Annotated in this window: 41 protein-coding genes, 2 tRNA genes, 3 rRNA genes and 10 pseudogenes (1 of these 56 only partly in view); 32 read left to right on the top strand and 24 right to left on the bottom strand. The window is 37.4% G+C overall.

The genetic code is table 11. The features are described from left to right. Both AAEU33_RS21290 and AAEU33_RS21295 read left to right on the top strand, forming a co-directional pair. Positions 1–1,564 carry the 3' portion of a T9SS type A sorting domain-containing protein gene (locus AAEU33_RS21290; RefSeq protein WP_345990224.1) on the top strand. Its footprint begins 719 nt before the window's first position, so 1,564 of the gene's 2,283 nt are visible here — the last part of the coding sequence; its start codon lies off the left edge, out of view; the stop codon is at positions 1,562–1,564. 114 nt (positions 1,565–1,678) lie between these two features. Next, positions 1,679–2,326 carry an MgtC/SapB family protein gene (locus tag AAEU33_RS21295; RefSeq protein WP_172284681.1) on the top strand — a complete coding sequence of 216 codons (648 nt, stop codon included), beginning with the start codon at positions 1,679–1,681 and terminating at the stop codon, positions 2,324–2,326. Positions 2,327–2,351: 25 nt separating this feature from the next. On the opposite strand, the gene AAEU33_RS21300 is transcribed toward AAEU33_RS21295, so the two are convergent. Then, on the bottom strand, positions 2,352–2,834 hold the full coding sequence (locus tag AAEU33_RS21300) for a copper resistance protein NlpE (protein ID WP_345990226.1): 483 nt from the start codon (positions 2,832–2,834) through the stop codon (positions 2,352–2,354). 160 nt (positions 2,835–2,994) lie between these two features. On the opposite strand from AAEU33_RS21300, the gene AAEU33_RS21305 reads away from it, so the two are divergent. Beyond that, a complete protein-coding gene (locus AAEU33_RS21305) occupies positions 2,995–5,133 on the top strand; it encodes a S46 family peptidase (protein WP_345990228.1) in 2,139 nt (712 codons plus the stop codon). A gap of 175 nt (positions 5,134–5,308) precedes the next feature. After that, positions 5,309–6,103: a hypothetical protein gene (locus AAEU33_RS21310; protein ID WP_345990229.1), complete on the top strand. Its 795-nt coding sequence runs from the start codon at positions 5,309–5,311 to the stop codon at positions 6,101–6,103. Between the two features lie 188 nt (positions 6,104–6,291). On the opposite strand, the gene rrf is transcribed toward AAEU33_RS21310, so the two are convergent. The 7 genes from rrf to AAEU33_RS21345 form a co-directional block, all read right to left on the bottom strand. Beyond that, a 5S ribosomal RNA gene (gene rrf / locus AAEU33_RS21315) occupies positions 6,292–6,400 on the bottom strand. 216 nt (positions 6,401–6,616) lie between these two features. Then, positions 6,617–9,367: ribosomal RNA gene (locus tag AAEU33_RS21320) — 23S ribosomal RNA — on the bottom strand. A 154-nt stretch (positions 9,368–9,521) separates the two neighbouring features. Continuing rightward, positions 9,522–9,598 (bottom strand) — tRNA-Ala (locus AAEU33_RS21325). Positions 9,599–9,683: 85 nt separating this feature from the next. Beyond that, positions 9,684–9,757: transfer RNA gene (locus tag AAEU33_RS21330), tRNA-Ile, on the bottom strand. Between the two features lie 214 nt (positions 9,758–9,971). Then, a 16S ribosomal RNA gene (locus tag AAEU33_RS21335) occupies positions 9,972–11,485 on the bottom strand. Together the 16S, 23S and 5S rRNA genes with 2 tRNA genes alongside form the textbook arrangement of a ribosomal RNA operon. 587 nt (positions 11,486–12,072) lie before the next feature. Then, positions 12,073–12,987 (bottom strand): metallophosphoesterase, encoded by a 915-nt coding sequence (locus AAEU33_RS21340; protein ID WP_345990231.1) that lies wholly within the window; start codon positions 12,985–12,987, stop codon positions 12,073–12,075. Positions 12,988–13,277: 290 nt separating this feature from the next. Beyond that, positions 13,278–16,145 carry an insulinase family protein gene (locus AAEU33_RS21345; RefSeq protein ID WP_345990233.1) on the bottom strand — a complete coding sequence of 956 codons (2,868 nt, stop codon included), beginning with the start codon at positions 16,143–16,145 and terminating at the stop codon, positions 13,278–13,280. 280 nt (positions 16,146–16,425) lie between these two features. Between AAEU33_RS21345 and AAEU33_RS21350 the strand changes: the two are divergent. From AAEU33_RS21350 to AAEU33_RS21460, 23 genes and pseudogenes are all read left to right on the top strand, one after another. Next, a pseudogene (locus AAEU33_RS21350) lies at positions 16,426–17,750 on the top strand (sigma-54 dependent transcriptional regulator). 442 nt (positions 17,751–18,192) lie between these two features. Continuing rightward, positions 18,193–19,881: pseudogene (gene kdpA, locus AAEU33_RS21355) on the top strand (potassium-transporting ATPase subunit KdpA). A 178-nt stretch (positions 19,882–20,059) separates the two neighbouring features. Then, positions 20,060–22,096, top strand: a pseudogene (gene kdpB, locus AAEU33_RS21360) (potassium-transporting ATPase subunit KdpB). Between the two features lie 11 nt (positions 22,097–22,107). Next, positions 22,108–22,664, top strand: a pseudogene (gene kdpC, locus AAEU33_RS21365) (potassium-transporting ATPase subunit KdpC). Positions 22,665–22,897: 233 nt separating this feature from the next. Further along, on the top strand, positions 22,898–23,650 hold the full coding sequence (locus tag AAEU33_RS21370) for an outer membrane beta-barrel protein (protein WP_345990235.1): 753 nt from the start codon (positions 22,898–22,900) through the stop codon (positions 23,648–23,650). Between the two features lie 643 nt (positions 23,651–24,293). Further along, positions 24,294–25,378, top strand: a pseudogene (locus tag AAEU33_RS21375) (porin). 56 nt (positions 25,379–25,434) lie between these two features. Continuing rightward, a pseudogene (locus AAEU33_RS21380) lies at positions 25,435–26,543 on the top strand (sensor protein KdpD). Between the two features lie 5 nt (positions 26,544–26,548). Continuing rightward, on the top strand, positions 26,549–26,899 hold the full coding sequence (locus tag AAEU33_RS21385) for a hypothetical protein (protein WP_345990237.1): 351 nt from the start codon (positions 26,549–26,551) through the stop codon (positions 26,897–26,899). A 20-nt stretch (positions 26,900–26,919) separates the two neighbouring features. Then, positions 26,920–27,222, top strand: a complete 303-nt coding sequence (locus tag AAEU33_RS21390; protein WP_345990239.1) for a HAMP domain-containing protein — start codon at positions 26,920–26,922, stop codon at positions 27,220–27,222. After that, entirely contained in the window at positions 27,222–27,431 is a 210-nt protein-coding gene (locus AAEU33_RS21395) for a PAS domain-containing protein (protein WP_345990241.1), read from the top strand. Before AAEU33_RS21390 ends, AAEU33_RS21395 begins: the two co-directional genes overlap by 1 nt. Next, the gene (locus AAEU33_RS21400; RefSeq protein WP_345990242.1) at positions 27,416–27,544 is read left to right on the top strand and encodes a hypothetical protein; all 129 of its coding nucleotides are present in this window, start codon (positions 27,416–27,418) and stop codon (positions 27,542–27,544) included. The genes AAEU33_RS21395 and AAEU33_RS21400 overlap by 16 nt, the downstream gene beginning before the upstream one ends. A 163-nt stretch (positions 27,545–27,707) precedes the next feature. Next, positions 27,708–28,256, top strand: coding sequence for a HAMP domain-containing sensor histidine kinase (locus AAEU33_RS21405; protein WP_345990244.1), 549 nt, complete (start codon positions 27,708–27,710; stop codon positions 28,254–28,256). A 636-nt stretch (positions 28,257–28,892) separates the two neighbouring features. Then, positions 28,893–29,291 (top strand): DUF6597 domain-containing transcriptional factor, encoded by a 399-nt coding sequence (locus AAEU33_RS21410; RefSeq protein ID WP_345990246.1) that lies wholly within the window; start codon positions 28,893–28,895, stop codon positions 29,289–29,291. A gap of 83 nt (positions 29,292–29,374) precedes the next feature. Continuing rightward, the gene (locus tag AAEU33_RS21415) at positions 29,375–29,653 is read left to right on the top strand and encodes a hypothetical protein (protein ID WP_345990248.1); all 279 of its coding nucleotides are present in this window, start codon (positions 29,375–29,377) and stop codon (positions 29,651–29,653) included. A 24-nt stretch (positions 29,654–29,677) separates the two neighbouring features. After that, the gene (locus AAEU33_RS21420) at positions 29,678–29,872 is read left to right on the top strand and encodes an NAD(P)-binding protein (protein WP_345990249.1); all 195 of its coding nucleotides are present in this window, start codon (positions 29,678–29,680) and stop codon (positions 29,870–29,872) included. Continuing rightward, positions 29,872–30,369, top strand: coding sequence for a hypothetical protein (locus tag AAEU33_RS21425; protein ID WP_345990251.1), 498 nt, complete (start codon positions 29,872–29,874; stop codon positions 30,367–30,369). Before AAEU33_RS21420 ends, AAEU33_RS21425 begins: the two co-directional genes overlap by 1 nt. Then, complete coding sequence (locus AAEU33_RS21430) at positions 30,320–30,823, top strand: FAD-dependent monooxygenase (RefSeq protein ID WP_345990253.1); 504 nt, start codon at positions 30,320–30,322, stop codon at positions 30,821–30,823. Before AAEU33_RS21425 ends, AAEU33_RS21430 begins: the two co-directional genes overlap by 50 nt. Positions 30,824–30,970: 147 nt before the next feature. Continuing rightward, positions 30,971–32,283 (top strand): annotated as a pseudogene (locus AAEU33_RS21435) (DUF389 domain-containing protein). A 107-nt stretch (positions 32,284–32,390) separates the two neighbouring features. After that, positions 32,391–32,864, top strand: a complete 474-nt coding sequence (locus tag AAEU33_RS21440; RefSeq protein ID WP_345990255.1) for a hypothetical protein — start codon at positions 32,391–32,393, stop codon at positions 32,862–32,864. 381 nt (positions 32,865–33,245) lie between these two features. Continuing rightward, complete coding sequence (locus AAEU33_RS21445; protein WP_345990257.1) at positions 33,246–33,803, top strand: YdeI/OmpD-associated family protein; 558 nt, start codon at positions 33,246–33,248, stop codon at positions 33,801–33,803. Between the two features lie 2 nt (positions 33,804–33,805). After that, the gene (locus AAEU33_RS21450) at positions 33,806–34,471 is read left to right on the top strand and encodes a hypothetical protein (protein WP_345990259.1); all 666 of its coding nucleotides are present in this window, start codon (positions 33,806–33,808) and stop codon (positions 34,469–34,471) included. Between the two features lie 20 nt (positions 34,472–34,491). Next, complete coding sequence (locus tag AAEU33_RS21455; protein ID WP_172284130.1) at positions 34,492–34,839, top strand: hypothetical protein; 348 nt, start codon at positions 34,492–34,494, stop codon at positions 34,837–34,839. Between the two features lie 11 nt (positions 34,840–34,850). After that, entirely contained in the window at positions 34,851–35,438 is a 588-nt protein-coding gene (locus AAEU33_RS21460) for a hypothetical protein (protein ID WP_345990261.1), read from the top strand. 94 nt (positions 35,439–35,532) lie between these two features. On the opposite strand, the gene AAEU33_RS21465 is transcribed toward AAEU33_RS21460, so the two are convergent. The 5 genes from AAEU33_RS21465 to AAEU33_RS21485 all read right to left on the bottom strand — a co-directional run bounded on the left by AAEU33_RS21465 (position 35,533) and on the right by AAEU33_RS21485 (position 38,071). After that, entirely contained in the window at positions 35,533–36,096 is a 564-nt protein-coding gene (locus AAEU33_RS21465) for an isochorismatase family cysteine hydrolase (protein WP_345990263.1), read from the bottom strand. A 139-nt stretch (positions 36,097–36,235) separates the two neighbouring features. Then, positions 36,236–36,676 (bottom strand): MFS transporter, encoded by a 441-nt coding sequence (locus tag AAEU33_RS21470; protein WP_345990266.1) that lies wholly within the window; start codon positions 36,674–36,676, stop codon positions 36,236–36,238. A 5-nt stretch (positions 36,677–36,681) separates the two neighbouring features. Then, complete coding sequence (locus AAEU33_RS21475; RefSeq protein ID WP_345990268.1) at positions 36,682–37,368, bottom strand: MFS transporter; 687 nt, start codon at positions 37,366–37,368, stop codon at positions 36,682–36,684. A gap of 278 nt (positions 37,369–37,646) precedes the next feature. Beyond that, on the bottom strand, positions 37,647–37,889 hold the full coding sequence (locus tag AAEU33_RS21480; RefSeq protein WP_345990270.1) for a hypothetical protein: 243 nt from the start codon (positions 37,887–37,889) through the stop codon (positions 37,647–37,649). After that, a complete protein-coding gene (locus tag AAEU33_RS21485; protein WP_345990272.1) occupies positions 37,886–38,071 on the bottom strand; it encodes a helix-turn-helix domain-containing protein in 186 nt (61 codons plus the stop codon). Before AAEU33_RS21485 ends, AAEU33_RS21480 begins: the two co-directional genes overlap by 4 nt. A 538-nt stretch (positions 38,072–38,609) precedes the next feature. Between AAEU33_RS21485 and AAEU33_RS21490 the strand changes: the two genes are divergently transcribed. From AAEU33_RS21490 to AAEU33_RS21510, 5 genes and pseudogenes are all read left to right on the top strand, one after another. After that, positions 38,610–38,906 carry a hypothetical protein gene (locus tag AAEU33_RS21490; protein WP_345990275.1) on the top strand — a complete coding sequence of 99 codons (297 nt, stop codon included), beginning with the start codon at positions 38,610–38,612 and terminating at the stop codon, positions 38,904–38,906. 38 nt (positions 38,907–38,944) lie between these two features. After that, positions 38,945–39,576: pseudogene (locus tag AAEU33_RS21495) on the top strand (LysE family translocator). Between the two features lie 238 nt (positions 39,577–39,814). Then, on the top strand, positions 39,815–40,273 hold the full coding sequence (locus AAEU33_RS21500) for a hypothetical protein (protein WP_345990277.1): 459 nt from the start codon (positions 39,815–39,817) through the stop codon (positions 40,271–40,273). Between the two features lie 74 nt (positions 40,274–40,347). Further along, complete coding sequence (locus tag AAEU33_RS21505) at positions 40,348–40,767, top strand: hypothetical protein (RefSeq protein ID WP_345990279.1); 420 nt, start codon at positions 40,348–40,350, stop codon at positions 40,765–40,767. A 225-nt stretch (positions 40,768–40,992) separates the two neighbouring features. Beyond that, complete coding sequence (locus tag AAEU33_RS21510; RefSeq protein ID WP_345990281.1) at positions 40,993–41,388, top strand: hypothetical protein; 396 nt, start codon at positions 40,993–40,995, stop codon at positions 41,386–41,388. Positions 41,389–41,929: 541 nt separating this feature from the next. On the opposite strand, the gene AAEU33_RS21515 is transcribed toward AAEU33_RS21510, so the two are convergent. From AAEU33_RS21515 to AAEU33_RS21565, 11 genes and pseudogenes are all read right to left on the bottom strand, one after another. Beyond that, positions 41,930–42,352 (bottom strand): hypothetical protein, encoded by a 423-nt coding sequence (locus AAEU33_RS21515; protein WP_345990283.1) that lies wholly within the window; start codon positions 42,350–42,352, stop codon positions 41,930–41,932. Positions 42,353–42,463: 111 nt separating this feature from the next. After that, positions 42,464–45,283 (bottom strand): annotated as a pseudogene (gene polA / locus AAEU33_RS21520) (DNA polymerase I). Positions 45,284–45,397: 114 nt separating this feature from the next. Further along, entirely contained in the window at positions 45,398–45,898 is a 501-nt protein-coding gene (locus AAEU33_RS21525) for a hypothetical protein (RefSeq protein ID WP_345990285.1), read from the bottom strand. A 9-nt stretch (positions 45,899–45,907) separates the two neighbouring features. Beyond that, positions 45,908–46,891 (bottom strand): hypothetical protein, encoded by a 984-nt coding sequence (locus tag AAEU33_RS21530; RefSeq protein WP_345990287.1) that lies wholly within the window; start codon positions 46,889–46,891, stop codon positions 45,908–45,910. Between the two features lie 106 nt (positions 46,892–46,997). Next, positions 46,998–47,126 (bottom strand): hypothetical protein, encoded by a 129-nt coding sequence (locus AAEU33_RS21535; RefSeq protein WP_345990290.1) that lies wholly within the window; start codon positions 47,124–47,126, stop codon positions 46,998–47,000. A 49-nt stretch (positions 47,127–47,175) separates the two neighbouring features. Next, positions 47,176–47,517, bottom strand: a complete 342-nt coding sequence (locus tag AAEU33_RS21540) for a hypothetical protein (RefSeq protein WP_345990292.1) — start codon at positions 47,515–47,517, stop codon at positions 47,176–47,178. 82 nt (positions 47,518–47,599) lie between these two features. After that, the gene (locus AAEU33_RS21545; protein ID WP_306614297.1) at positions 47,600–47,995 is read right to left on the bottom strand and encodes a hypothetical protein; all 396 of its coding nucleotides are present in this window, start codon (positions 47,993–47,995) and stop codon (positions 47,600–47,602) included. Between the two features lie 53 nt (positions 47,996–48,048). Further along, a pseudogene (locus tag AAEU33_RS21550) lies at positions 48,049–48,399 on the bottom strand (Imm70 family immunity protein); the annotation flags it as partial. 87 nt (positions 48,400–48,486) lie between these two features. Then, a complete protein-coding gene (locus AAEU33_RS21555; RefSeq protein ID WP_345990295.1) occupies positions 48,487–48,816 on the bottom strand; it encodes a hypothetical protein in 330 nt (109 codons plus the stop codon). Between the two features lie 131 nt (positions 48,817–48,947). Further along, positions 48,948–49,253, bottom strand: a complete 306-nt coding sequence (locus AAEU33_RS21560; protein ID WP_345990297.1) for a hypothetical protein — start codon at positions 49,251–49,253, stop codon at positions 48,948–48,950. Between the two features lie 91 nt (positions 49,254–49,344). Continuing rightward, on the bottom strand, positions 49,345–49,704 hold the full coding sequence (locus AAEU33_RS21565; RefSeq protein WP_345990299.1) for a hypothetical protein: 360 nt from the start codon (positions 49,702–49,704) through the stop codon (positions 49,345–49,347). Positions 49,705–49,811: the final 107 nt, after the last annotated feature.

A 49,811-nucleotide genomic window follows, 5' to 3' on the forward strand; every position in this document is an offset into this window, starting at 1 on the left:
TGGTAATTTTAATTTTTCTAATAATCCCAATCTCGTAAGCTTTAATATTAAGAACGGAAAAAATAACTATACTCAAGGAGCAACTCCATATTTTTCAAACACACCAAGTTTAAGTTATATATGCGTTGATGATATCGAGTTGGGAGCGATAAATGCACTGGTCAATTATTACAATCAGCCTAATGTTGTATTAAACTCATATTGTTCTTTTGCTCCCGGAGGAAATTCTTATACCATACAGGGAAGCACGAAATATGATTCCAATAATAATGGTTGTGACATCAATGATCCTATAAAAGCGTTTCAAAAATTCTCAATAACAAATCCTTATAATGCCGGTAATATGATAGCAAATGCTTCAGGAAATTATTCAATTCCAGTTCAAGCCGGCAATTATACCATTACACCTGTATTAGAAAACCCTACTTATTTTAATATTTCACCAACAAATGTAACTGCAAATTTTCCTACACAAACAAGTCCCCTTACTCAAAATTTTTGCATGTCCGCCAATGGAACACATAACGATCTAGAAATTATCATTATTCCTGTGACTGCTGCTGTACCAGGTTTTGATACAAAATATAAAGTTTTTTTCAAAAATAAAGGTAACACATCACAATCGGGAACTTTGGTTTATAATTTTGATGACAATCTAATGAATTATCTAAACTCCACGATTGCTCCAAACACTCAGTCAACTGGAATATTATCCTGGAATTTTACCAATATTTTACCCTTCGAGACTAAAGAAATTACATTAACCTTTACATTAAACACACCAACACAAACACCACCCTTAAATGGCGGAGATCTATTGCACTACACAGCACAGATTAATGGAGGTACAGATGATACACCAACAGATAATATATTTACTTTAAATCAACCTGTAGTTAATTCTTTTGATCCCAATGACAAAACATGCCTTGAAGGAACCTCAATTGCACAAGCAAAAGTTGGAGATTACGTTCATTACCTAATCAGATTTGAAAATACAGGGACAGCCAATGCGAAAAATATTGTAGTAAAAGACGAAATTGATCTTACGAAATTCGATTTATCCAGTTTGATTCCTCTTAATGGAAGCCATAATTTTGTAACGAGAATCAATGGAAATGTAGTCGAATTTATTTTTGAAAACATTCAGCTTCCTTTTGATAATGCGAATAATGACGGATATGTTTCATTTAAAATCAAAACAAAATCTAATTTGGTTATCGGAGATAGTTTCAGTAATACAGCCAAGATCTATTTTGATTATAATGCGCCTATCATTACGAATACTGCTACAACTTCTGTTCAGAATACCTTAGGAACATCCGAAATTACTAATGATAAAGACCAGTTCAGTATCTATCCGAATCCGGTAAAAGATGTTTTATTCATTAAGTCAAAAGAGAAAATTGTAAAGGCAGAAATCTTTGATACAGCAGGAAGGATTTTAAATTCAATAAGCGTAAGCAATAATTCTGTCAATATCTCTGAACTTGCTAAAGGAAGCTATATGATCAGATTGTTTACAAAAGATCAGGTTATGGTACAGAAATTCATAAAAAATTAAATCACTTTACATCAATAAACGAAAGACTGCCTTAAGAAGCAGTCTTTTTTTATATGCTTGAACGATCACGTAAGAATTTATTGTATTTTTATTCAAGGTTTTAATTATACACCCATGGATTTTCTACAAGATCACTATTCCATTCAAAATGAACTGATACTGATATTTATTTCAGTTATGCTCGGGCTTTTTATCGGTGCTGAACGTGAATATAGAAATAAGTCTGCAGGACTCCGCACATTTATTCTGGTATGTTTCGGATCTTGTCTTTTCACCATATTATCAATCAAAATAGGAGTTCAGAATCCAGATCGTCTGGCAGCCAATATTATTACCGGTATAGGTTTCTTGGGAGCAGGAGTTATTTTCAAAGGAGATAATAAAATCGATGGAATTACAACGGCAACAACCATCTGGGCAACTGCTTCAATAGGAATGGCTGTGGGTTCAGGATATGTATACTTTTCGTTGCTGGGCACTACATTGGTCCTTCTTGTCTTGAGCTCGTTAAGTTATTTGCAGAATTTTATCGACAATAATCATAAAATCAGGGAATATAAAATATCTATCTCCGCTTCTGATCACATCAGTCATTGTGAGGAATTATTCAGGAATAATCATTTAAAGTTTCTTATCATGAGACAGCAATATTCCAAAGACAGTTTAATTACGACCTGGAGACTTACGGGGAATACCCGGCAACATGAACTTCTGATTAAGCAAATGATGAATGACCCTAAAATTATGTCCTATCAATTTTAAAATAAAAAAATAAAGGCAGCAGCCTTTATTTTTTATTGAAAACATACAGATCTTTATTGGGACCGGTAATTTCCTTTCCATCCAAATCAAGCTGAGTAAGATGGTTTTCACCGACCTTGTATTTGTAATTAGCGGATTTTCCTTTTAAAGTCACAATACTGCCCGTTTTATCCCACTCCAAGGTTCCTTTATCTTCATTCTTTGATTTTCTGTCGATATATTCTTCTGTAATATGGAACGTATTATCCTTATTCAATGTAAGAGAAGTTTTGATCCCTGGGCAATCTGCACATGGAACCACAGCCTCATAAGTTCCGTTCCAATCCAATGAATTCTGAGAGTTATGCTCATCAATCAAAGCTTTGCCAGCCACTGAATCCAATGGTTTTTGGATCGAAGCTGAATCTGTTTCCGGGGCAGAAAATATTTCTCTTTGTTTTTCTTTGGGTGAACATGAAGCCAGTAATATGGCCAGTACAGTTCCGGATAAAAAAATTTTGTTTTCCATAAATATTATTTGTTACTGGTTATTAAATAACGGAATCCATCCCATTATATTTTTTAATACAAAATATTAAATGCCATTATCTATGAATCTACCTCGTTTTCAGCATGACTTGTAACTTATAATCTTAATTTTCTTCGTAAATTGGACAAAATTTTTGATTATGATAAAAAAGATACTTTTATCTGCATTTCTTTTGCCTGCCGCAATGGCTTTTGCCCAACAATATGGGGGAATGTGGATTCCAACGGAGCTGAATGAAAAGGAAATGAAAGACCTGGGAATGAAAATCTCTGCAAAAGACATCTTCAATCCTCAAAAGGCCAGTATTAAGGATGCCGTTGTTCAATTTAACGGTGGCTGTACAGCAGAAATTATTTCTCCTAAAGGACTTTTATTAACCAATCATCACTGTGGCTTCGGACAAATTCAGGCACATTCTACAGTACAAAATGATCTCCTTTCCAATGGATTCTGGGCAACGAATATGAGCACCGAGCTTCCTAATCCCGGATTAAAAGTAGATTTTATTGTAGATATCAAAGAAGTAACCAATCAAATTCTGGAGGGTACGGATCATCTTTCCGAACCTGATCTTTCAAAAAAAATCAACAACAATATTGAGATATACAAAAATTCTCAAAAAACAGAAAATTATCAGTCTATCACTGTAAAGCCTATGTATTATGGAAATAAATACTATGCGTATACAATAGAAACTTATAAAGACATCCGTTTGGTAGGAGCACCGCCACAAAGTATAGGGAAATTCGGAAGTGATACGGATAACTGGGTATGGCCAAGGCATACGGGAGATTTCTCTATGTTCAGAATTTATGCAGATAAAAACAATAAGCCTGCAGAATATTCCAAAGATAATGTTCCTTATGTACCTAAACATTTTCTACCTGTTTCCATCAAGGATAAGAATGAAAATGATTTCACATTTGTATTTGGCTTTCCTGGAAAAACCACTGAGTATCTTCCATCAATTGCAGTTGAAAAAATCATGAATGAGATTGATCCTGCAAAAATTGCAGTCCGCGATGTCGCTTTAAAGACTTTGGATGAAAAAATGCGTGTGGACAATGCAACACGTATTAAATATGCTTCTAAATATGCTTCAGTGGCAAATTACTGGAAAAAATGGATTGGAGAAGTAGAAGGTCTGAAAAAGTCTAATGCTGTAGAAAAGAAAGTAATGTACGAAGGATCTCTGGTAGCTAAAAATCCGGAAATCAAAACAACATTAGACCAGCTGAATAAACTATACACTGAGCAGGCTCCTTATGCTTTAAATAATGCCTATTATTCTGAGTTAATTAAAAATGCAGAGACCTTAGCATTAGCTAATATGTATTCCAACTATATCCTATCCGTAGAAGCAGGAAGAATGGATGAGAAAGAGATTACAGCCTTTAAAAATAAGCTGACTTCTTTCTATAAAGATTACAGTCCTGAGCTTGATGCAAAAGTAACTGCAAAGCTCCTTGCCCTGTATGCCAACAAAACAACCGCTCAGTTTTTACCAGCGGGATTTGATAAATTTAAAAACGAAGCACAGAACATTCAGAATATCGAAGAGATTTCTAAAAACTCTATCATTACCGGTAGAACAGCTGTAAATGGAGCTTCTTTAAGTGCAGATATTGACAAGGCATTTTCTAATCAGGATAAACTGGTAAGAACATTAAAAAAAGATCCTGTTTATCAATTATTTTCAAATATCAAAGACACTTATTCAAAAACAGCTGATCCACAGTATACCACAATCCAGACAAAAATTGATGCGCTGCAGAAAAAATTCATGCAACAGCAAATGTCGACCGATAAAGACAGAAAATTCTTCCCTGATGCCAACTCCACACTTCGTGTGACTTACGGTAAAGTAAAAGGTTCAAATCCGAGAGATGCTGTTTCTTACGGGTATCAAACCCATTTGGCAGGAGTTATAGAAAAATACATTCCGGGAGATTATGAATTTGATGTTCCTAAAAAGTTAATCGATCTTTACAATAAAAAAGATTTTGGAAATTATAAAGATAAGGGAGGTGATGTTCCTGTAGGATTTACGGCAACCAATCATACCACAGGAGGAAACTCAGGAAGTCCGGCTCTTGATGCTTACGGAAATCTAGTAGGATTAAATTTCGACAGACAATGGGAAGGAACTATGAGTGATATTAATTATGACCCCCGTTTTAGCAGAAACATCATGGTTGACACCAAGTACATTCTATTCATCATTGAAAAATTTGCCGATTCCAAGTGGCTGATTGATGAAATGAAAGTTATCAAATAATTCTTATCCATAATAAGATGTTTTAAACCCTATCTAAAGTTAGATAGGGTTTTTAATTGAAAAGATAATCTTCCCTTATCCAGGAGCAGTTAAGCGCAATTTAAGGATAGGTAAAATCTATATAAAATAACATACCGATCACTGAACAGTATGTATTTTTAATAAAAACTTTTTTATGAATGATAACCATCTTAAAATGTGTACGGAATGTGGTATACAATATCCGGAAAGCTATCAGGGCAATATTTGCCTAATTTGTAATGACGAAAGACAATCAGTCCCTCAAAGTGGACAATCGTGGACTACCCATGAAAAGCTTCTGGAAAAGCATAGCATAAAAATTAAAAAACTAAATAATAACCTTTACGAACTGGTTGTTAATCCGAGGTTTTCTATTGGACAGCGGGCCTTGCTGGTACTTTCTAAAAACGGAAATATATTATGGGATTGCATTCCCCTTCTTGATGAAGCGGCTATTGCATTTATTAATTCTAAAGGAGGCTTAAAAGCTATCACTTTCTCTCATCCGCACTATTATTCCAATATGAAAATGTGGGCAGATACCTTTAATTCTAAAATTTATATTCATGAAAACGATAAAGAATGGGTTGTAAATGGAGGTGATTTTGTAGAATACTGGACCGGTCATCAGCTTAATCTATGGGATCAATTAAAGCTTCACAATATTGGTGGCCATTTTGAGGGAAGTTCTGTCATAGAAATACCATGGATGAGCGAAAACGGAACGCTTTTGATCGGAGATACCATGTATCTTTCCCCATCCATGAATCATTTTGCCACAATGAGAAGCTATCCCAACAGAATTCCTCTTCCTTTGAATGAAATTAAAAGAATCGAAAGACGTTTTGAAGAAATAAACTACGATACCATCTACGGCTTTTATTCTTATCAGAATGTAGAAAAGAATGCTAGAGAAATTGTAGAGAAGTCGTTTAGCAGATACCAGTGAGGAGTGAAGAATTATGAATGATAAATAATAAATGATGATTGATATTTGATGGATGATCTTTTATCATTTATAATTCATCAATGATCATTTATCTTTTATTGCTATGGTATGGTGTAGTAGGTATAGATATGTATAGATATAAAAACAAAAAAGTCTCATACAAATTCATGTATGAGACTTTTAATAAAAACTGGCGGCGACCTACTCTCCCGCTTGTCGCAGTACCATCGGCGCTGGTGGGCTTAACTTCTGTGTTCGGAATGGGAACAGGTGAGCCCCACCGCTAAAACCACCCTAAAGAAGGTATATAAGATATCAGAGGATAGATTTCAGATTTCAGACCTATTATAAAGTCTCTTATCTGATGTCTTGTATCTGACATCTGTTTTATCGGTAAATTTCATCACAAAGGCAAAACCAGTATTGCACTTATAAGGCCTGAGCTATGATTGATGGTTGATAAATGATGATTGATAATCATTCATCGCTTATTACTTATCATTCATAATAATAGGCTATAAATCTACGGGTAATTAGTACTACTCGGCTATGCTGTTACCAACTTTACACCTGTAGCCTATCAACGTGGTCATCTCCCACGACCCTTAAAAGATGTCTCATCTTGAGGCGAGTTTCGCACTTATATGCTTTCAGTGCTTATCTCTTCCAAACATAGCTACTCAGCGGTGCACCTGGCGGTACAACTGATACACCAGAGGTTTGTTCAATTCGGTCCTCTCGTACTAGAATCAAGCCCTCTCAAACATCTAACGCCCGCAATAGATAGAGACCGAACTGTCTCACGACGTTCTGAACCCAGCTCGCGTGCCACTTTAATGGGCGAACAGCCCAACCCTTGGGACCTTCTCCAGCCCCAGGATGTGACGAGCCGACATCGAGGTGCCGAACCTCCCCGTCGATGTGAGCTCTTGGGGAGACTAGCCTGTTATCCCCGGAGTACCTTTTATCCTATGAGCGATGGCCCTTCCATACGGAACCACCGGATCACTATGTCCTGCTTTCGCACCTGATCGACTTGTAGGTCTCACAGTCAAGCACCCTTATGCCATTACACTCTACGCACGGTTACCAAGCGTGCTGAGGGTACCTTTGAAAGCCTCCGTTACTCTTTTGGAGGCGACCACCCCAGTCAAACTACCCACCACGCAATGTCCTTCCTAAAGGAAGTTAGGCTCCAAGTAAGTAAAGGGTGGTATTTCAACGTTGACTCCACAAACACTAGCGTGCCTGCTTCATAGTCTCCCACCTATCCTACACATTACTTACTCAAAGTCAATACGAAGTTATAGTAAAGGTTCACAGGGTCTTTTCGTCCCATTGCGGGTAATCGGCATCTTCACCGATACTACAATTTCACCGAGCTCGTGGCTGAGACAGTGCCCAGATCGTTACACCATTCGTGCAGGTCGGAACTTACCCGACAAGGAATTTCGCTACCTTAGGACCGTTATAGTTACGGCCGCCGTTTACTGGGGCTTCAGTCAAACGCTTCGCTTACGCTAACGCCCTTCCTTAACCTTCCAGCACCGGGCAGGTGTCAGACCCTATACAGCATCTTTCGATTTAGCAGAGTCCTGTGTTTTTGATAAACAGTCGCCTGGGCCTCTTCACTGCGGCCACCATTGCTGATGGCGTCTCTTCTTCCGAAGTTACGAGACTATTTTGCCTAGTTCCTTAGCCACGACTCACTCGAGCACCTTAGGATTCTCTCCTCGACTACCTGTGTCGGTTTTGGTACGGGTTGCTTCACTTCGGCTTTTCTTGGAAGCACTTTCCCTGCAGCAGCTTCGCCCGAAGGCTAGGCCTTGACTATTCCGTCAGTCTCCAGCAGGTACGGCACTCCGTCCCCTTTTTAGTGTGAGCAAGTATGGGAATATTAACCCATTGTCCATCCACTACCCCTTTCGGGTTCGCGTTAGGTCCCGACTAACCCTCAGCTGATTAGCATGGCTGAGGAAACCTTAGTCTTTCGGTGAGGGGGTTTCTCGCCCCTTTATCGTTACTTATGCCTACATTTTCTTTTCTGTCCGCTCCACAATACCTCACGATACTGCTTCGGCGCAAACAGAATGCTCCCCTACCAGATGTACATTGTACAAATCCATAGCTTCGGTAATATGTTTATGCCCGATTATTATCCATGCCGGACCGCTCGACTAGTGAGCTGTTACGCACTCTTTAAATGAATGGCTGCTTCCAAGCCAACATCCTAGCTGTCAATGCAGTCCAACCGCGTTGCTTCAACTTAACATATATTTGGGGACCTTAGCTGTTGGTCTGGGTTCTTTCCCTCTCGGACATGGACCTTAGCACCCACGCCCTCACTGCTGATCAACATTTATTAGCATTCGGAGTTTGTCAGGAATTGGTAGGCGGTGAAACCCCCGCATCCAATCAGTAGCTCTACCTCTAATAAACTTATAATCAACGCTGCACCTAAATGCATTTCGGGAGTACGAGCTATCTCCCAGTTTGATTGGCCTTTCACCCCTACCCACAGGTCATCCGAAGACTTTTCAACGTCAACCGGTTCGGTCCTCCACTCTGTGTTACCAGAGCTTCAACCTGCCCATGGGTAGATCACAAGGTTTCGCGTCTAATCCTACTAACTATACGCCCTATTCAGACTCGCTTTCGCTCCGGCTCCGGACCTGAAGTCCTTAACCTCGCTAGTAAAATTAACTCGTAGGCTCATTATGCAAAAGGCACGCCGTCACCCAACTTGTGGGCTCCGACCGCTTGTAGGCGTACGGTTTCAGGTTCTATTTCACCCTTCTATTCGAAGTGCTTTTCACCTTTCCTTCACAGTACTTGTTCACTATCGGTCTTTCAGGAGTATTTAGCCTTGGAGGATGGTCCCCCATATTCAGACAGGATTTCACGTGTCCCGCCCTACTCATTTATCATCTATATATACCTTTCGAATACCGGGCTATCACCGTCTATGGCCGCACTTTCCAGTACGTTCTTCTAAATATATAAAGACTTTTGGGCTAATCCGCTTTCGCTCGCCACTACTTACGGAATCTCTTCGATTTCTTTTCCTCCGGGTACTTAGATGTTTCAGTTCTCCGGGTTTGCTCCTCTTACGAGGTAATACATCTTCAATGTATTGGGTTGCCCCATTCGGACATCTGCGGATCAATTCGTGTGTGCCAATCCCCGCAGCTTTTCGCAGCTTACCACGTCCTTCGTCGCCTCTGAAAGCCTAGGCATCCGCCATACGCCCTTAACGATTTCTTTCCTATTTTTAGGTTACTCAAGCACTTATAAGTGCTCGGTTTTCTCTTTGTGATGTCTTTACCGTTAATGTCAATGATCGTATTTCTACTTCTGATCTAATTCGCAAATATTGTTTTTGGCTCTATCTGCTTTTTTAAAATTAAACCATCTATGATGGTGGAGAATAAGGGAGTCGAACCCTTGACCTCCTGCGTGCAAGGCAGGCGCTCTAGCCAGCTGAGCTAATTCCCCTCTAGTAGACTTCAGATATCAGATCCTAGATCTCAGACTTAATGTCTCATGTCTTATATCTGATGTCTTCCCGTCTTATAATTAGTAGTCTCGGGCAGGCTCGAACTGCCGACCTCTACATTATCAGTGTAGCGCTCTAACCAGCTGAGCTACGAGACTTTGTTTTAGATGTTAGATTTTAGATATCAGATGTTAGACTAATCTCTAACTTCTAATTTCTAACTTCTTTTCTAAATCTCTTCCCTTTACTAATTTCTAGTGGGTGTTGTATTTTTTTTATATATCAACCAAATAAAAAACTAAAGCTTCTCTTTAAGTAAGTACATGATACATTTAAGTACCGTTATTTTGTTTAACGTTCTTCAACGCTCTAAAATGAGATGTTCCAGCCGCACCTTCCGGTACGGCTACCTTGTTACGACTTAGCCCTAGTTACCTGTTTTACCCTAGGCAGCTCCTGTTACGGTCACCGACTTCAGGTACCCCAGACTTCCATGGCTTGACGGGCGGTGTGTACAAGGCCCGGGAACGTATTCACCGCGCCATGGCTGATGCGCGATTACTAGCGATTCCAGCTTCATAGAGTCGAGTTGCAGACTCCAATCCGAACTGAGACCAGCTTTCGAGATTAGCATCCAGTCGCCTGGTAGCAGCCCTCTGTACTGGCCATTGTATTACGTGTGTGGCCCAAGGCGTAAGGGCCGTGATGATTTGACGTCATCCCCACCTTCCTCTCTACTTGCGTAGGCAGTCTCACTAGAGTCCCCAACTGAATGATGGCAACTAGTGACAGGGGTTGCGCTCGTTGCAGGACTTAACCTAACACCTCACGGCACGAGCTGACGACAACCATGCAGCACCTTGAAAAATGTCCGAAGAAAAGCCTATTTCTAAGCCTGTCATTTCCCATTTAAGCCTTGGTAAGGTTCCTCGCGTATCATCGAATTAAACCACATAATCCACCGCTTGTGCGGGCCCCGTCAATTCCTTTGAGTTTCAAACTTGCGTTCGTACTCCCCAGGTGGCTAACTTATCACTTTCGCTTAGTCTCTGAATCCGAAAACCCAAAAACGAGTTAGCATCGTTTACGGCGTGGACTACCAGGGTATCTAATCCTGTTCGCTCCCCACGCTTTCGTCCATCAGCGTCAGTTAAGGCATGGTAACCTGCCTTCGCAATTGGTGTTCTAAGTAATATCTATGCATTTCACCGCTACACTACTTATTCCAGCTACCTCTACCTTACTCAAGACCCGCAGTATCAATGGCAGTTTCATAGTTAAGCTATGAGATTTCACCACTGACTTACGAGTCCGCCTACGGACCCTTTAAACCCAATAAATCCGGATAACGCTTGCACCCTCCGTATTACCGCGGCTGCTGGCACGGAGTTAGCCGGTGCTTATTCGTATAGTACCTTCAGCTACCCTCACGAGGGTAGGTTTATCCCTATACAAAAGAAGTTTACAACCCATAGGGCCGTCATCCTTCACGCGGGATGGCTGGATCAGGCTCTCACCCATTGTCCAATATTCCTCACTGCTGCCTCCCGTAGGAGTCTGGTCCGTGTCTCAGTACCAGTGTGGGGATCACCCTCTCAGGCCCCCTAAAGATCATTGACTTGGTGAGCCGTTACCTCACCAACTATCTAATCTTGCGCGTGCCCATCTCTATCCACCGGAGTTTTCAATATCTAATGATGCCATCAAATATATTATGGGGTATTAATCTTCCTTTCGAAAGGCTATCCCCTGATAAAGGTAGGTTGCACACGTGTTCCGCACCCGTGCGCCGCTCTCTAGATCCCGAAAGATCTATACCGCTCGGCTTGCATGTGTTAGGCCTCCCGCTAGCGTTCATCCTGAGCCAGGATCAAACTCTCCATTGTATGTTTGTCTGACTCACTCAAAGTTTTGACGCTTTAGTTTTTCCTTACTTGGTTGTTATATTGTATTTCAATGATCTCTCTTCTTCCGCTTTTCTCTAAAGCTTTTTTTCTGTCGTTATTGCTTTAGATTTGCGAGTGCAAAAGTAATTAATGTTTTTGAACTGACCAAATGTTTTTGAAGAAAATTTTAAAGTTTTTTCTGTAACCTTAATCCCTCTCTAACACTTATCTCAATTTTACTCCGCGCTCCCTTAATTGGGACTGCAAAGATACAAACTTTTCTCAATTTTCAAAATAAATTATTATTTATTTTTTTAAATCTTCGTTTATAATTACCCTCTTCTGCGCTACCTACTATCTCTCGTTTTCAGTGGGGCAAAAGTATAAACTTTAATGATACCGGCCAAGCTTTTGATAAACTTTTTTAACATAATATCCATAACTTATTGACTACCGGAGCCAAAACTTTTAATTGGTATTGAGAAAATTAAAAATAATAAGACAATCCAGATTTCAGAATGTTTATAAAGTACTGTAAAAACAGAGACTGACTTAAAAAGCCAGTCTCTGTTTACATTATATATATATTAATAATGATGAATTATGTATTCATTCTCAAATGAGCCGTCATCATAAAATTTTAATATAGCATATCCCGGTGGTGTTTCCTGATAATAGAAAGGTTTCGCGGAACGCTTGTCTCCTTCCCCCCACCAAAATCCTGACATAGCTCCATTACAGAAATAATATACATCATTATACCATGCTCTGTCGAGGAGATGCTGATGACCACTAAGACAGCCTTTCACTTTATCTTTATGCTTATAAAACAAGTCTTTCAATGCATTATGGTCTTTATGCTGCCCTCCTTCCCAGGATCCTGTAACCGTAAGTATAGGATAATGCGACATAATTAATGCATATTCTCCCTGCGGAATATTTTCTAATTGTTGTTTCAGCCAGTTCATTTGTTCAGGATCCAGGGTAATACCAGAGTTATTGCCATCCAACATTATAAAATGCCATTTCTCTTTTTTAGTACTGTAATAACGCTTAGGCATTTTAAGTCTTTTGGCCGCATAGGGAACTCCATGCATTTCATCTGATTTTTCACCTGCCCACCAGATGTCGTGATTTCCGACGCAACTATACATATCATAGTCTGCAATTTCCTTCATACAGTTATCCCAGGCATTCCACTGGTCATATACTTCCTGACGGGTAGAGTTTTCCCGGTCCACAGCCATAATGGAGTCTCCTGTGTTAAGGAAGAAATCTACTTTCCTGTTTTTAATTTCTTTAAGACATTTTACAAACCTTTCCATTATTTTAGGATCTGCCGGTAAGTGTACGTCTGTAATGTGAGCTACCGTAAACAGCAGTTTCTTTTTTTTGTTTATATCTTCCTTCGGAGCTTGTGCCAGCAAGCTAGCTGCAGGTCCTCCCAGAAGTACCCCTGAAACGGCAAGCGGAATATTTGTCAAAAATTTTCTTCTTTTCATAGTCAATGCTTCTCTGATACCAGCATTCTATATAATTTTATCTTCAAAGACAATACAGCAAAAGTTCCATATACAGAATACTAATAATATTTCGGTGGACAAATTTGACTCAATATTTACAAATAAGAATTTCTTACATATTATAAAATTGTTAAGCTCCCATTAATTTTTTACTGCAGTGTTCAATAATGCAGAAAAAGCATAGCTTATATTTTTAATCAAAGGTTATGAAATAGTAAACCCCGAATTTCTTCGGGGTTTAATATGATTAGTATATTATATATTAATATCTAATGTCCAAAAATATCTTTTAAACTGACTTCTTTAAAACTCCCCATTTTATTGACAGCGTCCATATCAAGATTCTCTTTTTTGCCAAGAATAGCTGTATTAAAACGCAAGGGTTTTATTTCTGTCCGGTAAAATTCTTTTATCCCGTTAAAATCCAACTTTTGAATTTCCTCATACATATCTTTTCTGAAATCATGATTAATTCCGATTTTCTTTAATCTTAATGTATTAAAGAAAATGTTCGTTCTGGTAATTCTCGTAGAAGCGATCTGTTTCAGAGCTGTACTTTTTGCATTTTCAAATTGGATGGGCACTTCAGGGAGTTCATTCATCAGTTCAGACATCGTATCTACGGCAATCTGTAGCTTATCAGGCTGTGTCCCAATATATGTCGTTACATAATCCGGGTGTCCGGATTCTGAATTTGCAGCATAAGAAACGTATGCTGAATAGGCTAAGCTCTTGCTCTCCCGGATCTCCTGAAATACAATGGAAGACAATCCCCGTCCAAAATATTCGTTGAAAACGTTAATCTTACCTAAGTTAGCAGTATTGATATTGTGCCCTCTACCTATTTTGCTCATTTCAACCTGTACCATATCATAATTGATGAAATTCACTTTCCCATCGGTTTCAGGCTCGGGATACTTCTTAGGCTCCGGAATTTCAAGGCTTGAAACCTCAACATAATTGTCAATATACGTTTTGAAATTCTCCAGATTTTTTCCGTAGAAGAATATCTGATATGGAAACGCGAACATTCTTTTCATTCTGTCCGTAAATATTTCAACTTCACTGTTTTGAAGTTCCTCTTTAGAAATCACATCTGTAAACCTGGAAAATTCGCCCAACTTGGTGTAATTCGTTAGAGCTGTCATAATCCGGTTTTTATCTTTTTTCATCGCTTCACGGTTTTCAAGAACTGTTTCTACAAACTGTTTGTAGATTTCCTGATCCGGCTTTACTTTATACATCCAATGTTGAAGAAGGCTAATTCCTTTTTCAATGTTTTCCTCCAAACCGCTCAATGAAATCGTTAACTGATCATTGGTTGTTTTAAAATCATTACTCACACCAATTTTAAAGAACTCTTTCTTCAGATCTTCAGGAGCATAATCTTCAGTTCCCAAATACTGGAGCAGCTGCGTTGATATTGCCAGATCACGATCATGATCACTTCCAAGTGGGAAAATGAAATAGACCTGTGCTATATCGTTATATTTGTTTTTGACAAAGCTAAGTTTCTTATCCTTAACCTGTCCGGTTATGATCTCTTTATCATAATCAATAAATTCAGGTTGAATATCTTCCGTTTTTTCCGCTAAAATCTGTTTTAAAAATTCCGATTGAGCATCTCTGTTAATCTTAATCGGTGTAATTCCGGGGTTTTCAACCCTGATCAGCTTGTCATTAACTCCTTTTTCCTTATTTATCAGAACATAATTGTCCTTAAAAAAATCATTGGCAAAATGAATAACATCCTGTTTTGTGAATGAAGCATATACATCCATTTCATTAAGCTCCTCTTCCCAGGTTCTTCCTTTTATATAGGTATCATAGAGATTGGTAGCCAAACCATCAGCGGTTTCAAGAGCCTTCATTCTCTGAAGTTTGAAATCATTGATGATGGCAGGAAGCATCCAATCCGGAAATTCTCCTCTTTTGATCAGTTCTATCTGCTCCAAAACCATATCCTTTGCATCTTTCAAAGATTGGGTTTCTTTAGGAACAGCCACAATTGAAAAATATCCATATTGCTTTAATCCTACTGAAAATGCCTGTGCCCATAACATCCGTTGGGTCTGATTAATATTAAGGTCTAGTAATCCGGCTTCTCCCCTGTTACTCATAATATTTGCAGTAATATCTGCCAACATAGCTTCCCGGGTTCCATAGCTATCCGTTCTCCAGGCCATCTGAACCCTCGGTGTGGTCGGACTTTTTACAGTTCTTTCTACAATTCCCCGGAGAGGCTGTTCTACCACCGGAGTTTTCTTTGGTAATTCTTTATAAGGAATCGTTCCGAAATATTGATCTATAAGCTGAATCGTACGTTCATAGTCAAGATCACCAACCATGACCATGGCATAGTTATTAGGAACATAATACTCATCGAAATATTTGTGAATCGCCTTCATGGAAGGATTTTTCAAATGTTCGGCTTTTCCCAGAGTTGTTTGTTGGCCATTGGCATGGGTAGGAAAAAGAGCATCCATCAGTTCATAATTTACTAACCTAGAGTCATTATCCTGCGCCCGGTTAAATTCTTCGTATACTGATTCCAGCTCGGTATGAAAAAGGCGTAACACAATTTCTGAAAATCGCTCTTTTTCAACTTTCAGCCATTTCTCAAGCTCGTTACTGGGAATGTTGTTTTTATAAACCGTCTCATCAAACCACGTATGCGCATTAGTTCCGCTTGCTCCCAATGATGAGATCACTTTATCATATTCATTCGCTATAGCATATTGACTGGCGTCCTGGGATACCTCATCTATTTTTTTATAGATTTCTTTCTTCTTTTCAGGATCTGCCTCTGCCTTATGTTGTTCGTACAATTCTGAAATCTGATCTAACAAAACCTTTTCTTTTTCCCAGTTTTGGGTTCCGATTCCTGAGGTTCCTTTAAACATCATATGCTCCAGATAATGGGCAAGCCCTGTATTATCAGAAGGGTCATTGTTGCTTCCGGTTCTTACGGGAATATAGGTCTGAATCCTTGGTGAATCAAAATTCTGGGCAAGAAATACTTTTAATCCGTTTTTAAGGGTATAGATTCTGACTCCGTTTTCATCGTGAGTAATGGTTATATATTCGTAGTTGTTTTTATCAGTATGAATTGTTTCCTTGTATCTTTTGTCCGTCATATGTAAATTCATTTTCATTCATTAAAATAGAATGCTTTACAAATGTAAGGAATACTAAAAAAGCATATTACTTTTATAATTATTACATCTATGATGACAATTCAAAAAGTGGAATTGCTGAATTGCCAATTTACCGAATTGAAAAGGCGATTTATTACCCACCAGGATCATATGGTACTTTATCCAATAGTACATTTTACAATAAATAAAATCTCTCACATTCGGTTTGTATCTGTAAGTTTGATTAAGTTTGCATCAGGTTTTACCTAAAATTTATACCATGTCCGGAAATATTCTGATCATCGATGATGAGCTTAAACTTCTCAAACTTTTGGGAATGATTCTTTCTCAGGAAGATTTTAATGTTAAAGAAGCGTCTACTGCCCGTTCTGCCATGACGATGCTTGAGCAATACGAATTTGATGTTGTTTTAAGCGATGTCCGGCTTCCGGATGCATTTGGAGTTGAGCTTGTAAAATCCATTAAAACAAAATATCCGCATCAGGAAGTTATTCTTATGACTGCCTTCGGAAATATTACGGATGCTGTTCAGGCAATGAAAAACGGTGCCTACGATTACCTGGTAAAAGGGGATGATAATGATAAAATTATTCCTTTGGTGTATAAAGCACTGGATAAAGTAAAGGATAATAAATCTAAAATTGTCCAGAAGAAGGATTCACAAAAAGGATTTAATCAGATCATCGGTCATTCACCTGCCATCCTGGAGGCTAAAAAATTAGCGGAAAGGGTTGCTCTAACGGATGCTACGGTACTTTTAACAGGGGAAACCGGAACAGGAAAGGAAGTCTTTGCCAACGCTATCCATGAAGGAAGTGAGAGAAAGAAAAATAATTTTGTTGCCATCAACTGTTCTGCATTCAGCAAAGAAATTCTTGAAAGCGAACTTTTTGGCCATAAACAAGGTTCATTTACGGGAGCGGTAAAAGACAAAAAGGGTTTGGTAGAAGAAGCTAATGGCGGGACTTTATTTTTAGATGAAATCGGAGAAATGCCTATGGAACTTCAAGCTAAATTACTCCGTGTTCTTGAAACCCATGAATTCATTAAAATGGGTGAAACCAAGGTTTCGAAGTCAGATTTCAGGTTGATCGCTGCTACAAACAGAAACCTGGAAGAAGAAATAAAACAAGGAAACTTTAGAGAAGATCTGTATTTCAGGTTGAATGTCTTTGAGATTAGCCTTCCTCCTCTTCGTGAAAGGAAGGAAGACTTAAAAATTCTTGCAAAGAATTTTATTGATATGTTCTCTCATAAATTGCACCTCAGCGCTGTACAGGTGTCTCCGAGTACTATAAAACACTGGAAAAAAATGACTGGAAAGGGAACATCCGCGAATTGCGAAATACGGTAGAAAGAAGTTTGATATTAATGAACGAGAATATTCTGAATGCTGAGAGCCTTCCGCACTACTCAGAAAAAGTGACCGGTGATAAGGATTCTTTAAGCATCCGTTCCCTAGAAAAAGAACATATACAAAAAGTTTTACATTATACTAAAGGAAACAAAGCCGAGGCTGCAAGACTTCTGGAAATCGGTATTGCCACATTATACCGCAAGCTGGAAGAATACGGATTACGATAAAAACGAGCCTATCATTTTAATAAAGAGCCTATCATTTTGATAGGCTTTTTTGTTTTCAACACCTTTTCAAAACACCAATAAAACACTGTAATACAAAACATTAAAATAAAAAACAAAAGAATGGATTCTTTTTTGGCATTAAGGATAACATAATAAATATTTTAAAATGACTATTTCAAAAAAAACATTCAAAACACGGCGTCATTCGAAGTTCAGCTTCCTGATCGTGTCTTATGTACTGTTTACCCTTTTAACCTTAATTATGATAAGATGATGTTGATAATTTTATTAGTCCTGAGCGCCATTTTATTTTGGCTATTGTATAAGTCCGTTGAATTTTTTGATAAAATATAAAGCTATGTGGAGTTTGTTTTTTCTTTCAATACTGGCCTTCGTGTATATCTGCTATGTTCTTATAAAACCAGAAAAATTTTAATCTATCATGAACACAGAAATTTTAGGCATCATAGCGATGTTTGTTATCACATTGGTAATAGGAATATTTTTAGGAAAATATATTGCTAATGTTTATGGCCATAAAAAAACCTTTTTGGATCCTGTTTTCCAGCCCATTGAAAAATTAATTTATAAAATATCCGGAATTAACCCTAACCGTCAAATGACATGGAAGCAAAATATGTTTGCCATGTTGAGTATCAATCTGGTTTGGTTGATTATTGGATTTTTCATTTTACTCAATCAATCCTGGCTTCCTTTAAATCCCGACGGAAACCCTAATATGTCTCCCGATCTTGCTTTTAATACGGCAATATCATTTTTAGTCAACTGTAACCTTCAGCATTATTCAGGAAACGGAGTCAGTTATTTAAGCCAGCTGTATTTAATGTTTCTTCAATTTGTAACTGCTGCAACCGGAATGGCTGCTATGGCTGTACTTTTCAAAGCATTTAAAGAAAAGACAACAACAGAATTGGGAAACTTTTTTGATTTTTTTACTAAATCCATGATCAGAATCCTGATCCCAATAAGTATTATTGTTGCTCTGATTCTTTCTGCCAACGGAAGTCCGATGACTTTTGAAGGAAAAGATCACATCACTACTCTGGAAGGACAAAAAGTTGATATCTCCAGGGGACCCGCCGCGGCTTTTATTGCCATCAAGCATTTGGGAACGAATGGTGGGGCTTCTTTGGAACCAATTCGGCACATCCTCTTGAAAATCCTAATTACTTAACTAATATGACAGAAATGGTCACTCAGATGATCATTCCATTCCTTTGGTATTCGCATTGGGGTTCTATTTAAAAAAGAAAAGACTTTCATGGACGATATTTTCTGTAATGACCATAGGCTTTCTGGCATTGGCCACTCTACCATCTTAAATGAAATCCATGGAAATCCACTGATCACACAGATGGGTGCCGATCATCAGTTAGGTGCAATGGAGGGCAAAGAAATACGTTTTGGAAGTGCTGCTTCGGGATATTGGAGTATTGCTACAACTGTTATTTCTACAGGCTCAGTCAATGCAATGCATGACAGTATGATGCCTCTTTCAGGAATGAATCAGCTTCTTGCCATGATGATCAACTGTTTTTACGGAGGTTGTGGTGTCGGAATTTTAAACTATTTCATTTTTATTATTCTGGCTGTATTCATTAGTGGATTAATGGTGGGAAGAACACCCGAGTTTTTGGGTAAAAAAATCGAAGCCAAAGAAATGAAAATTGCAATGATTGTGGCTTTATTTCACCCGTTTTTAATTCTTGTGGGAACAGCATTAACGGCTTATTTCCCTGAGTTCGGAGCCAAAACGCTGAATAACCCGGGATTCCATGGCTTCAGTGAAATGCTATATGAATTCACTTCTTCATCTGCCAACAATGGATCAGGGTTTGAAGGATTAGGCGATAATACTCCATGGTGGAATATCTCTACAGGAATCGTACTGCTGCTTTCAAGGTTTATACCTATTATCGGTCCTATCGCTATTGCAGGATACCTGGCTCAGAAGAAATATATCCCTGAAAGTGCCGGTACTTTAAAAACAGATACTGCAACTTTCGGATTTATGACTCTCGCGGTGATACTTCTGATAGCAGCATTATCTTTCTTCCCTGCATTGACACTGGGACCTATTGCAGAACAAATCCAGTATTTTTCTAAATAAACGTGAACACTACCAAGTAAAAATCAACAGGACCATTAAGGATCTGAAATCAAGGAAATTCAAACTAGTCTGATATCATAGAAACATTCACTTGAATAATATTATCCATACCTCACCTTATTATTTTAACCACCTTAATGGTTCCTCTTGATTAACAATTATATAATTCTTTTCAACAATGAAAAATCAATCACAAACATTATTTCAAAAGATTTGGTCAATGAGGCTATCAAACAGTCTTTCGTAAAACTAAATCCGAAAATTATGTTTAAAAATCCAGTGATGTTTCTGGTAGAAGTCGGAACCGTCGTTATGCTCATCGTAAGCTTATTCAGCTTAACGGGTGATAAAACACAGGGTAGCTTCTTATATAATTTTTAGTATTTATCATTTTATTCTTCACTGTATTGTTTGCCAACTTTGCTGAAGCCATTGCTGAGGCAAGAGGAAAAGCCCAGGCTGATACCCTTCGAAAAACACGTGAAGAAACTCCTGCTAAATTAATTGTTGACAACAAGCCCGGATTTCAGGTAGACACTACATTAAAAATGTCTGCTGAAATGAAGTTGGGAGATATCTTCCTTTGTGAAGCGGGTGATCAGATTCCTATGGATGGTGAAATCATCGAAGGGCTCGCAACAATTGATGAGTCAGCCATTACTGGGGAAAGTGCCCCGGTCATTCGTGAAGCAGGTGGTGATAAAAGCTCTGTAACCGGAGGTACCAAAGTACTTTCAGACCGTATCAAAGTGAAAGTAACCACAAAACCCGGTGAATCTTTTCTTGATAAAATGATTGCCCTTGTTGAGGGTGCATCCAGACAAAAAACACCTAATGAAATCGCATTAACCATACTTTTAGCCGGGTTCACCCTTACTTTTATAATCGTTACCCTTACTTTAAAACCCTTTGCAGACTATGCGCAAACCCCAATTACTATTGCGGCATTTATATCCCTTTTCGTTTGTTTGATCCCGACAACAATTGGAGGTTTGCTTTCTGCAATCGGTATCGCCGGGATGGACCGAGCTTTAAGAGCGAATGTGATTACCAAAAGTGGTAAAGCTGTAGAAACAGCCGGAGATATTGACGTTCTGCTTCTGGATAAAACAGGTACCATCACCATTGGGAACCGTAAAGCAACCCAGTTTCATCCTGCCAATAACATACAACTTGATGAGTTTATTAAAGCGGCAGCTTTAAGTTCTGTAGCGGATGAAACACCGGAAGGAAATCAATTATTGAGCTGAGTGAACTACAGCCTCAGGACCTGATTGTCTCCAGCCCTACTTATATCGATTTTACGGCCGAGACAAGGACGTCAGGGATTGATTTCGAAGATACACGTATCCGAAAAGGAGCTTACGATACGATTAAAAAATTAACTGAAAAAGCAGGAAATATCTTTCCTCAGGAAACTCAGGATGCAACCACTAAAATTTCTGAAAACGGAGGAACTCCGTTGGTGGTGTCGGTTAACGAGAAAGTATGGGGAGTAATTGAACTACAGGATATCATTAAAACAGGAATCCAGGAACGTTTTCAGCGTTTAAGAAAAATGGGTGTAAAAACCGTAATGGTAACCGGAGATAATCCTTTAACGGCCAAGTTTATTGCAGAAAAGGCAGGTGTTGATGATTTTATCGCTGAAGCTAAACCTGAGGATAAAATGAACTACATCAAAAAAGAACAGCAGTCCGGAAAACTGGTTGCGATGATGGGAGATGGAACGAATGATGCACCGGCTTTAGCTCAGGCAGATGTAGGTGTTGCCATGAACAGTGGGACACAAGCAGCGAAAGAAGCGGGAAACATGGTAGATCTTGATAATGACCCTACGAAGCTGATTGAAATTGTAGAGATCGGAAAACAATTATTAATGACCCGTGGAACCCTTACCACTTTCAGTATTGCGAATGACGTTGCTAAATATTTTGCCATCATCCCGGCTTTGTTTATCACTTTTATTCCAGCTCTTCAGAAGTTGAATATCATGAATCTTCATAGCCCTGAATCTGCGATATTATCTGCGATCATTTTCAATGCGGTTATCATTCCTGCACTAATTCCATTGGCATTGAAAGGTGTGACTTATAAACCTATTGGCGCAAGCGCTTTGCTCAGAAGAAATCTTTTGATCTATGGTTTAGGAGGTGTTATTGTTCCATTCATCGGAATAAAACTTATTGATTTATTCATCAGTTTATTCTTTTAAAATTTAAAACAATGAAAATTTATTTTATTTCAGCATTAAAATTAACATTCGTCATGCTGGTTTGTACGGGCTTTTATTTACTTTTTGTATTGATAGGTTCAAAATTACTTCCTACACAGGGAAATGCAGAAACCATTACTTATCGGGACCAGAAATTCTATGCTAATATAGGACAGGAGTTCAAGTCGCCAAAATATTTTCACAGCCGTCCATCCGCAGCTAATTATAATGCAGCGGGGAGCGCCGGAAGCAATAAAGGCCCAAGTAATAAGGAGTATCTGGAAACAGTTCAAAAGAGAATCGATACTTTAAAAATGCAGAATCCTGAAATGAAAGATACAGAAGTACCTGTAGAGCTTGTTACCGCCAGTGGAAGCGGGTTGGATCCTGATATTTCAGAAGCAGGAGCTCTTTACCAGATAAAAGAGTGGCAAAAGAAAGAAATCTTTCTGAGGCCAGAATTGAAAGTCTTGTTAAAACAAATACTGAAAAACCCCTATTGGGAATTTTTGGACCTTCAAAAGTCAACGTACTGAAGCTTAACATTGCTTTAGATAAATTACAATAGAAACAGATCTCCTTTACATTAAAATTTAGTAATCAAAAGAGAACCTCAGCTTATAATGAATTCTGTAATCTAAAATTCTAACTAAACGGATATCAAAGTTTCCCATTACGAAAAGATTTCGTTTCTATATCATAAAAATATTCCTACCGTTTACAGAATTCATTTTTTTAACCCCTTTTATAGTGGAAAGCCTTTTCCACCATTACTTCAACACATTATTATCAATATTTATAATGAAATCAAAAACTTTTCATGCAGCATGTTTCTTAGGACTTACTGCTTTGAGCCAAATCAACGGCCAGGAAATAAAAAAAGATTCCCTTCTTGGCAAACCCAAAGATTCATTAATCACAAAAATGGAATCCAGAATTCCTTTTGATGGATATGACCTGACGTGGATCAACGGTCAGAATCGTCAAACCGATTTTCCTTTAACCCTAAAAGACAAAGATGGAGAAACTATACTTACAGGTGTAACCTATGTGGACGCTTATTACAATTATGATTTTAACCGCCCAAAAGATAACACACACACTATTTCCTCAGCTATAGGACGTTCTAATGAAGTGACCATTAATATGGCTAGTATTGGTTTAGAGACCAATTATAAGAATGTAATCGGTCGTTTATGGTTACAGTACGGACAAATGGGCTCTATCGTTCAGGATCTTGATGGAACTGTAAATCACGGTAAAAATACGAGCGTAGGTAATTTAAAATATATCCGTGAAGCAGCAGCAGGTTATCACTTTAATGTAATGCACGGCTTGAATGTGGAAGCCGGAATTTTCATGAGCTATATCGGTTTGGAAAGTTATGTACTGGGAGAAAACTGGAACTACCAGAGAAGTTTGGTGTGCGATTTTACCCCTTTCTATTTTCAGGGAGCAAGAATTCAGGCTTATCCTTCAAAAAATTCAAAACTGAGATCTGGGTTCTCAATGGATGGCAAACTTACAATTCCTGGAATACGGGTCTTGGTTTAGGGGTTTCCAATTATTATCGTCCTACAGAGAATCTACAGCTGGTAGCTAATTTTTATCTTAACGGAAAAGATACAAGAAACAACCCTGGAGTTCGCCGTTTTCACCACGACCACAGTATTGTAGCCAGATACTATAAAAATAAAGAAAGCAAAGGCTTATCACAGGCAGCATTCAGTATCAATAACCATTACGGGTTTCAAAGTGGAGGCGGTATAAAGGCCAGGGACAATTATATGATTGGTACTTCCGTTGCTAACAGACTCTGGTTTCATAATAATAAAATTGCTTTAACTTTAAGAGCGGACGCGGTTTCGAATCCGGGAGCTTATTTAGCGTTTTCACCTTCTCCTGTTGCTCAGAATGATTTCAACGATGCAATTGCATCAGGAGAAAAACTTAAAATGTTTCAGGGAACAGCAACAGTAGATATCATGCCTAATCAGTTTGTGACCTTCAGATTAGAATATGGCTTCAGAAAAAGCAATATCCCCTATTTTGCCGGAAGAGAAGGAACAACCAGTCCGGATGGATGGATAGATACTCCTATAGAATCATGGAGACCGGATCTGAGAAAGTCTGACAGCAGATTTACACTCGCTGTAATGTTCAGATTGTAATAATATCATTTAACTATTAAAATCACATGAAAAAATATATTGTTGTTGGAATACTATTAGGAATTTTTTTTCCGAAAGCACAATCTTCAGATTCAATGAAACTGAGTCCTAAAGTAAAATTTTCTGCTTATGCAGAACTGTTTTACACTTATGATTTCAATGAACCCAGTAATCATCTTCGCCAAAATTTCTTGTATTCCTACAACAGACATAACGAAGTAAATCTTAACTTAGGTTTGATAAAAGCTTCTTATGAAAGTGAACAGCTTCGTGCCAACTTTGCTTTAATGGCAGGAACTTATGCCCAGGATAATATGGCTGCAGAGCAAAATGCACTTCGCTATGTAAATGAAGCTAATATTGGTATTAAAGTTTCAAAAACGAAAAACCTCTGGATTGATGCCGGCATAATGCCATCACATATTGGTTGGGAAAGTGCTATAGGAAAAGATAATATGAATTTAACCAGAAGTTTCGCTGCTGAAAATTCTCCTTATTTTGAAACCGGTGCCAAATTATCTTATACCTCTGACAACGGAAAATGGTTTTTAAGCGGACTCGTATTGAACGGATGGCAGCGTATTGCAAAACCAGAGGGAAACCAAACGATTTCTTTCGGACATCAGGTAACCTATAAACCCAATGATAAAATTACCCTCAACAGCAGTTCTTTTATTGGAAATGATAAAGCAAAAGAGGATAAAAGAATGCGTTATTTCCATGATTTGTATGGAAGTTTTCAATTAACGGAAGCATTTTCAGCAGTGTTGGGGTTTGATATTGGTGCTGAACAGAAATCAAAAGGCAGTGACCAGTATAATGTGTGGTATAGCCCCAACATATTGATGAAATACCAACTGGATAATCGATGGGCTGTTGCAGGAAGACTTGAATATTATAATGATAAAAACGGAGTGATCATAAGCACTAAAACACCTAACGGATTTCAAACGTTCGGATATTCTCTGAACATCGATTATGCTATTTTAAAGAATGTTATATTTCGTACCGAGGCAAGAGGATTTAGCTCTAAAGACGCGATCTTTGCAAAAGGTGACGATATGAAGCAGGGAAATTTTTCATTACAACCAGCCTTTCGGTCTGGTTTTAATAACCCATGAAGCGATATAAAAATTGTTAAAAGTTAAACTCAAAAGAATAAAATCAATGTCATCAGCAATACAATTTTTAGAACTGATCCAGAAATCCAAAAAAGGGAAATTCAAGATCTACATTGGAATGAGTGCAGGTGTGGGAAAAACCTTCCGAATGCTTCAGGAAGCTCATGCCCTGTTACGAAATGGTATTGATGTAAAGATTGGTTATATTGAGACCCACGGTCGGGAAGAAACAGTGGCATTGGTTGATGGCATTCCTGAAATAGCAAGAAGATCTGTCTTCTACAAGGGTAAAAATCTTGAAGAAATGGATCTTCAGGCTATTATTAATGAGCATCCGGAGGTAGTTCTTGTCGATGAGCTGGCTCATACAAATGTTGAAGGTTCAAAAAATAAGAAAAGATGGCAGGACGTCCTTGAAATTCTTGATAATGGGATCAATGTCATCAGCGCAATGAACATCCAGCATATTGAGAGCCTGAACGAAGAGGTAAAAAGATTACCGGTGTGGAGGTTACTGAACGTGTTCCGGATAAAGTTCTAGCCCTTGCTGATGAAGTTGTGAATATAGACCTAACGGCTGATGAGCTTCTCACGCGGTTGAAAGAAGGAAAGATCTATAAAAAAGATAAAATTCAGACAGCACTGAACAATTTCTTTCAAAGCGGACATATTCTTCAGCTCCGGGAACTTTCCTTAAAAGAAGTTGCTACCCACGTTGAACGAAAGGTAGAAACAGAAATTAAAACTGAAAACTTTAAGCCTATAAAATTCCTCGCCTGCATAAGCAGTAATGAGAAAATTGCCAAAAATATTATCCGGAAAACAGCACGTCTGGCAAGTTATTACAACAGTCCGTGGACAGTGTTATATGTACAGAAACCTTCGGAAAATCCGGAAAAAATAGCCCTAAATAAGCAACGATATTTAATTAATAATTTTAATTTAGCACAGGAAATGGGGGCTAAAGTAATCAGGATAAAGGAAAACAGCGTTCATAAAGGGATTCTGGATTATGTGATCCAGCATAATATTACAACGGTTTGCATTGGAAAACCACATTCTCATTTCTGGCAAAGAATTTCGGGATATAGCTGGATTTATACCTTAATGAACCGATTGAACGAACGACAGATAGACATTATCATTTTATCTTAAGAGTAATGAAACTTAAAACTAAACTCACATTAGGCGTTGGTCTTTTATTTTTACTGATCGTTTTACTGTCAGTGATCGGTTCTGTGTACATCAATAAACTAAAATCAGACACCGAGAAAATCCTTACAGCCAATTACAACAGCCTTGAGTATTCTAAAAATATGCTGATTGCCCTGGACAGAATGAGCACAGACAGCGTTGTTTCCGTCAGAGATTTTGAAAAAAATAATGCACTACAGGAACATAACCTTTCAGAAATCGGCGAAAAAGAAATCACTCAGAATCTGAAGATCCACTTCAGCAGTTATCTGAAGCAATCTGATTATAAAAAGAAAAGCTTATCCGTGAAGATTTAGTAAAGATCATGTCTCTGAACATGAAAGGAATTGAGCGTAAAAGTGACATTGCTATTGTTACTGCTGAACGCGCCACATTCTGGATCGTAAGTTTAGGAACCGTATGTTTTCTTATCGCTTTTATCCTCTTGTTTAATTTGCCACAGACTATTGCTGAGCCTATCAACCAACTGACCTTCAGCATCAAGCAGATCGCCAATAAAAATTATAATGAAAGGGTTCATTTTAAAGGAAGCGAAGAATTCAATGATCTGGCCAACTCTTTCAATATCATGGCAGAGAAATTACAGGAATACGAAAGCAGCACCTTTCCACACAGCTGATGGATAAAAAGCGGATCGAAACATTGGTTAATAATATGCATGACGCTGTCATCGGACTTGATGAAAATCATTACATCTACATGATCAATGATGAAGCTTTAAAAATCACCAACCTTCGTAAGGAAGAAATTATTGGCAAAACAGCTCATGAAGTTGCTGTAAACAATGACCTGATCAGGAGCTGCTTAAAAATATGGACCATCCTGTAAAAGATCCGATCAAAATTGTCTCTGATAATAAGGAGAACTATTTCGAACAGGAAATTGTTCCCATTAATATTGCCAAAACAGGCGAAAAGGAAAAAGATATATCGGAAAGGTAATCCTTCTCCGGAATATCACCCTTTCAAAGAGCTGGATTTTGCAAAACCAATTTTATAGCAACGATTTCCCATGAATTAAAACCCCGATTGCGGCTATAAAAATGGGGTTCAGCTTTTAGGGAATCAGAAATTCGGAGAACTTAATGATCAACAACAGGAATTATTGAAAAGCATCAACGATGACGGGCAAAGACTCCTGGATATTACAGGTGAGCTTTTAAATCTCTCGCAGGTGGAAACCGGAAATATTCGTCTGAATATTAAAAGCTGCTCACCGAAAGAAATTGTTACTACCGCTATTAAAAATGTTGAAAAACTAGCGGAACAAAAGAATATTTCTATCAGCACCGACTTTCTCACAAGTGAAGAAGATCTTGTTTCCGCAGATTTTGATAAAACCGTTTGGGTGATGAATAACTTCCTGAGTAACGCCATTAAACATTCTTTTCAGGACGAAAACATCCGGATACTGGTAGAGAAGTCTGAAGCAATGATCTTATTTAGCATCACAGACACAGGAAGCGGAATTGATGAAAAATACCACCGCCAGATTTTCGACCGCTACTTTCAGGTACCGGGAGAACATCAGAACGGAACCGGCCTAGGGCTGGCCATTTCGAAAAACTTTATCGAAAAACAACATGGTGAAATTGGAGTAAAAAGTGCACCCGACCAAGGAAGTACATTCTATTTTGGGTTGCCGGTGGCTTAGATTAAAATTCTAGAGTGAGATTTCATAAATTTGGATGCTAATTTATTAGCATCCAAATTTATTTTATATTATAATGAAAGAAATCCATTTTTATTCTAATAAGATTAAGAGTTTAATTATACTTATTATATCAGTTGGTTTCTGCTTATTATTTATTCAATCTTATGATAAACTAGAAAATCAGATTTTATATAAAGTCATCATACTTCATTTTGGTTTTCTGCTTTTCCTTTTCAGTTCAATATATTCAATATTGTTATTACTGCGAAGAAAGCCATTACTAAGTATTACTAATTCCGGGATAATAATTCATAATTTATTGAGAAAACCTGTTTCAGTAAAATTTGAAGAAATTTCAAAATTTTCCGTCTCCGATACAAGATACCGGGGACTTAAAACAACTGAATATATTCATATTGTTCTGAAGTATCCTGAAAATGCTTCACATAAAAAATTTCCAATATATTCTAATGCTCAAAATGTAATACAAAGTGATATCCTGAATATTAAAACAAGTAAATTATTAGAAATTTTAAATAAAAAATTGAGTTCCTTTCACTCACAAGAAAATTTTGATTAAAAATTACCCAATCAAATAAAAAAAAAATCATTTTCATATTATAAGTATATTAATTTATGGAACTGACTAATAATCTTATCTATGCTTCTCAACTGCCTGAGCCTTCTCTTAAAGACTTTGTAGAAAGTTTCTGGATGTTGGATAATCCGTCAGAAACAAAAGAAACTATTCTTTTACCTGACGGAAGGATAGATATTATATTGTCACAGTCCTCCACAATGCCTTTTCATATTGTTCTTTTAGGCATTGGAACACATCCTGAGGAAATTGTAATTGCTGAAAAATCCAAAACCTTTGCAATTAGTTTTAATTTACTGGCAACCGAATATATACTTCACGAAACTGTTTCTGATATTTTAGATTATTCTAAGAACCTGCCTGAGAATTTCTGGGGTTTCACTGTGGATGATATGAACGATTTTAATCAGTTCTGTAAAAAGCAACAGAGAAAATAGCATCTGAACTTTCTCTGCGGAAAATTGATGAGCGGAAACGGAAGCTGTTTGACCTTGTCTACTCTGCCAACGGAGATATTTCTGTGAAAGAACTTTCTGAAAAGGTGATATGGAGTGAACGGCAGATCAACCGTTATTTTAATCAGCAATACGGTATTTCCTTAAAGTCCTATTGTGGAATTCTCAGATTCAGAGCCTCTTTTACACATATTAAAGAAGGAAAACTTTTTCCCGAACAAAACTTTAGTGACCAGTCTCATTTTATAAAAGAGATTAAAAGGCTTTCCGGATTTCTCCCCAAAGAACTCAGCCAAAATAAAAACGACCGATTTATACAATTTTCTGTTCTTCCTGGGAAGTAATTTTGCGTCATAATTTAATAGATTATGATAGTACAAAATAAAAAAATAGCCATTATTGGTGGTGGTCCCGGCGGGCTTACTTTGGCAAATCTCCTGCAGATCAACAAAGCTGAAGTTCAAGTTTATGAGCGTGATGAGCATAAAGATGTCCGTGTACAGGGAGCAACTTTGGATCTGCATGAAGAATCAGGACTGGAAGCTTTAAAAGAGCCGGGTTAATGGATGCTTTTATCGCTCACTACCGTCCAGATGCGGGAAAATTAAAAATTTTAGACAAAGACCTTACAGTTTATCTCAATGAACATGACTCAGTGAATTCACATAGTGAAGACCGTCCTGAAATCGATAGGGCTCCATTAAGAAAAATTCTGTTGGAAGCACTTACTCCGGGAACCGTGGTTTGGGATAGTCAGTTTTTATCTATGGAAAAACAAGGTGATGGCTGGAGGCTTTATTTTAAAAACGGGAAATCGTATGATGCAGACATCGTTATTGCCGCTGACGGAGCCAACTCCAGAATACGACCTTATATTACAGATATTCAGCCTGTTTATTCAGGAATAACTATGGTTGAGGGAAATATTTACCACGCAGCTATTAATGCTCCAAAGCTCTGGAAGCTTGTAGAAGGGGTAAAATTTTTGCGTTGGATGAAGAAAAACATTATTGTTCAGCACCAAAGGAGATGGTACGCTCACTTTTTATACAGGATGTAAAGTCGATGAAAATTGGGTCAGGGAATCCGGAATCGATTTTAGTAACCGAGAGCAGATCTTCGAATGGTTCAGAAAAGAATTTGGAACATGGAATGAGACCTGGCAGGAATTGTTTATGAGTGAGGATTCATCATTTGTTGTACGTCCTCAGTACCACTACCCGCTTGATCAAAAATGGGAAACACTTCCTAACCTGACCACGCTGGGGGATGCTGCCCACAGGATGCCACCTTATGCCGGAGAGGGAGTAAATATGGCGATGCAGGATGCATATGAGCTTGCAGAATGCCTCACTAGCAACAAGTATGACACCGTTCAGGATGCTTTATCTCATTATGAAAACCAAATGCTAAAAAGAGCTTCAGAAATTACCCGGGTTACTTTGGATAATACGGTGCTGATGCATGAACCTAAAGCTATAGAAAAACTAATGAAGATGTTTAATGGGGATTAAAACAGCTCTGTGAAGGCCATAACAGAGAAATCATAGATTGTGTTTTATACTCATATTTATTTTTTGGAATTATATCCTAAACATTTATATTTGCGAAAAAGTGAAGTAATGAGATTTTATTCTTCACCCTTATAACACACAACAAAAATGAGAAAAACGATTTCCAATTTTTTAAATCTCCATAACGGAGAAGAAAATCCTGCTATTGTTCTTGAAAATGTGACCAATAATGTATCCTTCAGGGGGCTAATTTATGGATTCTGGCTTGTGCTATACTTATTGCGTCAGTAGGATTAAATGTAAACTCAACGGCTGTAATTATAGGAGCCATGTTGATTTCCCCACTTATGGGACCTATTGTAGGAGCAGGTTTTGCTTTGGCTACGTTTAATTTCAGTCTTTTAAAGAAATCCATGAAAAATCTGCTGATCGCCACGGTGGTCAGCTTAACAGTTTCAAGCTTATATTTTTATTTAAGTCCGTTCAAAGATATTCAGTCTGAACTGCTGGCTAGGACTTCGCCTAATATTTATGATGTCCTGATTGCTTTTTTCGGTGGAATTGTGGGAGCGATATCCATCACAAGAATTGAAAAAGGAAACCCCATTCCGGGAGTGGCCATCGCAACAGCGTTAATGCCTCCATTGTGTACTGCAGGATTCGGTATTGCAACGGCAAACTGGTCTTTTGTGGCAGGGGCATTCTACCTGTATACCATCAACTGTTTCTTTATTTGTATTTCTACCTTCCTGATTATAAAATCTCTCAAATATCAGGCTGTAGAAACCACCAATAAAGCGTTTGAAAAAAGAATACGTTATGGCATTTCGATCCTGATCATTATTATGATTGTTCCGAGTTGTTATTTGGCTTATAACCTTTTAAACCAAAAAAAATACAACCAGAATGTAGAGAACTTCATCAATGAAGAATTTTCAAAAAAAGGATATACTGTAATCTATAAAAAAGTGGATTATAATGCCAATCCCAAATCTATTGAGCTTGCTTTTTTATCTACAAAATTCGACAGTACGGAAATAAAGAAATTTAATACTTCATTAGAGGATTTTGGAATAAAAAACACCAATCTCGTTATTAAACAAAACACCAGCGATCTTAAAAAAGAGATCTTAAGCGAAATCAATCTTCAAAAAACCAATATTACAGAAAAGGATCTTCAGGTGAATGAATTAAAGAATGAACTGAACCTCTATAAAATGGATAATCCTGAACTGGTAAAAGAAGTAAAGATCCTCTTCCCGGAGGTTCAGGAGATGGCTATCGGAAAACTCCAAAATTATTTTACTACGGATTCAACAAGTCTGGAAACTGCTTTTATTTATCAGTCGGAAACCAAGATAGATGAAGAAAAATTAAAAACATGGTTAGTTAACCGACTTAAGACCAATAATATTATTGTATTCAACACCCGGAAAGATCCTGTAAAGAAAAAGAATTGAGACACACCAGCCTTGTCCGGTAGGAATAAAAGCAGATGAAATTTCATCTGCTTTTATTTTTCTCTGTAATTTGTGTAAATTCGGATTTGAATTTTAACTGATATCTGATGAAAATGCAAAGAAATAAATATCTTCTTCTCAATTATATATTTGTAGTCTGTCTGCTCATTTTGTTCCTGAATGATCATTTTTTTAAATATGAATTCGCAAACTTCTTTACAGGCAAACTCTCGGATGTTGTTGGAATTATCATCCTGCCTTTACTCCTGTCTTATATTTTTCCGAGACTTAAAATTCATTCCATATGGATTGGTGCTTTACTCTTTCTATTCTGGAAATCCGGTTATTCCGAAGGGGCGATCAATTGGTATAATCAATATGCATTGATTCCTGTAACAAGAGTTGTTGATTATTCTGATCTGCTGGCTTTGCTGTTCTTGCCCATCCCATATTTCATCATTCAAAGAGCTGACAACTTACACAGGATCAAAATACCATCTCTTCATCCAACTTTTATTTTAATTCCTTCATTGTTTGTTTTGATGGCTACTTCTCCCCGCCAAGCTTCAGCTATACCGTAAGCCGTGGTAATCTGCAATGTTCAAAATGCCATATTACAGTTAATTATTCACAGGAAGAAATTGTAGACAAACTTAAAAATAACAATATTATTTTCGACACCATCTTCCCAATGAGTGAAAGAATGTTGGAAAGATATCCGGTTTCCGTAAAAATGACATTCGCTTTTATAAAATCAAAAAGTTAGTTATTGACCGGGATACATTACGAGATCTTGATTTTGCCGTGCGAAGTATTAACAGTCATAGAACCAAATTTTATTTTAACGGGATGCAGGTCAGCGAAAATATTTCTACCCCTGAACTTATGAGGAAAGCCAGAAAATATTACCGGAAAATAGTATTCAGGGAATTGAAAACATCTTTAAAAAGTAAAAGTAACGGATGGAAATACAATTTTTTTCAACACCACAGGATTTTCGGGAATGGCTGGAAAAGAACCACGAAACAAAAACAGAACTGTTGGTAGGATTTTATAAAATAGGGACAAAGAAACCCTCTATGACCTGGTCGGAATCTGTAGACCAGGCTTTATGCTATGGCTGGATTGATGGAGTAAGAAAAAGTGTAGACGTCGAAAAATATACCATCCGCTTTACTCCCAGAAAACCGACAAGCATCTGGAGTGCGATCAATATAAAAAAGGTTGAAGATCTGACTCAAGCAGGATTAATGAAAACAGCGGGTCTCAAAGCATTTGCATTGAGAAAACAGGAAAAAACAGCAATATATTCCCATGAAAATGCTCTGGCCGAATTAAGTCCTGCCTTTGAAAAACAATTCAAATCGAATAAAAAAGCCTGGGATTTTTTTAGTAATCAAGCACCATCATATAAGAAAGTCATGCTGCACTGGATCATGTCTGCCAAACAGGAGAAAACCAGGATATCCAGATTGGAGAAAACAATCCGTGAAAGTGAACAACAAAAACGAGTTTTATAATTATGGAAAAAAATTTCACATTAACAGGTGGTGCAAGGATTGGTCTTGCCAATGCCACTTATCCATTTGCTGACCTGTATGTTGATGCAGATATACTAAAGATTAATGCTTCCCTGGTAGGCAATCTCGTTTTCCAACCTCAGGATATTATCTCTATAAAGCCGTACACTTCAATTCCTCTAATCGGACAGGGAATCAAAATTTATCATCGCGTTGAGAAGTACAATTCAAATGTTATTTTCTGGACCTTTAGAGATCCTGCAGGAATAATCAATGAAATAGAAAAAACCGGATTTTTAGCAGCTAAAGCAAATGCTGCACCTCCAAAGAATTATACAATTATTGAACAGCAAATGCAGGGTGGATTTCCTTTAAAACCTTTAGTCCCTATATTGCTGATTATTGCGTGGAATGCACTTTTCCTGTATGATTTTCTTCCCCATTCCGGAAATAAAAACCCCTTACAAACATTTCCCGGGCCGGGAGTATGCTCTGCTCTGGGACTGGTCTTTATCACAGCATTACTCTCATTAATATCAAACGGCTTCAGAAGATTGATCTTAAAAAAAGGAAGGAGTTTTGAAGATATTAAGAAATTTTCCATTTTTATTTTAGGTATTACAGGTTTTATGCTGATCGTTTTTCTGGCTATAGGAACCGTGAACTAATATACAGTATCTGAGAACCTATGAAACCAACCATTTTTGATAACGAACAATACCGGATTTACATTCCTTTCCGAAAATCCATAGACTTCGAAAGCAAGCTCTGCGAAGCTAATATTGAATACTGGACTGATTCTGAAATGCAAACTGCTTCCGGTGATATCAGATTTTACTTCAATAAAAAAGATGCTGCCAGAATTGAAAAAATATTAAAGGAAAATAAGATTCAGTCAGCTGATGATTTTAAAGTTCCTTCTGATTATCCTGCATATCAAAAGCTTTATTTTAGGGCTATTGTTCTTGCTATAGCACTTTTTGTGATTGGATTTATTATTTTAAAAGTTTATCAAATTTTATTTAAAGACCGCTGATCAAATATTTAATGATGAGAAATAAACTGATCTTTGCTAACATCTTTGTATTACTTCTTTTGTTTACCACATATATTTATGGTATTTGCGTTATTAATGATTCATTCGATTTTAATTTCATTGAACTGGTCAAAATAAGCCAAATACAATATCTGCTCTTTGCAGTGGTTTTTATTGCATTGGTGTCCTGGATGATCAGTACGTTACAAATTAAAAATTTAAACGCTGCCAATAAATTCTTATTGGTTTTTGTTATCATAAATAGTCTCCTGTTTTCATACCTGGCCTTTGAATCTGTAAGAGCTTTCATGATAAACCGGAAAGCAGTTGCCCAAGCTGAGAAAGAATGTATGATCCGTGCCGAAAAAGATATTAAAAATGATCATATCACATACAGATATGCGGGCGGACTCGCAGTTCCATTATACAATGAAAAAACCATACGCAGTATAGATAGTATCCGTGAAAAATACGGAATTTCATATCAGGATACAGGTTGTACAGTGGATCCTATATCAGTAAAAGGCGAAAAAAATATAAAGAAACAGTGCAACCCTACTTGGATAAAAGAAATGGAAAAGGCTGGGAAAAGAGAATGAAGAAAGAAGTGGAAAATATAAAGAAAACTCCATTAAAATAAATGAGAACTAAGAAAAATCAAAACTCCGGATTATTATCCGGAGTTTTAATTTTTTATCCTATCCAATTACCCAAACTGACCACCTCGGCCTGAATAGGAAATACTTTAGCAGTAAGTACCTGATGAACTTCAGAATCCCTGTCTGCACAACAATCTTCAATCACCGTCAATTCATAATCCTTATCTGCAGCTTCCCGTAAAGTAGATAATACTACTCCCGAAGTACTGATGCCGGTCAGTATAAGATGTCGGATCTCCTTTCCTCTTAATACAACTTCCAGATCACTTCCTGTAAATGCACTGAACCGTTTTTTTGTTACGATCACTTCATCTTTTTCAGGTAGGACTTCCTGGTGAATCTCCTGCCATTGTGCTGCAAATTCCGGAGTCCACATTTCTTTGTTTCCAAATCTGGAAAAAGTTTTGTTATGTTCACTGATCTCAGGAGCTCCGGGTCTGAAAGCAATCACGACGTAAATAACCGAGATCCCGTTTGACCTCGCATGAGAAATGGCTTTGGAAATATTGCTGACTAATGGCTTCGGATCGTCAATATTCTGTAAAATAGAATTTTGCATATCCATTACCAGCAAAGCGCTTTTGTTTGTTTCTTGCATTTTTTTTAATATTAAATTGTTTCACGAGTGAATTCCTCTTTTCCGGAGAGGATACTTTATTTTTTCAGGAATTGTAAATAACCTATAGAAACATATTGCTATCAGGATTGCGAGTATTCCTTGAATCAGGAGTGTATTACTACTTCCTATGCTCTGAAGCATATCCTGTGACTAAACTTCCCAACGGAAGCATTCCAAAAATAGCCGTTAATAAAATACTGATCGCCCTCCCTTTCATATGAGGTGCCGCTTCGGACTGCACGATAATATTACAGCTGGTCAGTTGCATCACACTTCCAAATCCTGTAAAGACCACAAACAGCATTGCCCAGTAAAAATTTGTTGACTGCGAAAACAGAATAAGCCCCAAACCAAGGGCTGCTGTACTCAGAATAAGATAGAACCTGAGTTTATCATTTCTTTTGAGTGAGGCCAGTAAAATGGTTCCTGAAACAGCTCCTAAGCCTATAAATCCTGAAATATATCCAAAAGTGGATGCACTTCCTTTAAAAGTAATTTTAGCAACCTCAGGAATTAAAGTATCGTAAGGTAAAACCAGTAAACCCATCAGGGAAAGCATAAGAATTACCAAGCCGATTCTGGACTCATTTTTGAGATAAACCCACCCTCTCTGAATTCTGAGAGTATTTTTTTATGGGTTGTTTTCTTTTCATACGCCGGCAACTTCATCATCGAAAAACAGACAATTACAATCATAAAACCAATTGCATTAAGTACAAAACAAAAACCGACATTCCAATGCTCTAATACAAAACCCGCAACTGCAGGACCTAATACCTTGCTGATACTTGACGTTGCGGAGCTGAGAGAAAGTGCACTTGGAACATCACTTTCCTCCATCACTACCTGGCTGATCATTGTTTGTCTTGCCGGAACATCAAAAGCATTGATTATTCCCAACACCACACTTAAAGCCAGAATTTGCCAGACAACAATATGATGGGTTAAAAATAAGACCGCCAGTAATGATGTTTGCAATACTGCCGCAATCTGTGTCCATCGTATGATCGTACTCCTGTTGAACCGGTCTGCTGCAACTCCGCCAGCAAAAGAAAAAAGGAATGAAGGAAATTGCTCAGCAAACACTGTAACTCCCAACATAAACGAAGAATGGGTAAGCGAATAGATGAGCCATACAATAGCTGTTCGCTGCATCCATGTTCCGAACTGTGATATGGAACGTCCTGCAAAATAATATTTGAAATTGTCACTTTTAAAAGCCCTGAATGTGCTTACACTGCTGATATTCATTATGTATAATATCTTATTTAAATTACTAATACAACTCTAATCTAACTATTTGACAAAAATCATCAAAACGTCAAATTTTAAATAAAAAAATCATGCTTTTATCTTCTCAACAATCATTTGAGCAAACATTTCTGCGCCATCTTCCCATTGATCCTTATAATTCTCACTAACTGATTCACGCCGGATCCCACGAATGCTGCTCAGTAAAACAAACAAGAGAACATCTAGAGCTCTGGAATCAGGTTCTTTAATTTCACCTGCTGTTACAGCATTGCGAATTACTTTTTTAGCAAAGCAGTCTCAGAACGCATCATCCTCTGATGAATTTCCCATATAATATCAGAATATTTAGAGCGTTCCTCGCTATCCATACGTGCTTCAATAGCTGTTATAAAGTTTCTGGTCTTTTTAAAACCCTTTACTTTAGCAAAACAAAAAGCCCGGATGCGCGATTCTAAAGTTTCTTCTTTATAAATCATCTTTTCCAGCTCATCCTTCACTTCATCTACTAAGGAAATCATAACTGCCTCAAAAGCTCATCCCTGTTTTTGAAATAATAATAAAGAGCACTTCTGGTCTTTCCCACAGCTTTAGCTACATCATCCATCGTCACCTTTTTAATGCCATACCTTTGATACAGATCCTGTGCGGTCTGTAAAATCTGGCTTTTTAAAATTTCTTCCTGGGAAAGTGGTTGACTCATCTGGTTAATTTTCTGTATAGAAATATTTGACAAATTTACAAATTTTGTCGAAATGAAAAATATTATTTTCTTTTTTTTACTACTTTTACTTGTAAGATGATAGTAATCAATACACGTAGATAGTTAGGTATATCCGTTATTATATTAACCAAAATAATTAAAATATAGTTTGATATGGAAAAATGAACTCCAATTACAGAAAATGAAATTAATGAGAAAATCAATAAAAGCCAATTTGAATTAATTGGTGAATTAAAGAATTTCTGGCAACTTATAAAAGTAGAGCCACACAAGTGGAATGAAAAAGAATATGGTAAAGAAGGAAATGGTTTTTGGGTAGTTGCCATATCAGGGAAAAAGTCATCTATTATAATGATATCGAAGAGGGATTCAATATTTCGAATTACAAAAAATATGGTGAAATTGAAGAGTACTTCTGTAATCAGGACGAATTAAAATATGCAGTAATGAGACTTTACGAACTTATTAAACCTAAGTGATATTTCGGAGCGGACAGGCAAGATAAATAAATTATTCTATGAGAATAAACCACTATACTTTCTGGATTTTTAAAGAAGAACTTTCTAATTTGCTAAGTTTTTTTCTTAGTAAAGAAATTAATTTAGCAACTTGCTTTGATAAGGAACAAATTAAATATGAACTTCACCAAACAGATGAAAATCAGAGTATTTGGTTTACATTAATTACAAACAATGATCTAAATATCAAAGCTACTATAGACTCGGATGATAAGAATATCATCCTCTTTCATATTGAATATAAAGACAATTTCATTACAAAAATCGACCAATTAAAAGAATATCTATCACTTTAAATTAATAAACACCTAAATCTCTATCTTTGTGAAAAATTATGATTCCTATCCATGATCTTTTATTTTTCGCTCTGGCAGCGCTTATTCTGGTCATAAGTCCCGGGCCTAACATGATCTATTTGATTTCAAGATCCATTACACAGGGAAAAAAGCCGGACTGATTTCTCTTGCCGGTGTGGTCTGTGGCTTTTTATTTCATATTGTCATGGTTTCTTTTGGACTTACCGCTGTATTATTTGCTGTTCCATATGCCTATATTATTTTAAAAACATTGGGAACAGTATATCTTTTATACCTTGCTTATCAGGCTATCAAACCCAACAGTAAGAACATCTTTGAAGTGGATCAGGACATGACCATAGACAGTCCCAGAAAACTCTTTACCGTTGGTTTTTTAACGAATGTTCTTAATCCAAAGGTTGCTGTTTTTTACCTTTCCTTTTTCCCACAGTTTATAAAGCCTCAATATGGCTCTATTTTTACACAAAGCATTGAACTTGGGATGATACAGGCCTTCACAAGTTTCACCATCAATTTCATCATTGTTCTGACCGCAGCAAAGTAGCTTCCTTTTTGCTAAAAATCCTATCTGGGTGCGAATACAAAAATGGTTTATGGCCAGTGTACTGGTTTTTTCGCCGTGAAAATGGCACTTTCAAAAGCTAAATAGATTCAGAATTCTAATAAAAAAATTAACCGTAATAATGGCAGCCTTAACAATAGTTTAAGGCTTTTCTTATTTAAAAAAATAGCGAAAAAGGGTAATTGAAATTGAATGGGGATTATTCCAACTTTGTTTAGAGATAAAACTAACCAAAACAAAGAGCCATGAAAAATTATTTATCAAAAACTTTAAGCCTATTCAGCGTCTTACTTTTCTAGGCAGCTGTACTCCGCTAAAAACCGCATTGAATAAAAAATTTCCGCCTGTTTCTACCATCGACCAGCAATATACCTCGGTTGAAAAAAACCTTTCTGAGCTTACTGATTTCAGCCCCCATATAGGAGTAAATATAGATAGGGATATCATTCTGCAATATTTACCTCCTGAGATCAAAAAAGCAGCGGAAGCGATAAATGATGAGAACATCCTGGTACAAAATGTAACTCCAAAACTATCCTTTGATAAACAGGGAATATTTGTAGAAGCTGATTTTTCAGTCAGGTTTCCTAAATATAGTATAGAAGCCACCGGGAATTTCAAAGGGGTTACTGCTGTTTCTACCAAATCAGATTCTTTATACCTGAGAAGTGCTTTAACTTCTTTAAAAATTGAAAGCATTAAATTTTTGAAACATCCCAAAATATCACAAAAGGTATTGGCAAAATTGCTTTCCCCATTCTTAAAAATTATATCGACAATGTAAACGGGCAAATTTTTAAAAAGCCAACAATTATTAATATTGGCTGGGGACAATCTTATCAGCTTAGCCTAAAGGAAATGTTTAAAAATCCGGACACTGAAATTATCGCTGACTCCATAAGAATATCACGGTTTGTAAAAAAATCATCGGTAAGAATACAATCCACAGGTATTTCGATAATGGCTGAATTAACAAAAGAAAAGCCTTTAATTAATGACTTAATAAGTATTTCTCAAAGCAAACCTAGAAATGAAGCTGAATTATCTAAACTGTTCAAATCATTTAGTGAAAGGTATGACAATTTATGGCTAAGCGTTTTTGAACCTATTGATGCAAAATCTTCAGTAACGGCTAATGTAAGTAAAGCAGAGATTTCATCGATTTTCAACGAAGCCTTTTCCACTCCTATTATTTTAAAACAGAATTTCATTATTCCTCAGACTTCATTCAATGAGAAGCTGGAAGTAAAAGAGGTGATATCAACTGCCAGAAAGTAAGGACCAATTTTAAATATCCAGATTTCAACGGCCCAAGCTGTAACTGGAGCTGCTCCAGATGGGATCCGATATGTCACAGTACAAGGGCTGCACGCAGAGTACGGAGAGGCGCAAAGAGTCATTTGGCAGACTGCCCGTGAAACGGCTCGTATTGCTCATCAGGTTGAAAATGAAGCCAAAGTAGCAGCCTGTAACGTCTGGCGGGAAACCCTGGATTTCTTAGCTTTGGGAAGATTTAAAGGAGAAATATCCGGTAACGGAAAAGCGTTTGTTCATTTTCAATCCCTCCGTTTTAATCCGGATCTTTCAGAAATGAGTACGCAATACTATGGTAATGTCGATGCTACTCTGCAGTCCAATCTTGAGTTAAAGCCTGTGGACCTTGGACATATTTTCTTTTGCTTTTCCGATTATGATAAAAGAGTATCAAGTGATATTGACATTAGTATACCAGAGTCCGTATCAAAAATATCTATCACCTCAGCACGTGAAGGAGAAAACCTTCTTTTACATATCAAGCCCGATGATATATTATATAATGCATCTATACAACCAAGTCCACTTCATAGTCTTCTTTGGATCCTAAATTTCAGATACAATGTCCTATCAGTGTTTTATTAACCTTAGGGCAAATAGGTATAGCTGCCGGAGAGTTTCTTAACTTGGTTAAATTAGCCCCTGAACAAAAACTACTGCTTCTTGGACAAACAAATGGAAGTTATAGCATCGACAGTTTTCAAATTCCATTCAAACCCATTGAGTTTAAAATCAATGGTATACAAAAAAATCGTCTGTATTCTGGAATAGTAAATCGATACAGTTTGCTTATTTAAAACTATTACCATATTAATAAAATCCCAATCCCAATAAAAAAAGCTGAACTTTGTTCAGCTTTTTTATACTTTTTCTGTTAGAATTCTGAATACTTCTCTTCAACAAAACTCCTTATAATAAGGGCCGTTTCAGGATATATGCCAAAATTTTCTTTTATATCTTTCAAACTGCTATTCGAAAACGTTTTGAAAAACACAGGCATTAAAATAAGAACCTATTTTTGAAGGATGGGACTCATCATCCCACATATTGAAATACGGATACTTTTTCTCAAATACATATTCCATAGCGGAGTGTTTTGTTTTGACAATCTGGGTTTCCTTTGCGATCAAAGAATATTGATTTTCAAGATATTTCTTTTGTTCATCTCTATTTTGAAATTCTTTAGAACAATATTTTTCACTTTGATCTTCACCTTTGTACTGTATAACATTTTGGGATAACAGTTCTTAAATGGATATTTCTGTTTATCCACCCAGGTCGAAAACAAATAAAACTTTGCTTTACCACTGATATCATATTTCTGAAGTGTTTTTATACTTGGCAAAATATTCTTTTCCACTTCTTCAGGAACATAATATCCTAAAGTTCCATGTTGTACGACTACATCATCCCAGGCATTTTCAGCAAATCTGATTTTCGCAACTCCAGCATTTATCTGATGTTGCAATTGTACCGGAAAAGTGACCTGGATAATCTTATAACTATGATCAGTCTCTTCATTCAGCATTTTTTCCAGCATTTTCGGCATATCGTAATAATATGTGAGACTGTTTCAATGAATAGTATTTTCTTTTCCTGCGAAAACACAAGCACTTCCAGTCCAAGAAAAATAGAGAAAGAAACTTTTTTGTAGACATTTTTAATGGGCTTCCAGCCAGTTGTTCCCTACTCCAACCTCAACCAATAAAGGAACCTGCGTTTCGATGGCACTTTCCATTTCGGTTTTGATAAGTTTTGTAGCAACTTCAATTTCTTCGATCGGTGATTCAAATACCAATTCGTCATGTACCTGCAGCAGCATTTTAGTTTGAAGATTTTGTTCATCCAGTTGCTTGTCAATTTTGATCATTGCCATTTTTACAACATCTGCCGCGCTTCCCTGAACAGGAGCATTGACGGCATTCCGCTCTGCATGGCCACGTACAACAAAGTTATTGGAGTTGATATCTTTTAAATGACGTTTTCTTCCTAAAATAGTTTCTACATATCCTAGCTCGCGCGCTTTTTTAACCTGCTCAGCCATATACTCTTTCAGTTTCGGATAGGTCTCAAAATAAGCTTCGATCATCTGTTTGGCTTCTGATCTGGATAGCCCTGTTTGTTCTGCTAGTGCGAAAGCGCCCTGACCGTAAATGATTCCGAAGTTAACTGTTTTAGCCTGCCCTCTTTGTGTTTTGGATACTTCTTCCAAAGGAATTTTAAAGAGTTTCGCAGCTGTAGAAGCGTGGATATCTTCACCGTCCTGGAACGCTTTGATCATATTATTTTCACCTGAAATCTCAGCAATCAGACGTAATTCGATCTGAGAATAATCGGCTGAGATGATTTTCTTTCCTTCTCCGGAAACAAATGCACCACGAATCTGTTGTCCTCTCAATGTTCTGATCGGAATATTCTGCAAATTCGGATTTACACTTGCCAGACGTCCGGTTGCAGCAGTTGTCTGCGAGAAATTGGTATGTACACGCTCATCTTTATCAATCTGGGATGGTAAGGCATCTACATATGTTGATTTCAGTTTCTGATAGGTTCTGTATTCCAGGATATGCTGAATGATCTCATGCTTTGAAGAAAGTTTTTGAAGAACATCTTCTGAAGTAGCATATTGCCCTGTTTTAGTTTTTTTAGCTTTCGGATCAAGCTGCATCTTTTCAAATAATATTTCTCCTAATTGCTTAGGAGAGTTCATATTGAATTCTCCCCTGAAAACTCGAAAATCTTAGATTCAAGCTGTTTCAGATCGTTTTCAAGGTCAATACTTTCCTGAGCCAACCATTTTTCATCAAGAGAAATCCCCGCCAGTTCCATTTTTGCAAGAACGACCATTAATGGCATTTCTATTTTAAAAAACAGGTCTTCAAGGTTTTCTTTTTTCAATTGCGGAGCAAAAAGCTCATATAATTGGAACGTTACATCTGCGTCTTCCGCAGCATAGTCCGTTTGTGTCCTTAAATCTGCGTCTCTGAAAGTTCCTGCTTCTTACCTTTTTTACCAATAATGGTTTCTATGGAAACAGGTTTATAATTTAAATATACTTCTGAAAGGTAATCCATTCCGTGTCTTCGTCCGGATTCAGAAGATAATGAGCAATCATAGTATCGAACATTGCACCTTTTACAGTAATGCCGTATTGCTTTAATATCTTGTAATCGAATTTCAGATTATGGGCTACCTTAAGAAGATCTTCCTTTTCAAAAAAAGGTCTGAAAATTTCTAATGTTTGCAGCACTTCTCCTTGATCTTCTGACAAAGGTATGTAATAAGCCAATCCTTTCTTATACGAGAAACTCATTCCTACCAACTCAGCTTCCAACTCATTTAAAGAAGTTGTTTCGGTATCAAAACATACTACCCTTTGCTGTAATAAATTGTTAACAAGGATTTTTTGGGCTTTAGGATTATCTATAAACTGGTATAAATGTTCGTTGTGTTCTATTGTTGATTTTGTAGAAGTCGCCTGATCCAATTCCTCATAAGTAGCAAACAGATCAAGCTGTGTAACCTGACCCTTTACCTGAGTTCCGGCAGGAGTCTGTGTAACCTCAACCTCACTTACCACAACAGTTTCTGTAGGAGCAAAAGCACGGTAAAGATTTTCATATAATCTCCTGAATTCGATCTCGTCAAAAACCTGTTTTACTTTTTCAAAATCGGGAGTTTCAAGATCGTATTGTTCCTGATGGAATTCGATAGGAGCATCACAGATAATGGTGGCTAATTTTTTGGATAAAATTCCTCTTTCTGCCGACGCTTCTACTTTTTCTTTCAATTTCCCTTTTAACTGATGGGTATTGGCTAAAAGATTTTCGATACTTCCGTATTCTTTCAGGAATTTCATCGCAGTTTTTCTCCTACTCCTTCTAATCCCGAATATTATCTACGGCATCCCCCATCATCGCCAGGAAGTCAATGACCTGTTTCGGATCATCGATTTCATATTTAGCTTTTACTTCTTCTACACCAAGAATTTCTATATCTCCTCCCTTTAAACCTGGTTTATAGATCTTGATTTTATCGGTAACCAATTGGGCAAAGTCTTTGTCCGGTGTTACCATAAAAGTAGTATATCCTTCTTTTTCTGCTTTGCAGGCAATGGTACCGATTACGTCATCCGCTTCATATCCTTCAACCCCTAAGTAAGGAATATGCATTGCCTCCAAAATCCTGTGAATGTACGGAACGGCAATCTTGATCGCCTCAGGGTTTCACTTCTGTTCGCCTTATAATCTGCAAAATCATCTGTTCTTACACTGGCTTGTCCTACATCAAACACCACTGCCAAATGCGTAGGTCTTTCTCTTCTGATCAATTCGATCAGAGAGTTTGTAAAACCAAAAATAGCCGAAGTATCAATTCCCGTACTCGTTAACCTTGGATTTCTGATCAATGCGTAATATCCTCTGAAAATCATCGCATAAGCATCGATGAGAAATAACCTTTTATCTTGAGTTGCGTCCATATTTTCTATAATGAACAAATATAAGAAAATAGGAATATTTATGTTCTACAATTAAAGATGAGATTTTTAATTTTAAAGTTCCATCAAATAAAAGAAGACCTTTTCAGGTCTTCTTTATTTTTTACTATAATTAAGATGCGGATTATCAGGTTTAAATTCATAATTAAACAATTCTTCTTTGGAAAGGCTTAACAATTCCCGTAAATAATCCGGCAAAAATTCTCCGAATTTATCCTGGTAAGAAGTTGTTTCCTGAAATGTCCCATCAATAAGTTCAATAGATTTCAGATACTCATTATTAAAAACGATGCTTGCATTTACAATATTTCCATCTTCATCATATTCTTTTGAAACACCATACATTACATTGCCTTTGTTTTCATTAGCCTGCTCCAGATTTCCGTCAGAATCATAGATGTATTCGATCCCATTTTTGTAGCCATTCTTATATTGGGCTTCAGATTCTATAGCATCTTTGAATTTTACATATATTTCTCTAAAGGGTTCTTTACATTCTTTATCTAAAAAATATACAGCAAATCCGTTACTATCATTTTTAGTATACAAACGATCATCAGTATCTTCTAATCTCAGCTCTGCATTTTTGTCAATCATATAAGTTTATTATTTATGTCCATGAGTGTTTATTCCATCTGTCAGGAAACCACAATGAGGGCATCTTACCTTAGGAGGAGGTGTTCCATTATTATTTTTAATTGCATTATTCTGTAAATCCCTATTGTGAAGATCCATTTCCCGGATTGAATTTTCATCTACCGGAAGACCGGCTTCCCTTCTTGCTTTTAAAGCCTGATCGTAAGCTCTTATTTCAGAGTGAGCTGCTAATCGGTTGTCTGCAGTTTCAGGAAGTTTTATTTCACCACTTTTAATTTTGGCTTCGTACTCTGCTACTTTTTGTTTGATAAGAGGATCTGCACCACCCAATTCAGGAGGATCACTCAACCATTTTTCATAAGCATTCTTGCCTGTTACGTTATTTTTAAAGTTTTGTCCAAAAAAGGTTTTACCTGTTGCAGGATCATATACGCCTGATAAACATGGTCCCCTTTCTTTAGCACTTTGAGTTTCTACAATTTCTTTAGCCTTCGCCTCTGTATCAGCAATTAATTTATCACTAGGTTTTTGGGGTGTACTTTCATAAGCATCACCTTTTTTATTTTCTCCGGAATTGTTTTGCCCTTCATCACCTTGTCCTTTATTTCCGTTAGGTCCATCTTCCTCTGCCGCTTGCTGTTTCTCGTCTTTTGGTGGTTCTTCGTCCTTTGGCTGACCTTCATCTTTTGGTTTTCCTTCTTCTTTATTAGCGGTATTTCCGTCATTATCAGAAGGAGTATTTCCATCCTTATCACCACCGCTGTTTGATTCTTTTAGTGGCGGAGCAGGTTCTTTCACTTTAATATTAAGCAAATATAGGAAAGAAGATAATCGGACGGATGGGCCTGTCCGGTAAAAATACGTTTTCCCACCTATTTCAGGAATTCCTCCATTGACTAAAGCAGCTCCGGCATCACCGGCATCCTGAACATTTCCATAAGCGTGCTCATTAGCCAGCGCATTTAATCCGAACAATGCACGACTGCCTCCCAAATTCCGGTAAAACTTCCGGCAACGTTTGAGAGGACACTGGAAAAAGTTGGCGCTGCTACGGCTAGTGATCCGCCTGCCAGTCCCGAGACCAGAAATCCTCCAGCCCCTACCGCCGCACCACCAAGGCACAGCCTGCAAGCTGAGTAACATAATTAAAGCTACCCAAAGCTAAAGCATGGGTCCAGCTTTTGATTTCAGGAGCAAATTTCACCACTCCACCTATAGAACAGGTCATGGTACGGTCTCCTGTAATACCTGGAGTTCCTGTAAGTATTAGATTACTCTTACTTCCATCCCATGTTCTTGCCGTGGCATTTTTTTGCCCACACTTCAATGCTCCGTCTACGGCTGCAATAACTCCTCCTGCAACCCCAGCAGCTGCATATGGCCATCATTCCGATAAGACCTATAGCAGCAACTCCTCCCGTGCCAACGATCAATGCAACTACTACCACTACAGCCACAGCAGTTAAAAGTGCGGCCCAAAGCATATTTTTTGTACAGCCGAAATCTATCCAGCTGCTTGTAGCGGTATCCGCTACAGTGATGTAGACTTCTCCGGAGCTTTTTTTATTGCTTTTTCTGGTTCCCTGTAGTTGTGCAGGCATTGCGCCGCTGGAGCACATCCAGAAGTCTTTTCTGTAATAATCTTATTTCCCATATCTGGTTTTTAGGATTTATATTTTATATGGGGTTGTATATTTTAAATTAAAAAATAAGGCAGTTCCTTACATTTCCCAGAAACACTCTTTTATTAAGAAATTTCATTTTATTATCTTCTATTTTATAAACCAGGCCAAAAGAATACCCTGAACCTTCATCAACATTATATACCTGAGAAACAATAGCATCAAAACTACCGTCTTTAAGAGTAATCTTATTACTGTAGATTAAAACCACCGTCTCTTCATCAATGCTTTCTATTTCTTCTTCTGCCATTTCAATAGCTTCATCCAAAGAGTCCGCAATCATCTTTTTAATATTTTTTTCGCCAAAATAAATAAATGGAGAAAACCGCACGCCATTCTGAATATTTTCAATCGCAATCTCTTCTCCTTTTTCTACTTCAGCTTGTAAGTCTTTTTCTAAATCTTCAAATTCCATGAATCTTCATTTCTCTTGGTAAGCTTTGTTTTTTAATATACTTCTAGTATGGATTACATACTATGGATATTAATATCTTTATTAACACTTTTTGCAGCATCAAAGGCTTTATAGAAGACATTAAAAAGATCTTCACCATCATTGGTATAAAAATAATTGGACAGATCGGTTATTCTTTCGGCAATATTATCTCCCCAAGGTGGTTGTTTCGACAGATCCTCAATATCCCACACTACCATAGATGGTGAATATTCTTCCAATTCTTTTTGGATCGTTTTTAATTCATTAATTGCTTCATCTACCTTATCTGCGGGTAAAGTTTTATAATACAATTCATTCATTAGCAATGGAAATCTACTGCCCCATTTATTATTTTCCAGATTATAAGCAATTGTAGAAAAAAAGAATGTAAAAAATCACCCGTGCCTATCTTATAAAATATAGGTCCTACCTTTAATCCTGTCATTATTTATTTTTTATAAATATATTAATTATTGAATAAAAATTACCTCCAGATTCGGACAACTCTTTTGAATACTAGATTCTAACTGAACTAATGCCTCAGGAGACATATTTTGACCTCTAACATCAATTACTGCTGTCTGTCTTGTTCCTGGTGGAAGATTTTGTAATCTGTCTGTATATTGTCTGTTAAGCTCATTCGTTAAATTTCTTCGACCCGTATTAGATGTGACATCATAATTTTTCACCTCAACACTATGTCCTGTATTATATAAATCAGGCCTTGTACTTCCTTCCGTTCCATACGGCACTTCTTTGCCATCAATGAAACTTTTTTGAGTATCATAACCAGGATACATTTGTTCCGCATCAATTTCACTTTTTCTCCAGCTTGGTCGATTTGTATTATTTGGGTTATTAGGATTAGGTTCGGTTGGTTCTGCAACCTGGGCATTAGGATCCTTAACGAATTTATGAGTTTGAGAATCTTTTAATCTTCCATTGCTATCTCTATAGGTACCAGGCGGATCACCAGGCTGACTACTTTCATAAGAATTTGCTTCCCCGCCTTCATTGGGTTTGTTGTTGTTTCTCCTTGTCCTTTGCTTCCATTAGCTCCTTCTTCTTCAGGCGTTTTGTTTCCTTCTTCTTTAGAAGTATTATTTCCATCTTTATCGCCTCCACTATTTTGCTCTTTAATGGGTGGTGCAGGTTCCTTCACTTTTATATTTAATAAATATAAAAACAGAAGATAGTCAGAAGGATGAGCCTGTCCTGTAAAAATACGCTGTCCCATACCAATTTCCGGAATTCCTCCATTGACTAAAACAGCTCCGGCGTCCCCGGCATCCTGAACATTTCCATAAGCGTATCGTTAGCCAGCGCATTCAATCCGAACAATGCACGGCTGCCTCCCAAATTCCGGTAAAACTTCCGGCAACGTTTGAGAGAACACTGGAAAAGGTTGGCGCTGCTACGGCTAGTGATCCGCCTGCCAATCCTGATGCAAGAAATCCTCCAGCTCCTACCGCCGCACCACCAAAGGCACAGCCTGCAAGCTGAGTAACATAATTAAAGCTACCCAAAGCTAAAGCATGGGTCCAGCTTTTGATTTCAGGGGCAAATTTTACCACTCCACCTATAGAACAGGTCATGGTACGGTCTCCTGTAATACCTGGAGTGCCTGTAAGAAGAAGATTATTTTTACTGGCATCCCATGTTCTTGCCGTCGCATTTTTTTGCCACACTTCAATGCTCCGTCTACGGCTGCAATAACTCCTCCTGCAACCCCAGCAGCTGCGCCTATAGCCATCATTCCGATAAGACCTATGGCAACAACTCCTCCCGTGCCAAC

The organism is Chryseobacterium sp. Chry.R1 (genome assembly GCF_039645525.1).
Taxonomy (GTDB): Bacteria; Bacteroidota; Bacteroidia; order Flavobacteriales; family Weeksellaceae; genus Chryseobacterium; species Chryseobacterium proteolyticum.

Bases quoted from the DNA above. Each gene is read 5' to 3' on its own strand.
- AAEU33_RS21535 (WP_345990290.1), bottom strand. From the start codon at position 47,126: ATGACCTGTTCTATAGGTGGAGTGGTGAAATTTGCTCCTGAAATCAAA.
- AAEU33_RS21340 (WP_345990231.1), bottom strand. From the start codon at position 12,987: ATGAAAAGAAGAAAATTTTTGACAAATATTCCGCTTGCCGTTTCAGGG.
- AAEU33_RS21310 (WP_345990229.1), top strand. From the start codon at position 5,309: ATGAATGATAACCATCTTAAAATGTGTACGGAATGTGGTATACAATAT.
- AAEU33_RS21440 (WP_345990255.1), top strand. From the start codon at position 32,391: ATGAAAATGCAAAGAAATAAATATCTTCTTCTCAATTATATATTTGTA.
- AAEU33_RS21485 (WP_345990272.1), bottom strand. From the start codon at position 38,071: ATGAGTCAACCACTTTCCCAGGAAGAAATTTTAAAAAGCCAGATTTTA.
- AAEU33_RS21465 (WP_345990263.1), bottom strand. From the start codon at position 36,096: ATGCAAGAAACAAACAAAAGCGCTTTGCTGGTAATGGATATGCAAAAT.
- AAEU33_RS21470 (WP_345990266.1), bottom strand. From the start codon at position 36,676: ATGCTTTCCCTGATGGGTTTACTGGTTTTACCTTACGATACTTTAATT.
- AAEU33_RS21395 (WP_345990241.1), top strand. From the start codon at position 27,222: ATGGATAAAAAGCGGATCGAAACATTGGTTAATAATATGCATGACGCT.
- AAEU33_RS21445 (WP_345990257.1), top strand. From the start codon at position 33,246: ATGGAAATACAATTTTTTTCAACACCACAGGATTTTCGGGAATGGCTG.
- AAEU33_RS21390 (WP_345990239.1), top strand. From the start codon at position 26,920: ATGAAAGGAATTGAGCGTAAAAGTGACATTGCTATTGTTACTGCTGAA.
- AAEU33_RS21450 (WP_345990259.1), top strand. From the start codon at position 33,806: ATGGAAAAAAATTTCACATTAACAGGTGGTGCAAGGATTGGTCTTGCC.
- AAEU33_RS21555 (WP_345990295.1), bottom strand. From the start codon at position 48,816: ATGTATCCTGGTTATGATACTCAAAAAAGTTTCATTGATGGCAAAGAA.
- AAEU33_RS21475 (WP_345990268.1), bottom strand. From the start codon at position 37,368: ATGAATATCAGCAGTGTAAGCACATTCAGGGCTTTTAAAAGTGACAAT.
- AAEU33_RS21540 (WP_345990292.1), bottom strand. From the start codon at position 47,517: ATGTGCTCCAGCGGCGCAATGCCTGCACAACTACAGGGAACCAGAAAA.
- AAEU33_RS21400 (WP_345990242.1), top strand. From the start codon at position 27,416: ATGGACCATCCTGTAAAAGATCCGATCAAAATTGTCTCTGATAATAAG.
- AAEU33_RS21515 (WP_345990283.1), bottom strand. From the start codon at position 42,352: ATGCCGAAAATGCTGGAAAAAATGCTGAATGAAGAGACTGATCATAGT.
- AAEU33_RS21505 (WP_345990279.1), top strand. From the start codon at position 40,348: ATGTTTAAAAATCCGGACACTGAAATTATCGCTGACTCCATAAGAATA.
- AAEU33_RS21410 (WP_345990246.1), top strand. From the start codon at position 28,893: ATGGAACTGACTAATAATCTTATCTATGCTTCTCAACTGCCTGAGCCT.
- AAEU33_RS21370 (WP_345990235.1), top strand. From the start codon at position 22,898: ATGAAATCAAAAACTTTTCATGCAGCATGTTTCTTAGGACTTACTGCT.
- AAEU33_RS21345 (WP_345990233.1), bottom strand. From the start codon at position 16,145: ATGACGGACAAAAGATACAAGGAAACAATTCATACTGATAAAAACAAC.
- AAEU33_RS21525 (WP_345990285.1), bottom strand. From the start codon at position 45,898: ATGATTGACAAAAATGCAGAGCTGAGATTAGAAGATACTGATGATCGT.
- AAEU33_RS21305 (WP_345990228.1), top strand. From the start codon at position 2,995: ATGATAAAAAAGATACTTTTATCTGCATTTCTTTTGCCTGCCGCAATG.
- AAEU33_RS21295 (WP_172284681.1), top strand. From the start codon at position 1,679: ATGGATTTTCTACAAGATCACTATTCCATTCAAAATGAACTGATACTG.
- AAEU33_RS21490 (WP_345990275.1), top strand. From the start codon at position 38,610: ATGAGAATAAACCACTATACTTTCTGGATTTTTAAAGAAGAACTTTCT.
- AAEU33_RS21480 (WP_345990270.1), bottom strand. From the start codon at position 37,889: ATGATTTCCTTAGTAGATGAAGTGAAGGATGAGCTGGAAAAGATGATT.
- AAEU33_RS21455 (WP_172284130.1), top strand. From the start codon at position 34,492: ATGAAACCAACCATTTTTGATAACGAACAATACCGGATTTACATTCCT.
- AAEU33_RS21545 (WP_306614297.1), bottom strand. From the start codon at position 47,995: ATGGAATTTGAAGATTTAGAAAAAGACTTACAAGCTGAAGTAGAAAAA.
- AAEU33_RS21460 (WP_345990261.1), top strand. From the start codon at position 34,851: ATGATGAGAAATAAACTGATCTTTGCTAACATCTTTGTATTACTTCTT.
- AAEU33_RS21385 (WP_345990237.1), top strand. From the start codon at position 26,549: ATGAAACTTAAAACTAAACTCACATTAGGCGTTGGTCTTTTATTTTTA.
- AAEU33_RS21420 (WP_345990249.1), top strand. From the start codon at position 29,678: ATGATAGTACAAAATAAAAAAATAGCCATTATTGGTGGTGGTCCCGGC.
- AAEU33_RS21425 (WP_345990251.1), top strand. From the start codon at position 29,872: ATGGATGCTTTTATCGCTCACTACCGTCCAGATGCGGGAAAATTAAAA.
- AAEU33_RS21560 (WP_345990297.1), bottom strand. From the start codon at position 49,253: ATGGGACAGCGTATTTTTACAGGACAGGCTCATCCTTCTGACTATCTT.
- AAEU33_RS21300 (WP_345990226.1), bottom strand. From the start codon at position 2,834: ATGGAAAACAAAATTTTTTTATCCGGAACTGTACTGGCCATATTACTG.